Raw genomic sequence first — 42,167 nt, 5'->3', positions numbered from 1 at the left:
AACTTTAGTGGAAGCTGTGGAAAACATTCTCAAATATTTTGGAGAAAAATATACAATTAATTTTACATAGCTACTTACGCAGGATTTCTGCGAAATCACGACCAATCAGGGGGCTGATGTTGCTGAAGAATGCCCGCGAACCATTGTTAATCGTCCTTAGACGGAAATCTGAGTCAATAAAATAAACGCCGAATGGAGCGTGTTCGACGAGCGTGGAAAACATTTCTTCGCTGCGGCGGAGCAATTCTTCGGACTGCTTACGATCGCTAACGTCCCGTTGGTTTCCCCAAGCTCGAATCAGATAGTGATCTTGGATAATGCCAACTAAATTGTTAGCGAAGTATTTTGGGTTGCCATTGCGATCAAGTTCGTAAGATTCGGCATCGCTAAGGCGGTAGCCAGAACGAATAAAGGCTCGTAAATAGTCCAGATTGCGAGGATCGGATGGAGGTAGCAAATCGCCCAACCGTACCCCAATAATTTCATCAATCTCCGAAAAGCCATACATCTGGGCCATCACCAGGTTACATTCAGCCAGATAACCATATTGATATATATGTTCAATTTGGGAATGTTCATCAATTGTCATTGAGAGCGGTTTTTCTAGCTCAAATCGCCAAATTCCCTCATTACTTTGAGCTACAAAAGCTCGATAGCGTTCTTCACTCTCGCGCAGTTCATTTTCTACCTGTTGTCGCTCTAACTCAGTGGCAACCCGACCAGCAAAAAATAGAACCGAACTCCTGGTTCACTTTGCACAAAGGGATTGCAGGCAAAGCGATCGTCGAGCCGAGTATCGGGGATAATCAGTGGCTTATCGGTTAACACGGCAAAGCTGCAAAGTGTGGCATCACGTGGCACTTCACGAGCATCAAAGCCAATGCAGGACTTGAACCAAGCTCTTGATTCATCGACTAGGGAAATGAGGGCGATCGGCATTTTAAACAGCCGTGCTACTAGGTTGGTAATGCGATCAAATGCCGCTTCAGGAGGTGTGTCAAGAATCTTGTAGCGATGAAGTGCCGATAACCGCTCAGTCTCGTTTACTGGAATCGGTGGGGTCAAAAATTTTTTTTTAGACTGCATGAAGAAAGCACTTTATAGCGTACACCATGATTAATTATTTATCATAGACTAGAAACGTTGATCTACCAAAGATAAGAATTTTTACATTGCCCAAATGAGCGATCTTGTCTCCAAGAGGAAAGCCCTTATTATCTCTTAATTTTATAACTTTGGTGTAGTGGGCGATCGCTTGATTATATTCTAATTTTTCTAAACTATCAAGATAGAATTCTTTCAACTATTTGGCTATTTAGGTTTCAGCGATTAGACGGTCTCAAAGTTACAGAAGAGGAATAGTAAAGATTAAAGCTATTTTGCGAGTTATGGCCTTAAGATAACACACAAAGTTTTGTAAAGTTTTGTAAAGTTCGGACGGAAATCTATTTAGATAGTTTGTGGTTTAGAACAGCGAGTAATGAAACCACTAGCAAGTCATGGATATTCAAATCTTAAAACTAGACGAACTGTACATTCTTAATCAATGTACTAAGTTTTTAGCTAGAACGAATACCGATAATCGCCATAACTTCGGTCAATTCAATGATGATAGTATACGCGCTCAAATTGCTGAATCTTGGCGTTTTCCGCTTCTAGATACTTATAGCGATGGTAATGATCCTGTCAAATCCTATAATCAAAATCGAGTAACCTTTGTTTATCGACACTTAGGAGAAAAACAACCTCAAAGCGTTTCTGTAGTTGGCTCTTTTGCTAATCTTTATGAAGCAATACCCTTACAACCCGTCACTTTTTTAAATGAACCGACTGCTTACTATGCTTTAACAATATTAGTTCCTAAAGGTGAAGTTCATACCTATAAATATATCGTTGATGGTCAAGGGATTCTTGATCCGATTAACCCACAACAAGTTACTTTAGATAACGGGCAAATTTGGTCACGTTTTTTTACGGCTTTTTGTACACAACCGCTTTGTTTTGATGATTGGGAATACGTGATATTAAAGCGTTTAGTGAATCGTCTTCTACCTTTTCGCACAAAAGAAGGACAAAACTTTATTGATCGATACTACAACTTTTTAGATCGTCAAAGTAAAGATAATCTTTATCCCTATGCCTATCGTTTAGATGAATCAGTGGGTGCGGCTAACTTTATCGATAATATCTTAGCCAGGGAAGAAAATCATCATCTAATGGATTACAAAATATGTTTAGCACAAATCGATCGCATTTTACGTCAGCGTAATCCTTTTATTGAACCCGCGATCATGCCTCGTGAATTGTACATGGATTTGTACAACGAAATGACCACTAATATAGTAAACGGTTGGGATTATAACCAATATAATAGCCCGCTTTACTTCCTACAATTATTACGTCGTCATACTTTCACTGGTGCATTTACTCATCCAAAATACGGCGGAAATATTGGGGCTGCAGGTTGGGCATATCTATCAGAACGATACTCAGATGCAGGAAAAACGTTATTTGATTGGCGACAAACGATAGAAAAACCTCTGGGTATTAATAGCGATTATCACGGATAGTGCATCACTAAAATATCAATTCATTCAAAAGAAAAACATATGGAAACACAATTTGATGTTGTGATCATTGGGAGTGGCGCTGGAGGCTCACCGATCGCCCATACCCTAGTCCAAGCTGGTAAATCTGTACTGATTCTAGAAAAGGGACCTTTACTCAAACCACAGTATCAAAATGCGGATGGTTTAAGTGATTTCAAACGCGATGAACTTTTTTCCGATGGGCCTGCCAAACGCATTACTCATAATGTAGCCAATAAAGGCGAGGCTTTTTATTCGAGTCATATTGAACCCGATATCAATGACGAACCCCATATCTATGAAGAAGCTGACGGACGCGAATTAGCTACTATTGAGGGTTATACAGCGCAAGTCGTCGGGGGGGGAACTCAACTTTATGGGGCGGTTTCTTTAAGATTTTCTCCTCTCGATTTTCGTCTACAAAGTTTTAATGCAGGTCGTGGCGATTTAGTCAATGACCCTAATGGAGATGTTCAAACCGAAGCGCGAGACTGGCCAATCAGCTACGATGAATTAGAACCTTATTACGTCAAAGCTGAACAACTCGTTGGGATTAATGGAACAGCCCCCAATCAGCTAAAACCTTTTAGTAAAGATAATTATCAGCCACCGCTAGAACCAAATCCCATCAGTCGTTATGCTAAAACGGGGATGGAATGGTTAGGGAAAAATACGAGCAATCGTGAATCGGTTTTACCCTATCGTACTCCCTTAGCCGTGATTACCCGCGATCATGCACCGAGTGGGCGTAAAGTTCCCAGTGATCCAGAAACGATCAAAACCAGCTATGTTAACCGATATGGCTGTCCTTTGGGTCTAAAATCTAATACTTGGGTTTCGCTACTAAGTCCGATCGCAAATTCTTCTAATTTCGAGATTCGTCCCAATTGCTGTGTCACTCGTCTAGAATGTCAAGGCGATAAAGTCAGTCGAGTCGTTTATCTTGATCCATCAGGAAAAGAGCGAGTTGTTGAAGGCAAGATCGTAATAGTAGCGTGTTCTGCGATCGAATCAATTCGTCTACTAAAAATATCAGCCCTGAGTGATTCAGAATTTGATCGTCGCATCAATCAAAACGACTTACTCGGTAAATATTTCTTAACACATTGCTTTGGTGGGGCTAGTGCGATTATGCCTGATCGCAGTGATAAATCGAAAGCTCTTGACGCAGATTGGGCGATCGACTGTTGTGCGACCGAAGAATTTCTTAAAAGTAAAGGAATTTGGGCGGGTGGTGCAATTTATAACAATACATCCGATCGGGCTTTACCGATTTCTCTGGGTCGTACCCACCGCAGTACCGATCTAGATACGCTCTGGAAAGGGTTTATTGAGGATACAAGCCTTGTTGGAGACAATTTAGCGCAATTTTTAGATAATACAATTGGTCGCGGTCTATCTGTCAGTTTTATGGCGAATCAATTGCCTTTAAAAACAAATCGAATTGAATTGCATCCGACTGTTAAAGATAAATGGGGTCGCCCTGTTGCTTATATCCGTAAAATTTGGCATCCTCACGATCAATATTTAATGAGTACCTTGGCTCAATGTTGTGGTGATGTTTTACGGTTTGGAGTTGATCCAGCCGGCGGAGGCTTCCAAATTGAAGGACAAGGGGGTGTATATCAGGCTCCGAATGGACTTGCTCGTATCGCAAATCATATTCTAGGTGGGGCGCGTTTTGGGAGCGATCGCAATGACTCCGTACTCGATCCTTTTTGTCGGGCGTGGGATTTTGACAATTTGTATGTTACAGATGGCTCATTTATGCCGACTTCTGGGGGGGCTAATCCTACTTTAACCATTCAAGCAAATTCTTTTCGCATCGCTGACGAACTACTCAAGAGGCTGTAATATGGACCCTAAATTAAATGAGATAGAAACAAGTCCTTGGAATGAGATATTTAAGGTTGTCTTTTTTCCCGATCGCATTTACCATGCACAATATCTAAATGCGACTCGTAGTAGCCGTTATCGTTATAACGTGCAAGAGGTTCGCTCTTATATCGATATTATTGTCATCAAAGGTGAAGTCTATCTAGATGGTCAATTTTTGTCTAACTTTCTGCGACTGGAGTATAAAAGTAGTCGTTTAGTTGAACAAGCGCGGGAAAAACTACGATTTGTCAAAAAACAATTGATTGCGTGGGTCAAAGTATTACCCGAAAATGAGGCTAATACTGCCGAAGGACGAGTAAAACTCTATTATTGCCCTTGGACAGACGCATTTCAAGTCGAAATCTGGGAAACACTCGAACCACCAGAGAATAGTTACCATGATTTCCAAATTTTGGATCAGATGGGATACAATCGACCGATTACTTGTCTTCGTGAGTTGAAACCTGCGCTACGGGATATTAAAGGCCTAAAACGAGTCGAATTAGCTTTTCGGGAAAACGATCGCAATATTCCCGCAGGATATCAGATCACTGATACTGATGCAGCTTGGGATAATGCTTATTTGCGTTCCCACCAAGAACCCAGAACCCAAGATCCCAGTTCACCACAAAACACCATCGATGATCAAAACTATTTGATCGACTTCCAACGAGGATGGTTTTTACAAACGCCAGATATTCTACCTGTACGCTATCGTAACGCCATGATGGATGATAGTAACCCCGATCGCAACCCCGATAATATTATCGAAATGCGTTGGATCGTACAGCGAGAGTTAGGCGGTTCGATGGTCTTTTTCCATGAAGTTACTATCCCACCTGGTACAGTAGAAGGCACCCATCAACACATTGGTACAGAAGAACTATACTACATTACCCAAGGTGAAGGTATTGCTTATATGCGAGTGGGTGATGATCCTGCTACTGATTCATTTCCCACCGTCACACGGGATGTCATGGGTTTAGGTGAATATGAATTTAAAGAATTACCCGTAAAACCTGGGAGTGTCATTTTTACTAAAAGTGGTGGGATGCACGGTATTCGTAATCCTGGAACTGAACCGCTTAAATTCGTTGCCTTTTTATATCACACTACCTAAAGCTATGTTTATCGTACATTCTGATACAGTCGTCAAAGTTGAGCCGAATACTTCCCCTAGCTATAACCAAGGGAACCCACTGTCTAAGCTTTTAAACTTAATGGAACGATCGCAACTTGCAGCAGAACGGCAATATTATATCATGGGTCAAGCTCAATATTTATTTCCGTTTGAATGGCTGAGTTTATATGGTCCTGCGGGAAATGATGCGGATATTCTTGATCCTGAAGTACAAGATAATAAGAACGATTTCCAAAAACAGAACATCAAAGACTTTCGCACTACGGATACATTTTTAATTCGTGGTTTGATAAAAATCGGTGAATGGATCGGCCCCTTTTTACGATTATCCTATCGCGGTGGGCCCGATTCTAAACTATCTGTAGCGGCCAATCATCAACTCGGCGAAAAAATTAAACTTTGGTTAAAAGTAGGTAATGCTGCACCATCGATGATTACTGTTCCCTATAATCCACTAAGCGATCGCTATGAAGTCGAATTAGTTGGTTATGCGGGTGGAGATTTGCGAGATCAACTCGATATTAAAGGAGTACAAGCATTTGATCGTCTTGAATTACAAGCGCGTCCCGATCTCATTACAGGAAATATGGACGCTTTTAACCGAGAAGGAATAAACGGTGTGCATCTTCAAGACATCGATCCGACAAACGTCATGCACCCTGTATTACCCCTTCATCTGGAGGTTGCTTGGACTAATTTTGAGGAAAAAATCTGGGATGCACAAAATGGCGCAAATTACCACTACGAATTTAATATGATTCTGCGTGGCTGGAATAACTACCTAGAGACAGGAATTAGCGCTAATCCTCACGGTGGAATCGGTTTTCTTGAATATCGGAACTTAATGTCAAATTATGGCGGAAAATCGAAGCAAAATGAACTCGGACGTAGTTTGAATTCTTGGAATTTTAACGCTTTTGGGAATAAAAATCATCTGAGTAACTTTGAACCTTTTTTCTCGGTTGATTACATGGACTTACATCTATTAAAAGCAAATTGCGGTATTGGTATCCACCGTCACCGCGATAACCAAGAAATGTTTCTCATGATGGAAGGACAAGGGTTTATGGTGATTGGAGATTGGTACAAAATGGATCAACGAGAACGTTGTTTCGAGATCCGTACTCTTCATTCTGGAGATTTTGCCATGCTGAAAGGGGGTAATCTTCACGCTTTGATGAATGCAACCGATGAAGATATTTCCCTGTTTATGTGTGGTGGTTACGACTAGAGTAAGTCAGGGATTAATGAAAAATTAAATAATTATTTGGTAATTGGAATGAATATCAAAGACCACCAGAGAATAAATTCTCTGTCTCATAGCTTAAGTCGGTTTAAACCGACTCACCGTAAAAGTTTTAATCCGTTTTAACGGATTTATGCTTTGAGCCGTGAAATTCATTTCACGGTGGTTTGTGAGACTCACATGATAACCCAAATAATTATTCAACTTCCATCATTTGACGGTGGTCTAGCTTCTTACAATCATATTTCACGGGAGTTAATTCTATGGTTTCTCAACGGCAAGGAATGGGCGCAATTCCTTATGATGGTGGTGTAGCTTTTCGAGTTTGGGCCCCTTTTGCTTCAAGCGTTTGTGTAGGTGGTACTTTTAATAGTTGGTCAACAACCGCTAATGCTTTAGAATCGGAAAATAACGGCTATTGGTCTGGTGATATTCCTGAAGCTAAACTAGACGATCGCTATCGTTATGTAATCTCTGGCTCTTTTATTTCTGGTGTACAATGGCGAACTGATCCTTATAGTAAGCACGTGGAAGATAATAACGAAGGGAATGGGGTTATTGTTGCCGATAATTTTGCTTGGAATTCTAACATTTTTAATATGCCAACTTGGAATGAGTTGGTTATTTATGAATTACACGTTGCTTCATTTAATCGAAGTTCTCAAACACCGGGTGATTTTAGTAGTATTATCAGCAAACTGAATGATCTCAAAAATTTAGGAGTTAATGCGATCCAACTGATGCCGATTTTTGGCTTTCCTGGTGACTTCTCATTAGGTTATAATCCTGCTTTACCCTTTGATATTGAAAGTAATTACGGTACACCTAAAAGCTTTAAAGAATTTATCCAAACGGCACATGATCAAGGATTTGCCATTATTTTAGATGTAGTTTATAACCATTTTGGGCCAGATGATCTCGATACTTCATTATGGCGTTTTGATGGATGGAATGAAAACGGACGAGGTGGAATCTATTTCTATAATGATAATCGACGTGCTTTTACACCGTTTGGCGATCGTCCTGATTTTGGTCGCGGTGAAGTCCGTCAGTATATTCGAGATAATGTTTTAATGTGGCTAGAAGAATATCGAATTGATGGTTTCCGATTTGATTCTACAGTCAATATTCGCAATATTTTCGGCAATAATAACGATCCGAGTAATGATATTCCCGAAGGTTGGAGTTTAATGCAATGGATCAATAACGAGATTAATGGTCGAATGCCTTGGAAAATTACGATCGCAGAAGATTTACAGAACAACGATTATATCACACGTTCAACAGGTGCGGGCGGTGCAGGTTTTGATTCTCAGTGGGGTAGCTTGTTCTATTCTGCTCTATTCGATGCGGTTGTTCCACCAAATGATAGTTCTCGCAATATGGATCGCTTACGAGATGCCATTCTACAGCGTTTTGAGACGGATGGGCTTAAAAGGGTCATTTACAGTGAAAATCATGACGAAGTAGCTGAAATAAACCGAAAAGTACGCCTTCCTGATGCGATTTGGCGGGGGAATGCAGATAGCTGGTTTGCTCGAAAACGATCTACTCTTGCTGCTGCTTTAGTATTTACTTCTCCCGGTATTCCGATGATTTTTATGGGACAAGAGTTTCTGGAGTGGGGAAGTTGGAGCGATCGCGGTTCGTTAGACTGGAATAAAAAAGATCGATTTAGTGGAATTTGGGATTTATATCAAGCGTTGATCCGTCTACGTCGTAACTGGTTTAATAATACACGTGGACTACGGGGACAAAACGTTAATGTCCATCATGTCAATAATTCCGATAAAATGCTCGCGTTTCATCGTTGGGAAAATGGCGGACCGGGTGATGATGTCATTGTAGTCGCTAATTTTGCCGATCGCAATTATGACAGTTATACGATCGGTTTTCCAAAAGGTGGTACTTGGTTTGTCCGTTTTAATAGTGACTGGAATGGTTTTAGTCCTGATTTTGGCAACAAAGCGGGTTATGATACGACAGCAGGACAGCCGGGAACTCACGGGATGCCTTTTAGTGGCAATATTGGTATTGGACCTTATAGTGTTTTAATCCTATCGCAGTAAGTAGCCATGCCAAGCGCGAATAAAGAAGTATATCGACAAAATCAATAAAAGAGAATAAAAACAAATCTTAACGACTTGATCGGGTAACTTTGGTAAAAAACGGGTGCTAATTTGCGCCCCAATTAATCCACCAATTCCTAAAATAATTCCTTCTGAAAATAAAACATTACCCGCTTTAGCATGACCTAAACAAGATGAAATAGAGGTAATCATAATAACACCTAAGCTGGTTTGAATGGCTAACTTAATTTTTTCTCCTAAAAACATCATCTGTAGAGGAACCATAATTACACCACCACCGACACCAAATAATCCAGATAATAACCCTGCTGCACCACCCGTAAAAAGTCGTGATAGAATAGGATTCGCCGTTTTACGGGTTGTTTCTTCCCCTTGTTTTTCTAACTTTTGACGAAGATTCGATAAATAAATGGTGATGAGTAATAAACACGCCATCGCTGCTTCTAAAATGTATTTAGGGATTTGTCCGACTAAATATGCTCCTAAAAACGCCGTCAAGATCCCTGGGAGTCCTAATAAGATGACCTTATTCCATTTGAGATAGCCCATACGCCAATTTTGGAAACTACCCGAAAGAGAAGTCATGACGATCGCTAAACTACTGGTTGCAACGGACTGAGCATAACTATAGCCCATTGTGATTAAAATAGGAACTAGGACGGTTCCGCCACCAATTCCCAGTAAACCTGCTAGTAATCCCGAAAAAAGTCCACTTACTACTAAAAGCCAAAAATGATTGTTCATATTGCTGATGCTGTCGTTGTTGATCTGTCTTTTGTACAATAGAAAAGAAATATCGATAAAAAACACATTGTACTTGGGTTGAGAGATGAAAGAGTTTTTGGAAAATCTATCGCGTTATCCGCGTTTTTTGATTACTGTAAGTTTAGGCATATTTTTCGTATTTTTTGACTGGATTAAGCCTTTATTTAAAAATCCTGTAACGGGTGTGGCGGTTGTTGGTATGCTGGTAGGGGGGTTTGCTTTTCTCTATTTCACCCTAGAAGCGATGCTCGGAATCAGTTCTCTGTAAATAAATTGTTTGAAAAAAATTAGGAGGCGCATATTATGGCTGATCGTCGTCGGGTTTCTCGCATTGCCTCCATGATTAAACGCGAAGTTAGTCAATTATTAATGAATGAAATTAAAGACGATCGCGTTGGTGCTGGAATGGTGAGTGTTACTGATGTGGATGTTTCAGGTGATTTACAACACGCCAAAATTTTCGTCAGTATCTATGGTACACCAGAAGCAAAAGCCGAAACTATGCAAGGGTTAAAAGCGTCTACAGGTTTTGTTCGTCGTGAACTCAGTCAACGAATTCGTTTAAGACGCTCACCTGAAATTCTGTTTTTAGAAGATACGTCGATCGAAAGAGGCGATCGGATGTTAAATTTACTAAGAAATATCGAAATTAAGCCCCTAGAAGACGATAATGAGCAATTTGACGAACTAGAAGACGAGGATGAGGAGCGATAAAGTCTGTGTTGAATTGGTCTCAGTGGTCTTTAAAAGAACAAATTGGACAAATGATCGTCGTTCGGACTTGCGGTTTTTTGTTCGATCATCAAATTCGTTACCCCGCTTGGGAAGCTTCTAACGCTCAATTACAGCAATGGTTAGAATCTTTAAATCTAGGTGGGGTAATTTTATTAGGGGGAAGTGCAGTCGAATTAAAAGAGCGATCGCATACAATACAATCATGGTCACAGACACCCCTATTGATCGCCGCAGATATCGAGGAAGGTGTAGGGCAACGTTTTACGGGGGCGACTTGGTTTCCTCCACCAATGGCTTTAGGAGAAATCGCTAAAACTAATCCCACTGAAGCGATTCAATATGCCAAACAATTCGGCGCAATTACCGCACAAGAAGCTTTAGCGATCGGTATTAACTGGATTTTAGCTCCTGTTGTTGATGTCAATAATAATCCTGATAATCCAGTAATTAATATTCGCGCTTTTGGTGATACACCTGAACTGGTAAGTCAATTAATTACAAGCTTTATTCATGGGGCTGCACCCTATCCTATTTTAACCACAGCAAAGCATTTCCCTGGGCATGGAGATACTTCAACTGATTCTCACCTCAATTTACCCGTTTTGGAACATTCACCCGCCCGTCTTGCCGAAATTGAGTTACCCCCGTTTCAGGCTGCAATATCCGCAGGGGTCGATAGTGTGATGACGGCACATTTATTAATACCTGCTTGGGATAGTATACGCCCTGCCACCCTCTCACCAGAAATTTTAACTGGACAACTTCGGAAAAAATTAGGTTTTGATGGGTTAATCGTTACAGATGCTTTGATTATGGGTGGTGTAACAAATCAGTATACACCCGAAGAGATTGCAGTGATGGCAGTCGAAGCAGGTGCAGATATACTATTAATGCCATCTGATCCCATTATTGCAATAGAAGCAGTTTATCAAGCAGTACAAACAGGAAGAATCAGCCAAGAAAGAATTATTGAGTCGGTTTCTCGTATTTGTCAGCTTAAAGATAAATTAAAACCCTCTCATCATTCAGTATCTAATTTCTTTTCTGATTTATCTAGTCCGATTGCTCATGATACAGTTGTGTCAATCTTAACTCGATCAATGAAAATCGGTGGAAAGTTACCGATTATTCTAGATGAAGCCAAAAAACGTAATTTAATTGTGGTTGATGATGTCTTAAACTGTGACTTTTTGGATCGTCATACTCCTGCTGTTACGATTCCAAAGCAGTTAGGATATGAGATACAGATTGTGGATCAAAATACACTAGGCTGTATTGTTGAAGATTCTCGTCAGACGTTATTACAAGTTTTTATTAGAGGTAACCCGTTTAGAGGTACAGCAGGTTTAACGGAAACTGCACAACAGGTTTATCAGAATTTGCTCAAATCTCGCTCATTGCAAGGGGTTATTATTTATGGTAGTCCATATGTTTTAGAGTGGTTTGAGTCTCAAATGACGAATGATTTGCCTTGGATTTTTTCTTATGGACAAATTCCACTGGCACAAAAATTAGCGTGTGATAGGATGTTTAACTTAAATATTGAGCAAGATAAGAAAGATAAGACGTTTACCAATTAAAGCCAGCCAGTGAATAAATTCACTTATAGCAGAAGCCAACTGTAAAGACGTGTCATGGCGCGTCTCTACGAGACAGGGATTTCAATCTCTGGCGTACTGATTTTCCTAAATAAGCTTCTAAAACTTACTCTCCTAAATAAGCTTCTAAAACGGCTGAGTTTTTCTGAATTTCTGCGGGTGTGCCATCTGCTAAATTAGTTCCTTCGGCTAAAACCCATACATGATCACACAAAGACATGACCAGATCCATATTGTGTTCGATAATTAAAAAAGTAATGCCTTGCTTATTCCAATTAATAATATGTTCGCAAATTTGACCGATTAATGTCGGATTAACGCCCGCCGCAGGTTCATCGAGTAAGATTAATTTAGGACGTGTCATTAATGCTCTTGCTATTTCGAGTAGTTTTCTCTGTCCCCCCGATAACGCTCCTGCATAATCATACGCTTTAGCCGATAATCCTACTGATTCTAGGATATCCATTGCTCTTTCTTTATTTTCTTTCTCTTGCTGTCTAATTTTGCCCTGTTGAAACCAAAGTTGGATCAGGTTTTCTCCCGTTTGATGGGGTGTCGCAAGTAACATATTTTCGAGTACAGAAAGACGTGATAAAACTCTTGCTACTTGGAAGGTACGAACACATCCTTTAAGGGCTATTTCATTTGTGGGTAAATCATGTATCGGTTGCCCATTAAAAATGACCTTACCATCATCAGGACGAATAAAATTAGAGAGTAGATTAAATAAGGTGGTTTTTCCTGCACCATTTGGCCCGATTAAGCCTGTAATTGTGCCAGAATGAACTTTAATCTCGGCATTATTAACCGCACGAATACCGCCAAAATGTTTAGATAATCCTTCGGCAATTAGTAAGGGTTGAGATAGGCTAGGATTGTTCATATTTTTTATCGACCTAATGTTAATTCTTCTTTTTTTCCTAAGATACCTTGGGGACGCGATCGCATTAAGATCATGAGAATTAATCCAATAACCATAATCCGAAATGAGCCTAATTGACTATCACTTTTAAAGAATGGTAACAAAGGTAAAGCAAAACGTGTCAAGCTATCGTATGTCCAATAAATGATTGCACCTAACAAGGTTCCTGCATTGCTCCCCGAACCACCTAAAATAACAATAATCCACGCGGTAAAAGTTAAAATTGGTTCAAAGTTCGTCGGATAAATTGTGGTTAACTGCCATGCAAAAAAGGAACCCGCTAAACCTGCGATCGCACCTCCTAACATAAAAGCTTGTAACTTATACCAAAATACATTTTTACCTAATGCTAAGGGAACTGTATCATCTTCTCGAATCGCTTTTAATATACGTCCCCAAGGTGAATGACTTAAAAATTCTAATGCCCCATATACGAGTGCTAGAATCACTAAAATAAAGACCATTAAACCATCTTTGTAGCCATAATTCGCCAGAGAAATAATTCCATTTAAATAGAGAACGATAATTACAAGAGCCGCTATTATTCCCCAAATTAATATACTTTTTTGACTGCGAGGTTTATAGCTTTTGCCCTTAATTTCTTGACTAGACAACCATTCTTTTTTAAGACTTTTCCAGAGTTGCCACAAAGCATAAATAGCGACAATTGTAAAGACGATAATAAAAGTTATTTTACTAATAGGATTGGGATTAATATTAAAAGGTAATGGATAACGCTGTACACCAAAAGCGCCTTTAGTTATTTCTTCTTCATTGAGAACAAATAAGCGAATTAATTCAGACATTCCAATTGTTACGATCGCTAAATAATCTTCGCGTAGTCTCAGGGTAGACATTCCGATCAGTAAACCCAAGCAAGCGGCAATAATCATGCCACAAAAAACCGCTAGAATAATAGGAACGCCCTGTAATGTTAATAAAGCAGTCGTATAAGCTCCCAGAGTCATAAAAGCGACATGACCAAAATTAATCAGCCCTGCAAAACCCCATTGTAAATTTAAACCCAGTGCAAATAAACTATACAATGCAGCCCAGATTGTTAGAGAAACAAGATAATCAGCCATTGAATGAATCGAACAAGAACAGAAATAATATTTATTTTACCTTTTAGGATACACTCTCCTTTGAGTATTTAGTTACAGATGACTCATTCATATTTCTTGAGCTTGACGATAGATTTTTTCTGCTTCTTCTATTTCACCAATTGATGATAACAAATTTCCTAATTGTTCATAGGCTACAAGCAATGAGGGATCTAGTTCTACTGCTTTGTAATAAGCTTGAATTGATTGGGGAATTTTTTTGAGTTTTTCTAAAATTAATCCTACGTTATAGTGATATTTTCCTGTATTTGGATTTATAGTAATCGAATTCATCACACAATCTAAGGCTTTACCATATTCAAAAATATGTAAATATAGTAACCCTAAATGATGCCAAACCTCAGCATTTTGATGATTCCAAAATAATATTTTTTGATAGTTGTTCTCGGCTTCTTGAAAATTTCCTTTTTTTTTAAGTTGATTAGCTTCTTTAAATAGTTTATCAATTGTAGCTTGAGCCGCCTGCTCTATATTTATGATCAAATATTGTTCGTCCAGTTCTTTAATTTGAATTGACAAACGTTTAGCTAATTCAAGATTACTGAGTTTAATCTGTCTCATCAACTCTTTTTCTATAATCTGAATCAAATCTTTCGTTTTAGATTTTCTTCGTTCGGAAATTTCTTGTAATAAAATCGACATCCAAATAGCTTGTGCTTCTAATTCATTTCCTTGAGAAAAATAAATTAATCCTAAGTACCAAAAATTTGTTACATCATCGGGCTGTAAATTAATACAAATTTCATAATTTCTTATAGATTGCTCATACTGACCCAAGAGAATCTGTTTATAGGCTTGAGTCTGTAGTTTTAGATAGTTCATTCATGATCCCAGATAGCTACAACAAAGCCACTCGACTTCTATCGTAGCTTAGAGAATTACTACAATCCCAAAACTTCCGTTTAATTTAATGAATCAAATTGATAATAGTAAATCCAATGTTGATTGGGCTGATCAAGTCGGGCATAAACTAACTTTGTTTCAACTAAATATTTTAGACAAGAATTCACCATAGAAACGGGTCTATTGAGCCGATTACTAAGTTCCTTTGTTGTAATTCCTTGGGGATATAGACTAATGACATCTAAGATTTTTTCGGTGGTACTTAGTCCTGGAGTTGCGCTAATAATTTTAATAGTCAAGGCTAGATTAAAATAATTATGAACAACCTCAATGACTTTCTTCCTGTCTTAGTTTGTTCCCAAATTTTTACCTATTTAAAAACTATTTTTTCAATATAATGTATGAGTTTTGTCCCCCAAACCAATCAACTGCTCTCCGTCCAGAAAGAGAAAAGCTATAATATTGATCAAGATTAATAGAAAAGGATAAAAAACGATGCAACTAATTAATTCAATATTAGGTCGTCATCCTGAACAGATTAAAGCTAATGTCGAAATCTATACATGGGCGACTTGTCCTTTCTGTATACGAGCTAAGTTACTGTTATGGCGCAAAGGAGTCAACTATACAGAGTATAAGATTGATGGAGATGAAACAGCAAGAAACGCAATGGCACAAAGGGCTAATGGTAGACGTAGTGTACCCCAAGTTTTTATCAATAATCAACATATTGGCGGATGCGATGACTTACATCAACTTAATAGGAAAAATCAATTGGATACTCTTTTAGCTCAAAGTGCAATTGTTTAACTGTGCTGGTTTGTGAAATCATTATATCGAACTCATCAACACTGGATGAAACTCGCTTTAGAGTTAGCGCAAGAAGCGGGAGAATCTGGCGATGTTCCTGTAGGTGCCGTTATAATTGATCACAATGGAAGTTTGATCGCTCAAGCATCTAATCGTAAGGAAAGAGATCAAGATCCAACGGCTCATGCAGAAATTTTAGCAATTAGAAAAGCTTGTCAGGTTTTACAAAATTGGCATCTTAATGATTGTACGCTTTATGTAACTCTTGAACCTTGTTCTATGTGTGCTGGAGCAATTATTCATTCTCGTTTAGGTTTATTAGTATATGGTGTAGATGATCCTAAAACGGGAGTGATTAGAACGGTTTATAATTTTCCCGATAGTGAGTTTTCTAATCATCGTTTACCCGTTATTGCTGGAGTAATGGAGTCTGCTTGTCGAAGTCAGTTACAAGAATGGTTTACTAAAAAACGACATAAATAAGTAAAATCTATATTTTAACTCTAGAAAGCCATTTCTTAATTTTACTTCATACACTTTTTTGAGACTATAGTATAATTTGTGCAAAAAGTTTTGTTGATTGATAAGTATAAATCGAAGTTGAGCAAAGCAATTATGCAACAATATTTAAAATCTGTTCCGTCGGAAATTTTTAAAACTATCAAAAACCCCTCACGCTTGGGCAAAGTTTTTAATAAAAGTGAGTTTCACGCTTGGCGACGCTCATTTTTGCCAGAAAATCAAAAAGAGTGGAAAGATTCATCTTGGACACAATGGGAAGAGGAAGAAAATAGCTTTAAGATTAGACAATATGAAAATTATGAGCATTATGTACGTCATCAAAAATCCAAACTAGAGCGTTTTATGGTGACTAATAACGCTTGGATTAAAAATTATGATAAAGTTTATTATGAAGTTCTTAAAGAACGTTTGAAACCTCATATTCAAAAAAGAATGAGTGTTCTGTGTCTGGCAGCTAGACTGGGAACTGAAGTAAGATCATTTATTGATTTAGGATGTTTTGCTGTAGGAATAGATTTAAATCCAGGACAAGAGAATAAATATGTTGTTGTTGGGGATTTTCATCATCTTCAATATGCTGATGAATCAATTGATCTTGTCTTTACCAATTCTTTCGATCATGCTCTCATGCCTAATAAAATTATCAGTGAAGTGAAACGAGTGCTTCAGCCTAATGGTCGATTTATTATAGAAATTGCTTTGGGTTTACAACAAGGGACTGATCCTGGCGATTATGAATCATTTTTTTGGAATCAAATTGAAGATATAGTTGAGCTTGTTGAACAACACGATTTTAAAGTAGCTTATACGGAAACCATTAAAAAACCCTTTAATGGTGGAAAATTTATGATTTTTCAGAAAGTTAGTGAGTAGAGTATATCATAAATTATACAATTGACAGAAGTGGGTTTAGCGATAGTGGGTAAACCCTATTTTTTTTCAAGGATTACTAAAATCAGCAAGTCGTATTGAAAATGGCGATTGTTTATTTAATTCTGATGTGTTTTCCCGTATCAGGTTTATTAAATGTTATTAGATTTAAAAGTTTTATGCTCAAGCTCAACACCCTTTCGATTTCGTTACAGTAAATTTGAATGAAAAAATCACATTAATTGAGCAACCAATTAGACAATTACAACTACTTAAGCTAGAACTCAAAAAATTACTTTCATTACAGAAATCTAATTCAATCTCTTCTGTGGTTAAAATTTGTCCTATTAATGAACAATACCTTTAATTAGTGAGATGAGTTATGAATACTAAATTGGTTGACTCTTTGGTACAAATTATCGAATCTTTAACCCCAGAAGAACAAACCATTTTAGAGGAGAAACTTCAAGCAAAAAAAATAAACAGAATTGGCAAGAAAATTAGCAAAAATTGATTGAATTACAAAAAAAGGTTTTTGAACGTCGAGGCGGTGAATCTTTTGATCCACCATTAGACTATTATATTTCAGAGGCACGAGATGAACGAAATCAACAAATAGACGCAGTGATGAGAATTTGTTTTCATAAGGAGCAACAATAGTGACTGAAAAAAAACTTTGTGTTGATGCTAATTTTATTGTGCGCTATTTAGGTAGTGATGATCCTGCGTCAATTTATAGACAGAATTGGACAAGTGACCAACGATTATTTAATGCTGTTAGTCCATATCTAACGTGGATAAATTTCCTATCATAAAATGCTGTTTTTGTCAAGGCAATTCGACAGAAGTCGGTTTAGCGATATGTGGCAAACCCCAACCTAATTTTTCTCGCAAGACTCGAAAAAACTCTGTAGACTGAAGACGAATAAAATGGGCGGAATAGGGCGATCGCTTGACATGAATTCGATCCTCTGGCAAAACGTAACAACCCCCATTACCATCAACCACCATAATCATACGATTTGGGGTAGCAGGATAAATATTAACAGGTTCCGTATCAGAAAATACCAAAGCTCTAGAAGCGAGGGAATGTGGACAAATAGGAGCCAATTGTAAAACAGGAACATCGGGCGTAACAACTGGGCCACCCGAACTGAGAGAATAAGCTGTAGATCCCGTTGGAGTCGAGACAATTACCCCATCGGCGGCGATATCAACCGAAGCATGATGACCAATTTTAATTTCAAAATGACACATACTGGTTAATGGTTCACGATGAATCACCATTTCATTTAAAGAAAGAGCTTCCCAAAGTAAGGTTTTATCTCGGTACAATTGTACGGTTAACATAGAACGTTTTTCGATCGTATAGTCTCCTTTCATCACTTGTTCGAGTGCCGGAGACAATTGATTCAAATAAAGTTCAGTCAAAAAGCCCATATGTCCCGTATTAACGGCTAAAAGCGGAATGCCACAGGGAGCTAATTGACGGGCAGCCGAAAGAACCGTACCATCACCCCCTAAAACGATCGCAAACGTTAAATCTGCGTCAAATTCAGGCGGTATTAATTGTTCAATGGGAGTATAGCAGACGGGGTGTGAAGGTTGAGAGTAACCGAGTAACCCGCCGCATCCTGTTGTTGTCACCACATCCCAGCCACAAGCGTTTAATTTTTCTTGTAACTCTAGGGCGACTTTACAAGCGATCGGTTTGAGATCATTATAAACAATGCCTACTTTTGGCACAATTGATTATCCTACGTTTTTAGATTTAAAAGGAGAGCGTTTCTTTTTCTTAGCTTCTTTCTGTTTTTTCTCGTAATCTAGCTCTTTAAGCTTTTTCATGATCCGAGTATAGTAATCCTGTAGATAGGATTCTAAAGTAGTTGTCTGCTTCGGATCAAGGCCTAATAGTTGATAAACTTCCTCCATTGGTGCATCTAAAGGCTGTCCAGTGGCGAGAACTTCAGCAAAAGCAAGACGATCAGAAATATTATACGTCCATTGGAAAAGGCGAGTAATTTGACGCATAAAACGCAATAAACCTAAAGGCACACGAGAGATTTTAGCTTCTCGTTCTGATAATTTTTCACATAATGCGATAATTTCTTCTGGTTTCCAAGCTTTTGTCCCAACGACGGGTAAAGTCCGTTTTTCAGTTTCAGGAACTTCTAAAACTCGAAGCGTCAGTTTAGCGATATCCTGAGTATCCATATAAGCAATGGGTGTACTTTCACCAGAGATCCAAACCGACTGATTATCTAAAACAGGGACAGCATATTGATTAATTAAACCTTGCATGAAGCCACAAGGACGCAAAATAGTATAATTTAATCCTGATTCGGCTAGATATTGCTCTGTACAACGTTTAATTTCCATTAATGGAACATTTGGGTATTTTTCCGCATTTAAGAGCGAAAAGAAAATATAACGATTAATTCCCGCTTCTTTAACTGCTTTAATTAAATTTACTTTACCTTCCCAGTCTACTTGTTTAATACTAAGGGAATCTGTCGCTCTAGCGGTGGCAGCATCGATAACAACTTCTATATTTTCTAAAGCAGGGGGAATCGTTTCGGGTTTACAGATATCTCCTCCGACTAATTCTGCTCCCCATTCCTTCAAAAAAGAGGCTTTGCGTTGACTTCTGACGAGACAGCGTACCTGATGTCCTTGATCAAGTGCAAAACGGGCGATTTGCCGTCCTAGGGTGCCTGTCGCACCAACGATTAATAACTTCATTTATAGTAAGGTTTTTGTAACATTTTTTTACGTTTCTCTAAGATACTATCAGAAAGTGAGCTTTACTGTTCACCCTAAGTCAGAATTTTTAGAGTTCCTCGATCGCTGTCTAACTCTACTGTTACGCCAATTGGTAAAGCTGCATTGACCCCATCGTGACCAAAAGGTAAATCTGAGACAATCGGAATGTTTAAGTTTTGTAGGCGATCGCTTAACACTTCTTCAACTGTCCAGCTTTCACTCTCAACCGGCGCTTCACAACGGCTAAAACGTCCTAAAGCAATGCCTTTGATCTTGTCAAATATTCCCATCAATCGCCACTGAGTCAACATCCGATCAATTCGATAAGGGGCTTCTGTTACGTCTTCTAAGGCTAAAATAGCACCTTCTAAATTAGGATGAAGGAGGGTATTTAAGATATGAGTTGCAACCGTTAAATTGGCGGGTAATAGCCACCCCAATGCTTTTCCGCCACCCCATCCAGTGCCTTGTATTGATTCGACTTCATGACCTTCTAGATAATTAAAAAGTCGTTTCATTGACCAAGAGGGTTCATTAGCTAGAGTAGTTAATACTGGACCATGCAGACTACTAATATTTTCAGTTGCTAGACTCCAAAGAATCCCAGTTACATCGGAAAAGCCTATAATCCATTTCGGGGACTGTTTCGACCAAGACCAGTTTTCTAATAATCTAGCACTACCATAACCGCCTCTAGCACACAAGATCGCTTTACAGTTTGGATCTTCCCACGCTTCTAATAATGCTTGACGACGTTGAGTATCGGTTCCCGCGAGATAACCATAACGAGTATTCCAGTTACTCCCTAGTTTAATCTGATAACCATGCGATCGCCATACTTCTAAACCTTTTTCAAATGCGTCTAATTCTTTTAATGCACCACTTGTAGCAATAACAGTAACTAAATCTCCAAACTTTAGGAAAGGAGGAAAAATAAATTTATTCATCTGTTTAAAAATTCTTGAGGCGTTAAAATTATAATGCCTCGAAAAGGATTAAGGACTAATAAATCTTCATCTCCAGTAATAATCGCTTCAGCTTTACCACTTACCGCGAGTTCTAAATATTTGTTATCTTTGGGATCTCGACAAATTTCGATGGTATGTGTTGGCTCAATAATTTGCGTCGCTTCTATAAAGTTATTTTCTAACTCTAACCGTCTTTCTAAAGACAGATATCGTGCAAACTTTGGACGTAACAAAACTTCTCTTAGTTCCATAGCAATAGAATTTGAAACTAATACAAAACCCATATTTTGAGCTTTGCCTAATGCCTGATCAGGTTTACTTTTTTCAAATAAAAAAGCACTTACTATCACATTAACATCAAAAACAAACCTTCTTTCAAGCTTCATCATTTAAAATCGATTCTAGAATTTCGGGGGTTAATCCTCTGGCTTTTGCTTCCTGACTTGCTTTTTTCATGGTATTCCGAAGTTTTTCTATTGCAGCTTTTCGACGATTTTCTAACTGTAATTCTAATAAATCTGTAATTTTTGCTTCGATTTGCTCCCGTTCTACTTCTGTAAAATTGCGGTAAGCTTGGGCTATATTTGAAGGAACTTGAATAATAATTTCTTCTTTGCTCATGGCGTTGATAACCTCGCTATTACTCAATATGACTCTAAATCTATTATATCGCTAAGAATTTCCACAAGTATTTTTTAATTCTTCTAAATTCCAAAAAGCTCCCCCTAAAGCGGAAAATTGTATCTCTTCAAAACAATTACGCACAGCCGATAAAGCTAAAGGATTCACTAAATAAATAAACGGTAAATATTCACTCATTAATTGTTGAGCTTCATTATAAATAACTTTACGCTTTTCGATATTTAATTCTTTAGCACCTTCAATATATAAATTCTCTATTTCTTTTTCCCAATCATAAAGAATTCTGCCATCTACGGGAGGAATTCCAGGCTGTGGTTTTTGATTAAAAGCGTGTAAATTACCATCTGTATACCAGATATTCGGTGCATGAGGTTCATTATCTCCCGTAAACCCAAGTATATAAGATTCCCAATCTAAACTATTACTTAGTTTATCAACTAATACACTAAAAGCTATTGGGGCAAAATCTACTATTATTCCAATTTTACTTAAATCTTCTTTAATTTGTGCGCCTATTGCTTCTCTAATTGGATTGCCTGCATTTGTCAGTAAATTAAAACGTACAATGTGATTATCTGAGTCTACTAATTGATTATCTGAATTATACTTAAATCCTGCTTCTTGTAATAAGGCTTTTGCTTGTTCGGGATTATAATCATAGCCAGCTAAACTTTGATTATAAAAAGGAGATTGAATCGACATAAACGAGTTTTGTTTTTCTCCAAGTCCTCGATATATATTATTAATCATTCTGGTGCGATCGATTCCATAGGCTACCGCTTGTCTAAATTTAACATTATTAAACCATTTGGCTTTAATCGGATCAATTAATGGTTTTCCATTGCGGCTACCTTGATTAAGATTAAAAGATAAGAAATTTGTTCCGTAAGCAGGTCCCCCATTAAAAATCGTGAAGTTTCCTCTTTCATCTTCTTTTTTCAGTAATGAAAAATATTCGGGCGTAACTCCAATATAATCTAAACTTTTAGAGCGAAATTGTAGTAAAGCGGTGTCTTGTGATTCAACAATTGCCCAAATAACTTGAGCAATATGTGGTAGTTGGTTTCCTTGTGTATCTTTTTTCCAATAATAAGGATTTTTATCAAATATAATTCGTTGACCTGTCGTATAATTTTTTAATTTATAAGCACCATTAACGATAATTTTTTCAGGTGGGGTATCCACTCCCCAAGTTGACAAAAATTGTAGCTTTCCATCAGAGCTTTTTTTTTCAATGGTTGGTTTTAAAATATGTTTGGGTAAAATGGGAACACTAAGAGTATCTAAAAATGGTGCAAAAGGTTCGGTTATTCTAAATTCTATACTGCGATCTTCAAGTTTTTTAATAGTGGGAAAGCTTTGACTTCTACCGATCCTAAAACTATCTCTATAGTTATTGGGTATTTTGGGATTTAAGTAAAGTTCATTGTAACTAAATAATACATCGTCAATGGTTAAAGGTTGACCATCAGACCATTTAAGATCTTTTTTTAAGGTAACAATAATACTGAGTTTATCCTCAGAAACTTCCCATTTCTCAGCTAAAACGGGTTCTTTTTGTCCAGTAATCGGATTTTCGGTAATTAATCCTTCATACACTAAACCAAAAATATTCGGTGACTCTTGAGATAATACTGCATTAAAAGTTTTTGGGTCGCCTACAATAGAAGTTACTAGCTGATTAGGAGTAGAAGTGGGCGCACAAGCCGTTAAAGGAATAAGAAAAAAAAAGATTATAAGAAAACTTAAACAAAAAGAAATCGTTTTTTTAGTTAATTTATTGATCATTTTTAATTACTTATTCTGTCCGTCTAATCTACCTAATTCATAAACACCACACGCCACACAAGCAAAAAGTCCGATACTCACTGACCAACTGCTCCCTAATCCTAATTCTACTCCCCAATTGCATAAACTACCGATCGCCAAAAAGGGTATAATACTACAGACCGAAGCATAGAAAGCATTTTGTGATTCTCTGACTTTGCGACTTTTCTCGAATTCTGCTTGAGAGATATACAGGGTTTGATCGGCAAAATTTAGCCATTGCTCTAGTTTTTCAATGATCCATTCTCTAAGGGTATAAAAACCTAAATATAAAGCAAGGGACCAAAGACAGCTACCTGCAATCATTGTTGTATCGAGAGTAATGCCAAAAGGTAGAAGGTCATTTAACATTGTTAATTGGCGATGAAGATAAATTTAAGTTAATCATAACTTAACAAAGTTTAACAAAGTTAGGAAGCTTAATCTTTACTTTTTTCGGTCTTTTAATGGGAAAGCTATTAATAGTTTTATAGAATCGCTCGGTGTAAGGTTTGACAAACCTTTGTACAAAAACTACTGTCATAGCTTATGCTTATTGACAATAGCACTAGCTTTTCTTGAGTATGGATGTAAATTGATTGACTATGCTGTATCCGAATTTTATTAGACGAAAATTGAATCTTTTTCGTTCCCGCGTCCCTCGTGCGTTAATGCTGACTTTAATTATTTCCTGTTTAGGTGGTTTGAGTGCAGAGATCCATCAAAAACCTTTACTCGCTAAAAACCAAAGTGCTAAAAATGCTTGGGTATATGCTGCTTTTCCTGTAGAATCTTTTCAAGCCTATACATCTGGTTTTGGCTATCGTAATTCTCCAGTAGACGGTAGTTGGAGTTTCCACGCTGGAATAGATATCGCTGCGCCCTTGGGTAGCTATGTCCGTAATTGGTGGAGTGGACGTGTTGTAGAATTATCTGATCATACTGCTTGTGGGACAATGATTAAAATTCAATCTGAGCAGTGGACTCATGTTTATTGTCATTTAATGGGAACCGTTGGAACAAGTCCCCAAGGACGTTATTTAATTGATCGTGAAGGTGGAATTATTCTCTGGCAAGGTCAAGAAATTGTTGCTAATACCAGAATAGCTCGTGTGGGAATGACGGGGCGCACAACAGGGCCACATTTACACTGGGGCTTAAAATATGGCGGTCAATATATTGATCCTGCTCCTGTTCTTACGGAAATGATTAGACAACAACAGGCATATTATAATAAATGAACCTATCATGCGGATGGGGAGACTCGAACTCCCACATCAGAGATACTAGAACCTAAATCTAGCGCGTCTACCAATTCCGCCACATCCGCAATTATTGACACATCTTCCATCATAACATATCAATCGGGAATATTGCAAGAAGTTTTAATCTGACCTAGACAAGATAGGATGATATTGAAGCTGACTCACGCAAGAATCCTAGGTTAAGTCTCAATGTTATTCGCTTATTTTTTCCAGTCTCCAGGCCCGATTATTTTTGAGATTGGGCCGTTTGCTCTTCGGTGGTATGGGTTATTAATAGCCACTGCTGTTTTACTTGGGGCAACATTATCACAATATTTAGCCAAACGCAGAAAGATTAACCCTGATTTATTAGCTGATTTAACAATTTGGTTAGTTATTGGCGCGATTCCTTTTGCTAGGCTCTATTATGTTCTATTTGAATGGCAAGAATACGCCCAAAGACCTGGGGATATTATCGCAATATGGAAAGGTGGGATCGCCATTCATGGGGCTATTATCGGCGGAACGATCGCTACTTTAATTTTCGCTCGAATTAAAAAAATTTCGGTATGGCAATTATTAGATCTTGTAGTACCATCTTTAGCATTAGGACAAGCGATCGGACGATGGGGCAATTTCTTTAACTCAGAAGCATTCGGCAAACCTACTAATCTACCTTGGAAACTTTTTATACCACCCAGTAACCGCCCTCCCCAATATTTAGATCAAGAATTTTTTCATCCGACCTTTTTATATGAATCCCTTTGGAATCTTAGCGTTTTAATAATACTTTTGTATTTATTTTTTTGGGGTTTAAAACATAGCGATCGTCTAAAAGTAGGCACATTAACACTTGTTTATGCGATCGCCTACAGTATAGGTCGATTTTGGATCGAAGGGTTACGCACAGATAGTTTAATGCTTGGTCCCTTAAAAATCGCTCAAATAGTAAGTTTAATCGCCATTTCTTTAAGTATATTCGGTTTAGTATGGCTCTATCGTTTCAAGAGACCTTTACCCGATGTTGTTTCTCCACCACCCGTATTAGAACGATAAAAAAAAGGGTTTGGCAACCAAACCCCGATTAATTTTGACTATTTATTGATTATTTAGCCATTTCTTCTTGCAGTTTTTGTTTAGCTGCTTTGAACTCAGTTGCTAATTGTTTTTGTTGATCATCGCTACAGTTGTTACGAATAGCACCAAACATTGTGCTTTCTTCTTGACGAACGTGATCCATAATAGCCGCTTGTAACTTCTTGATTTCGTCTTTAAATTCAGCAGAACCAGGGTTCATCGATTTGATCTTATCTAATAACTGTCTAGCTTCGGCTTGTTCGTCATAGAGTTCTTGGGTGTCATCACCATAGAAAGGACGGACAGTAGGATAAACCGTTTCTTCTTCTGCTTTAGAATGGACAAACAAATCTTTGTAAAGCTGTCCGAAATATTCTTGAATTTTCTGGGAATCGTCTGATTGTAGGATTTCCATGAAGAGGACATTAACTTTTTGGTGATCCATACGGAGTACATTTTGGATCGTCATTTCGTCTTCATTCATCCCAGTCATACTACCGACAGCACCAGTAGCAGCCATCATCGCGTCTTGAACACGCGCCCAGAGACCTTGTTTAGCTTCTTTGCCAGTAAGTTGACTAACACCAACAAGTTCGATAACCCCTTTAAGTTGTTCTTGATGTGCGCGGTTTTCAAAGTTGACGGTGTTTAAAGGAAGAATTGCTGCTTCAATATCAGCCCCAACCACTTGAGCAGCTTTGTGGATTAAAATACCACTCATGGTTTGTTTATGCTTAAGTAACTCATGCTGTGATACTTTATCAAGCAAAGTTAATTCTTGACCGTCCATCAGTTTTTCAACTTCATCAAGCATTTTTTGAACGGTTTCGGATACTTGTGATTGAACCCCGTAGTTAACGGTTACATCATTAAGAACTTTCAAATTATTCTGATCGTCTCTAAGCATATCTTGAAAACGCTCACGTATTTCTGGATCGTCTATAGCCGATAGCAATTTTTCATCATTTTTGATTAAAAGCTCCTGAAGTGCCTTCATATCAGCTAATTTAGAAGCAATCGCCATACGTTTAGTGTCATCTAATGTTGAAACCATAATAGTTGGTTCTCCTCTATGCAAGAAGCAATTTAATAAATTCATCATTTATTAATCTGACAAATCTTTTTGTCTTTCACCATCTGACTAAGGTTTGATCTGATGCGCTCAATATTATCTTTGTTGTCTAACTAAGGAGTGAGAGGAAATTTATTCTATTTTATTTTTCTTGATTTAATAATAGTCCTAATCCTGCGCCGAGCAATTCTGCTAAGATACTAATCACTCGAAATAATGCGACAGTTGTTAATAAAATACCTGCGGGGAAATGCTGATGATTTAAAAGGGCGATCGCTGTTGCTTCAAAGATACCCATTCCTCCAGGCGCACCGGGTACTACTAACCCCATTAACCAAGCGAAACTAAAACTACTCAATAAGGGTAAAATTTGTTCTGTATTGATTTTCATCAATGCTAACCAAGTTAATAAAAACCCACAACCCCGTAATAAAACAAATATTATTTCTCCTAATAAAGGCAACCACAAATATTGTTTTAATTGAATCGCTGGTAAATTAAGTTGTTTTCCTTTCGACTTGCTGAGTTTTTGTAAAGCTATATTTAAGACACGAGGATGAATTAAACATAAAATAGCAATAAGAATCAATAACTGTAGTCCTAAATTATTAATTTCAATCAATCCAAAACTACTACTCACAATTGCGATAAACAAGGCTGCTGTTGCCATGAGTAAAGGTTCTAGTAAAACACTTATACTTGCTGATTCGATTGTGCTACCTGCTTGGTGAACTGCGGCAATTCTTCCATAAAAATGACCAATATTACCTGGAAAATACTTAGCTAAATTTGTAATTAAATAAATTTTTAAAGCCCATTTTATATAAACATTTTGTTTAAATTCTTTAAGAATCCAAGTCCAAACCCAACCCGACCAAAGATGAGCAAATAAAGTAACGATAAGAGCTATAATAAGAATGAAAAAACTTTTTGATGTCAATCTAACCGTTGCGATCGCTTGCCAATTTTTTTTAAAGGCATAAGCCACAAAAAATAAGGTTACTCCTAAGATCAACCAACGTAAATAAGGTTTGATTTTCGATAACATTTTTCTAATCTAAATTTTTTTAATAGCTTGATTAAATATTTTCATCGCTTCAAGCTTAGAGGGCATCAAAACACAACGGATAAATAAATCTAAATTAAGCTCAGTAAATAACTCGCTTTGCTCCACTTTTTCATACTCTTGATAATTTTCCCTTTCTCGAAAACAATAAATCAAAATCTGATTATTTTCCCAAAGCCAAACTTCAGCAATCTTAAATCGTTTATATTTTTCTAATTTTTTAATACTGCCACTTGTCAAATTAACTTCAATAGCAAAGTCAGGATTTTCTTTTTTTTCTCCAATATAATAAGATTCGTCTGGTTCAAAAGACACGCCTTTTTCTTGGGCTTCACGAGTTGAACTACCAACTGGTATAAATTCTATCTCTTTTTCTAAAAAATAAAGTCCCAAAAGCAAAGCAATAATACTTTTAATTGTCTCATGTTCTTCACCGAGCGTCATTAACTCAATCCATCCATCTAAAAAAGTAATTTTTATTTGAGAATTTTTTTGTAATGTTGTCTGAATCGCTTTAAATTCTTGCCAATTGTAACGCCTAGGTAATAAAAATCTTTGCTCATAAATAGATGGTTTTTCATTAACAATTTGATTAATCATAAGAATAATCTCCTATTTTTAATGTAGAGGGAGGAAAGCCAAACTCTTGTATGTGTTTGCTCAACAAACCTAAAGAATAGACTTATTTTATCATTTTACAAAACTAATCAGTAACTATCACAGAGAAAAAGCAAAAGTGTATCTAGTCTATTTTTAATGAAAAATGATATCATAGTTAATAAACTATTTTGTCTTTTAGCTTCGTGTCATATTGTTATTGCTCTCAACGAAACTTGAAAAATTCGTCTTCTCAAGAACATAGCTTATGAAATGGCTCGCTTTTTTACTGATTATTCCTTTGCTCTATCTAGTGACTCAATACTGGACAATTGTTTTAGCAACATTAATTACGTCTTTAGCTATTTTATTACTCAGTAAGGCGGTTTATCGCTTTGGTTTTATTGGGCGAAAGCTAAAAGCGATTAGACAAGGAAAAGTGTTACAAATAAGATCGCAAAATCAATATAGTATTCCTCTTGAAGTTATTCCCCAACAGCAAGAAGTGAAGAAAACCTTATACAAAATACCGATTAACTATAAAAAATCGAGTTGGTTGATTAAATCAGTTACACCACAACTCACCAAAGAAGGAATTAGTTTTAAAGTTTTTGCTCACGAGTTAAATCAAGTTAAAATTGTGCAAAAACGTTCTAAGGATTCAACATTCGACTTAATGCAAAAAATTTCAATACCAATCCAAGAAGTAATTAGTAAAATTGAACCACAAATCACAGAATTTAATGAACAAATCGATAAATTAGAAGAACTTAGAAGCTTGGCGGCATCTTCAGAAGTTTATCATCAGCAAGCCGAAGTTTATGCAAGAGCAATAGCACAAATTACCGATCTTGTCAAGAATGCCGAAGAACTAAAAAGAGAATGTCTTAAATTTGTTCGAGAAAATTTAATTGGCGCAGAATTAGCTAAATACAATCCAGAACAATTACCAGAAGTAACGCAAAAAATCGAATTTGAAGCCAAATATAAAGCCATTAATCAAAAATATGAATTGCTTCGAGAAGAAGTTAAAGCTTATTTTGAACTCAGAAAAGCAAGTCAAATCTAGACATTCTTCAAAGAATCACAAATCCAACTAACTGCATCTGCTAAATCAGCCGCAATATAATCAGGGCGTGTTCGATGTTGATAGTCGCCTTTAAGAACTTTTTTTCCATAACCCGTTTTTACGAGAATTCCTTTTAATCCCGCATTGTGGGCTAAATCAACATCTGTAGCTTTATCTCCCACCATAAAGCTTTGTTTGAGATCAAGATCATATTCCCAAGCAGCCGCGACTAACATACCTGTATTGGGTTTGCGCCACGTACTCCAACGGGTAAAATCTGCACTGACTCCCCCGGCGGAGGGACTCAAATAGGGACAATAATAAACAGCATCTAATTTCGCGCCCGCCTCTCGCATAAGAAGTTGTGAAAGACGCTTATGTAAAGCTTCGACATGGGAGACGGGATAATAGTTTCTGGCTGGCCCCGATTGATTGGACACCAAACAACAAAAAATCCCTAGGTCATTGAGTTTACGGACTGCTTGGGCAACACCAGGAATGAGGTTTAAATCATCGACACGGCGGATATAACCCGCTTCGACATTAAGAACCCCATCCCGATCTAAAAAAACTGCTGATTTAGCCACGCCAAATACGTTCAAGAACGGTTTCAGGTTTGATATCGGCAATTTTACCAGTAGGTGATTGTATTCCGATATAGCGATCTTGAGATGGTGGTAAAAGTTTTGCTACTTCAGTGGGGCCAAAAAGTGCGATCGTATATGTGCCAACCGCTACAGATAAGTGCATCGGCGCACTATCTGTACACAACATTAAATTAGCCCCGGCAATCATCGCCGCCAGTTTTCCAATATCTGGGGGTTGAATGACTTTAAGATTAGGGCGATCGTTTTTCATTTGTGCCACCCATTCGCCATCATCGGGACCTTTGAGTAACACAATGGGAATATTGGGCTGTTTTTGCAACAAATCATCGATAATTTCTCGCCACTGTGACACGGGATAAATTTTATCGATTCCTTTGATTAAAGCTAATTTACTTGATCCACCATGAATGAGAATGTAACCACTCTCTTTAATTTCTAGGCGTTTTTGTTCAGCTAATGCCCATTGAATATCTTCATTGAGAAGGGTTATTTTAGGCAGAGGGGAGGTGTTATTAATGCCGATACCTTGTAACAAGTCATGATACATATCGGCGGCGTACTGTTCTGTTTTTAGGGGAACAGGGTTTGAGATAAACCAAGAATTTTTAGTTTTGTAACCGACTCTCGTTGGGATACCATTGAGCCAGAGGAGTAATCCAACTGTCCAACGTTGCCCCAAAGTCAAGGCTATTTCGTATTCACGATCGCGGATAATTCCCAATAGGTTTAGATAATCCGCTAAACCGTTACGGTCTTTGTAGTCAAAAAGTAGTATTTCATTAACATGAGGACAAACCCGATAAGCAGACTTAGCGCGGGGTTCTACAAGTACATCAATTGTTGCATTCTTGTAGTTCTGCTTAAGGTCTTCAAGGGTGGGGAAAAATAGGATCTGATCGCCTATTCCTCCAGGTACAAGGGCTAGTATTCTCATCTTATCTGGGTAGACCTGAATAGATCAGCTTAATTTTAGCAGTCTCGGTTAAAAGAGATGTAATACTTTTATGATTTCTTGGCGAGTCGGTACAAATTTCCTGGCGCGTAAATATTTTCTAACCGATAATTTAAGTTTTCTAAACTTGATTTAAGTTTTTGGGAGGGTTGAAATACAAGAATAGGCGATGAATTTGCTTTTAATCCATTTTCTAATTTTTCTAGATTAGGTGGATCACTGGTTAAGAAAAATTGGGTGTCTTTGTTGACGAGATAACTTAAAGAAATTATTTCACCTAAATTTGTCCAAGTCTCACCTTGATCGCTAATAACTAGAGGTGATGAAACTGCATTAATTTTTTTAGCTGTTTCGGCGTTATAATAACTGGGAACTTTTGCCCAAGATGTTTCAGCAAAGGTGATTAATGTACCAAATACAATACCATTGGTTAAGAAAAAGATTAAAATTAGTTTTCCGATTTTAGAAGGATTGAGGATTTTTGAAAGATAATAAGCTACTGCTATTTGTATTCCAGGGTAACAAGGAATTAGATATCGGGTGACGACAGTACGAAAACTCCCCGAATATAAGTCAGGGATTAGTAAGATTAAAAATGGAGCAAAACTGAGGGTTAATAAGAAAATAAATATTTTTCGATTTACTTGACGATAAAGAGTATAAAAAGCAAGAAATATTATCGCCATAAAAAATAAGCGATAAAGATAAGTTATTGGATTATTTATACCAACAAAAAAATCTGTAAATAAACAAGTAAAATTTAATAACCATAATTGAACAAAAAAAAGAAAACCTTGTTTAAAATAAACCCAATTAGTTAACATCAATACTTTTTGAAATCTTGTGATTAATACATAAATCCAAGGACTATATAAAATCATTGTGACAAAAATCGATAGACCAAATTGAATTAAATAAGATTTATTTTTTGATAAAATCAACGAATCAATTAAAATAAAACAGAAATGACTAAAAATAGTTAAGCAAAAAAAGGGTTGTGTGTAAAGACCTAAAGTACAAGCTACAGTATAAAAAATCCAGTTTAATAAAGTTGGTTTATTTAGAGTGCGCCATAACATCCAACTACTGAGAATCGTTAATAAAGTTAATAAACTATATTGTCGATTAATCTGAGCAAAAATTATATCAAAAGGAGATAAACTTAAAATAATTGCCGACAAACTAGCAATTAATTTAGATTGAAATAAATTGAATGAAAATAAATAAATTAAGGGAATTGAGAGAAGACTAAAAAAAATGGCTAAAATTCGATTATAAGTTAATGAATTACCGAACAGATATAAAGTATAACGACTTAGGATAAAATAAAAAGGAGGATGTTGAGGATCTTCTTGAATTAAAGATTTTATTGTGTCTAATATTGTACTTTCTGGTTTAAAATCTTGAAACTTTTGTAATTCCTTGATTGAAACAAAGCGATTATTAAAAGCATTTTTATAAATTGCTTCGGCTAAATGTCCACCGGCTCTAATTGATGTATAAACTTCATCATGCCAATAAACTTTATTTTCGATATTTATTATACGAAAAAATATACCAAAAATGATTAATATAATCAATAAAAAATTAAACCAATATAATTGTCTTTGTGTAAAGATTTGATGCTGTTTTCGCCGATCTAAACTATTTTGTGGTATTGCCATTGAAAATAAATTATTTTTTAAATCAAGCATAAGCTTAAACTAATTTAATAATTAGAGCGATTCTGTAAATTATAAAACTTAGTTAATTCTGGCTTAAATAATAATTTCAAAGTTCCGATCGGTCCATTTCTATGTTTTGTAATAATCACTTCGGCAACTCCTCGATCTGCTGTATCTTGATTATAATATTCATCACGATACAACATAATTACTAAATCCGCATCCTGTTCAATGGAATTATGAACGATAATATCATTAGCCAGAAAATTATGTAATTTATCAATAGTCAAATCATAAACTTCTGTTTCACCTTGATAAGTTATTGAAGATATTTTATCCCAATAAATATCACTATGAGCTAGTATTTCTATTTCTGGAGATTGAACAATATTAGCTAATTTTGCAGAACGTTGACGACTTAAATTAGACTTATAAAGTGTTGTACCACAATAAGAATTACCTAATTGTGCTTGCATTTGTCGAGTCGTTAAACCTATTTCTTTCATTGCTGGTACAGCATATTGTCGCCAAATATCTTTATTAGGATTATGATCATGATTTTGCAAAAAATCTTGTATTTCTTTTAAAGATTTATTTTTATAATCACCAACAGTTCCAATTAAATTAGTAAATTTTTCAATATCAGGTTTACCAGTAATAGTTATATGATATTGATCTCGACCTTTTCCGATTTGTGGATGTACCGATAAAACTGCATTAATTTCAAATCGAAGAAGTAATGATTGAATCTGTTGTGCTAACTGATAGCTGCTAGTTGAATAATAAATAATTGGTCTGATAGATTTACCTTTAACAAGAGTAATAGAACCGTCTGTACACCAAAGATGCCGCAGAAAAGTTGTTATTCCTGCTAAAGACTGTTCAAAAATTTGATGAGGCACAAATTTTTCATAAGATCTTAAGCCAAAAATACCTAAATAATTTAACCATTCAGTAATTGGATTTCTCAAATTATGAGTTAAATAATAATTAGCAGGTAAATAAACTTGATACCATTGATGTTCCTGAGAAATTCGAGGTGTAATCAAATTTCCAAAAACATCTTTAGCTAGAGAGGAAACTAAATTAGCTAAATCTAATTCTCTAGTTGTGTATTGAATAGAATGTCTAGGTAAAGTACAACCATCTCCAATTAAATGACCCAAAAGAGCTAATTCTGAATGACTAACTGTTGAAGATGTAGAACTAGGAATGTATCGAGGTAAAGCAATGTAATCATCTTTTTGTAATTCATCTAATCTTTTCCATCCATTAATAGTTAAAAATTTATGATTAGCTGTTGCTTTAATCGAACGTCCAAGACTTGTTTTTAAACAAAAAACAGATTTAATACCTGTTGAAAAAGCATTTGTTACTACACCTTTTTCTAATTTTTTAGTTGTTTCGTTTAATGACCAAACGGCAAAACCTGATTTACCTACTAATTTACGGATGGGTACTTGCTCGTTAGTATCAGCTAAAGTAATAAGAGTGTCACCTGCTAAACATCCTGATTCTCTTAAATCTGACATCATTGGACGCTTATTATTACGAGATTCAACAGCACGACTTAACTGCGATAAGGCAATTACTGGGACATTCATTTCTCTAGCTAAACCTTTAAGACTTCGAGTAATTTTAGAAAGTTCTTGAACTCGGTTATCGCTATTTCCTTCCATTAATTGTAAATAATCAATTAATACTAATCCTAATTGTTCTTTATGTTCTGATTGTAAACGACGGACTTGCGATCGCATTTGCGTCATTGTTATATTAGACGTATCATCAATATAAATCGGTAACTCAGTTAAAGAGCCCATTGCTCTGACTAAAGGATCAAATTCATTTTGTGTCAAACGTCCTGAACGTAAACGGTTACTGTCGATTTCTGCTTCACTTGCTAACAATCTTTGTGCTAATTGTTCTTTGGACATTTCTAGGCTAAAAATCGCTACAGGAAGTTGATCACGAGCGATATTATGAGCTACATTTAGAGCAAAACTGGTCTTACCCATCGAAGGTCTTCCAGCAATAATAATTAGATCCGATCGCTGAAAACCACTGGTAAGAGCATCTAAATCATAAAAATCTGTTTTGATTCCAGGTAATACCGATTCTTCCTGTAATTTTTCGATATCATTAAAGGTTTGAATGAGTGTATCACCAATGGGGATTAATCCTTCTTGGGGACGTTCTTGATTTAAACGAAAAACTTTTTTCTCTGACTCATCAAGAACATTTTCTAACTCTAACGTTGTATCATACCCTAAATCTACTATTTCATTTCCCGCAGTAATTAATTGACGACGGATATATTTATCCATCACCAAAGCTGCATAACGATCAATATTTACCGCAGAAACCGTTCGATCTACCAGTTGCACGATGCGACCAATTCCCCCAATATCTTCTAGGATATGATGATCTTGTAACCATGCTGTCACCGTCATCAAATCAGTGGGGTTTCCTTTGGCATAAAGTGCGATCGCAGCTAAATAAATTTCTTTATGTGCCTTAACATAAAAAGCATCGGGAACAATTAAATCGACGATACGCCCGATCGCTTGAGGATCTAATAGAATACCACCTAAAATCGATTCTTCTGCTTCGATATTTTGCGGGGGTAAATTTTTTTCACTAATCATCAAAATAAAACTCGACTTGTCTATTACCTTCGATCACTTCACCAATAACATAAGCTTCAATAGACTGAGACGTAAACCAATTTAACGCTGTTTTAACAGTATCAGGAGAAACAATCACGACAAAACCGATCCCCATATTAAATGTGTCATACATCACCTCTTGGGTTACTTCTCCTTCTTTGGCTAACCATTGGAAAATCGGTAGTACAGACCAACTATTATAGCGAACTCGGATCGATTGATTAGAGTTTAAACAACGCGGTAGGTTTTCTGGTATTCCACCCCCTGTAATATGCGCCATTCCATGAATATCTAAACCCGACTGCATTGCTTCTAAAATCGGTTTAACATAAATGCGTGTTGGTGTTAACAAAACTTCACCTAAGCTTTTTCCCTCTAATTCATCGGGGCAAAAATCCCAAGAATAGCCTTTTGTTTCAATAATCTTGCGTACGAGACTATATCCGTTACTGTGTACTCCTTTACTTGCTAAACCAATAGCCACATCACCTAACTGTACTTTTGTACCATCCAAAAGCTGACTTTTTTCGGCAATTCCCACACAAAAACCCGCTAAATCATATTCACCCGAACCATAAAAACCAGGCATTTCCGCCGTTTCGCCACCTAATAACGCACAACCACTTAAGCGACAACCTTCTGCAATACCCGCGACGACTTGGGCGAGTTGTTGGGGATATAGTTTACCTGTAGCGAGATAATCTAAAAAGAATAGCGGTTCTGCGCCCGATGTGAGAACATCATTAACACACATGGCGACTAAATCGATCCCAACTGTATCATGTCGATCGAGAGTATGAGCAATTTTTAGTTTAGTTCCGACACCATCAGTTCCCGAAACCAAAACAGGTTGTTTGTATCCAGATGGTATCTCAAAATAGCCACCAAATCCCCCTAAACCGCCTATTACCTCCTTTCTGAAGGTACTTTCGACATTTTTGCGGATTTGCTCAACAAAAGCGCGTCCTGCTTCAATATTCACACCCGCTTCTCGATAATCCATCCTACACCTATTTAACTCTTACTCCATCCTATCTGATTGTTGGGTTTTGGTTTCTAAACCCTTTTTCGCATTTCCTGTATTGACCAGTAATCTGACATTGCAGTACAACGGATAAATAGAGATCATTTAATTACACTAAACTATAGATAATTGCTTTTTGTAAAAATCATGAAATACCAAGACATCATAACCATAGAAGCTGGTAAACGAAGTGGAAAACCTTGTATTAGAGGAATGAGAATTACCGTTTATGATGTTCTCTCCTATTTAGCTTCTGGAATGACGTATGAGGAAATCCTAGAAGACTTTCCCTATTTAACTCAAGAAGACATTCTAGCTTGTCTAGGCTATGCCGCCGATCGTGAACGTCAAACGTTAATCATTCACTAATGAAGTTACTTTTCGATCATAATTTATCACCTCGTTTGGTTGAGCGTTTAGTTGATTTATATCCTAATTCTAATCATCTGTATTTAATGGGGTTAGATCAAGCATCAGATCAGGTCATTTGGGAAACAGCTAAACTACAAGATTACTTGATTGTTACTAAAGATTCTGATTTTAATGAATTACTAATCCTTAAAGGGTTTCCCCCGAAAATTATTTGGATTCGCCTTGGGAATTGCACGACAAAAGCTATAGAATCTTTATTGCGAGATAATTATGAAATAATTTTGACTTTTTTGCAAAATAATGTTATGAGAATAATTGCTTTATCATAATGAGTAAAGATACTTGTCAAAATTAATAAGATATGTTAAGTTAGATAATCAATAGAGTAAGAAAGCTTAATCTCTCTACATCAGGGAGAGCGGGGGAACCAAATCTAGGGGCTTATTTTTACGGCAACAAGTAAGAAAGGACATCTCTCAGTCCTAGCCCGGCAGCTAACCTCGTCAGCATTGAGAGAAGATTGAAGAGGCAATTTTATTAAAAGTTATTCCTCATTCAGTTTTCTTGAGCAACACTGCTCTAAAACTATATTATTTATATTTGCGATCGAGTGAGCGCAAAAAAAATGGACGTTGATAGTATTGACCCCAGTTATCTAAATCATATTTATATCAGTTCAGAGTAGGGATTTCCATAAGAGTTACATCTCCTTGAGATATTCTTGCTCTTTATTTTTTTGACGAATATTCAGTTAATGCAATTGTTCATAGTTGCATTAGCACAGTTTATATATAGCCAGAGAATAAATTCTCTGTCTCAAAGCTTAAGTCGGTTAAAACCGACTTTATGTAAGATTTATAGTCCATTTTAATGGACTTTGGCTATAAGACAGTGAATTTATTTACTGGTGTATATTACTTTGGCTATAAGACAGTGAATTTATTCACTGGTGTATTTTCCATAAACTTTTTTTTTACAAACCACCGAAAATGTTATCAGGAATCTTACAAATTGCACTCACACTACTAATTATTGTAGTAATTGTCCCGTTTTTAGGGCAGTATATGGCTCAAGTATTTCTTCAGAAAAAAACTTTTCTTGATCCGATTTTTCGACCAATAGAATCACTAATTTATCGAGGAATGGGGATTCGGCCAGACCGAAATATGACAGGATGGCAATATGCAAGAAGTGTTTTGTTAAGTAATCTTGCAATGTCAGTCTTGGTTTTTGCTATTATCATGTTTCAGGGAATTTTACCATTAAATCCCACCGAAATGACTGCGCCAAGATGGGATCTAGCATTACATACAACGATTTCATTTATCACGAATACGAACCAACAGCATTACTCTGGTGAAACGACTTTTTCTTACGCAACACAGGTTTTAGCTTTGGGATATCTAATGTTTACTTCAGCAGCTACAGGGTTAGCAGTTGGAATAGCATTTATTCGAGGTATTACTGGAAAACCCATCGGTAACTTTTATGTTGATCTCACTTTATCCATTACTCGAATATTATTACCCATTTCCCTAGTTGGTGGAATATTACTACTGATTCTAGGTATTCCAGAGACATTGGGCGGTGTAGTAAATCTTACCACCTTAGAAGGAACAACCCAAACTATTGCAAGAGGACCGGTCGCACATTTTGAGATCATTAAACAATTAGGAGAAAATGGGGGCGGTTTCTTTGGGATTAACTCAGCCCATCCTTATGAAAATCCCAATGCTTTTACCAATCTACTTGAAACCGTAGCAATGGTTACAATTCCCACATCGTTGATTTATACCTATGGTGTGATTGCAGGAAATAAAAAGCAAGGATGGTTACTATTTTGGATGGTATTCATTATCTTTGCCGCGTTGATTTTAATTACAGCAGTGGGGGAATATAACGGAAATCCGCAAGTTAATCAGATTATTAGCGCAAATCAACCCAATCTAGAAGGAAAAGAAATACGCTTTGGTTGGGCGCAGACAGCACTCTGGGCAGTTACAACGACAGCGACGATGTGCGGTGCAGTAAACGGGATGCACGACTCTCTAATGCCTGCTGGTGGCTTTGCAACCCTGTTTAATATGTTTCTTCAAGTTATTTGGGGTGGGCAAGGAACAGGTACAGCTTATCTATTCGTATACCTAATTTTATCGATCTTTGCTACAGGGTTAATGGTGGGCAGAACTCCCGAAATCTTTGGACGCAAAATCGAGAAACGAGAGATTATCTTTGCTAGTGTGGTTTTATTAACTCATCCGATCGCTATTTTAATACCCAGTGCGATTACTTTAGCATTTCCCGAAACACTCTCAGGTATTAGTAACCCTGGTTTTCATGGACTTTCACAGGTGGTATACGAATATACCTCAGCCGCAGCAAATAACGGTTCTGGGTTTGAAGGTTTGGGGGATAATACTTGGTGGTGGAACTTGAGTACGATTTTTAGTTTACTTATCGGGCGATTTATTCCCATCATTGCTTTATTATTACTCGCCGACGGTATGGCACAAAAACCCCTTGTACCCGAAACATCTGGAACACTTCGCACCGATACCGTTTTATTTACCGCAGTCACCGCAGGAGTTTTATTAGTTCTAGGGGCGTTAACCTTTTTCCCTGTTCTTGCGTTGGGGCCTATTGCAGAAGGATTTCAAATTTACGGAGGAAGTTAACCCATGAAGATTCGTTTATTTCGTCCCCAAGATGCGGCTAAAATCGCCCAGTTATTCCATGATACGGTACACGAAATTAATATCCGTGATTATTCCCTGAGTCAGGTTCAAGCATGGGCCCCCAATAACTTTGATTTCAGAAATTGGGTAGAAGTCTGTTTAAGCAGATATGTCTATGTCGCTGACTATGATGGAATGATTATCGGTTTTGGTGAATTAGAACTAAACGGACATATTGATTGTTTCTACTGCCATAAAAATTATCAGCGTTGTGGAGTCGGGCGCAAGATTTATCAAGCTATTGAGAAAAAAGCCTTAGAACTGGGTTTAAAGAGTTTGTTCACTGAAGCGAGTATTACCGCTAAACCCTTTTTTCAAAGTATGGGTTTTAGTGTACTCGAAGAACAACAAGTCAGTCGTCGCGGTGAAACGTTTATTAACTACCGCATGGAAAAAAAATTACATCAGATAACACCAGTAGAGACGAGCTATAGCGCGTCTGGTCATCCTAATATTAACCAAGAAGATTAACAATGAGTAACAGACTAGCCAAACGGCAACAAAAAAAACGAGCCAGTCAAAACCAACTTTATCAGAATGCACTAAAGCAAGCATTTGTCAAGCTAAATCCTAAAATCATGATTAAAAATCCTGTCATGTTTTTAGTTTGGGTTGGTACGATTATTACAGCACTCTTAACCTTAGATCCCGCTTTATTTGGGACGGTATCTGGGGGAAACCAACGCTTTTTTAACGGTTTAGTTACACTAATTTTATTTTTAACCGTTTTATTTGCTAACTTTGCCGAAGCAGTAGCAGAAGGAAGAGGAAAAGCACAAGCAGACTCATTGAGGGCGACAAAATCAGATACGATCGCAAAACGGGTATTAGATAACGGTACGATTGAAAACATTAATTCTACACAACTCCACAAAGGAGATAAAGTCAAAGTCGTTGCAGGTGAATTAATTCCGGCTGATGGTGAAGTTATATCTGGAGTAGCATCAGTAGATGAGTCTGCTATTACGGGAGAGTCTGCACCTGTACTCAAAGAACCAGGTTCAGATATGGCAAGTTCCGTCACAGGAGGAACTAAAATTATCTCTGATGAATTAATTATCCGAGTTACATCAGATCCGGGGAAAGGATTTATTGATCGCATGATTGCCCTTGTAGAAGGTGCATCACGAAGTAAAACCCCAAACGAGATAGCTTTAACAGTATTACTCGCGGTTTTAACCCAAGTTTTCTTAATTGTTGTTGCTACACTGCCCTTTTATGCGAATTTTATTAAAAGTCCAGTCGGTGTCGTTACTCTAATTTCTCTCTTGGTGGCACTTATCCCGACAACTATCGGCGGTTTATTGAGTGCGATCGGTATTGCAGGTATGGATCGTGTGGCACAATTTAATGTAGTGGCTACATCAGGTCGTGCCGTCGAAGCGTGTGGCGATATCAATACACTTGTATTAGATAAAACAGGAACCATTACCCTCGGAAACCGTCTTGCAGAAGAATTTCTCCCCGTTAATGGACATTCTACCCAAGACGTAGCCAAAGCAGCCTTAGCAGCAAGCGTCTTTGATACCACACCCGAAGGAAAATCTATTGTTAAACTTGCGTCTACTTTGGGTGCAAATATTGACTTTGATCAAACTCAAGCGGAAGGGATCGATTTTTCAGCAAGAACTCGGATGAGTGGAACCGATTTACCCAATGGCGTAGAATACCGTAAAGGTGCAGTCGAAGCAATTAAAGGATTTGTTCGTTCTCGTGGTGGACAAGTTCCCGTAGACTTAGACGAAGCATATGGAAAAGTATCCCGTTTGGGTGGCACACCTTTAGCAGTTGCTTTAAATAACGATATCTACGGTGTCATTTATCTAAAAGATATTATTAAACCAGGTATTCGAGAACGCTTTGAGCAGCTACGGCGTATGGGAGTTAAAAGCGTCATGCTAACGGGAGATAACCGTATTACAGCCTCAGTTATTGCCCAAGAAGCAGGTGTCGATGATTTTATTGCCGAAGCTACGCCCGAAGACAAAATCGCAGTCATCCAACAAGAACAACAACAGGGTAAGCTAGTCGCTATGACTGGAGATGGTACCAATGATGCACCCGCACTCGCACAAGCTAACGTTGGTGTAGCGATGAACTCTGGAACACAAGCGGCCAAAGAAGCGGCAAATATGGTCGATTTGGATTCAGATCCGACGAAATTAATCGATTTAGTCACAATTGGAAAACAATTATTGATTACTCGCGGTGCTTTAACCACTTTCTCTCTAGCGAATGATATTGCGAAATATTTTGCGATTATTCCCGCCATGTTTGCTAGTGTCGGAATTGGAAAACTCAATATTATGGCGTTAACCAGTTCTCAGTCGGCTATTCTATCCGCTTTAATATATAACGCGCTGATTATTCCTGCTTTAATTCCACTTGCTCTTAAAGGGGTTGAATTTCGTCCTTTATCAGCTAATCAATTATTAGTCCGAAATATCTTGCTCTACGGTTTGGGTGGAATTATTGCACCGTTTATCGGCATCAAAATCATTGATTTCATTATTACTGGTATTGGTTGGGCGTAGTTACAGTTAACAGTCATCAGTAAACAGTCATCAGTCATCAGTCATCAGTTAGTTAAGGAAAAATATGAAACAATCTTCGCCAAATTCGGAAAAACTAGAACTGTTGTTAGATCTGCTTCATCATCTTAAAACCCGACATCCTTTATCTTTATTACTCTTTTTTGGTTTAGTTTCTA

The 42,167-nt window shown here is 37.2% G+C and carries 45 protein-coding genes, 1 tRNA gene and 1 riboswitch (1 of these 47 cut by a window edge); of the genes, 23 read left to right on the top strand and 23 right to left on the bottom strand.

All coding sequences use genetic code 11. The annotated features are described in order from the left end of the window. Positions 1-70 precede the first annotated feature (70 nt). Both C7H19_RS07295 and C7H19_RS07290 read right to left on the bottom strand, forming a co-directional pair. Complete coding sequence (locus C7H19_RS07295; RefSeq protein WP_342752268.1) at positions 71-589, bottom strand: PAS domain-containing protein; 519 nt, start codon at positions 587-589, stop codon at positions 71-73. Positions 590-699: 110 nt separating this feature from the next. Beyond that, positions 700-1,086 carry a GAF domain-containing protein gene (locus tag C7H19_RS07290; protein WP_219907606.1) on the bottom strand — a complete coding sequence of 129 codons (387 nt, stop codon included), beginning with the start codon at positions 1,084-1,086 and terminating at the stop codon, positions 700-702. A 413-nt stretch (positions 1,087-1,499) separates the two neighbouring features. On the opposite strand from C7H19_RS07290, the gene C7H19_RS07280 reads away from it, so the two are divergent. From C7H19_RS07280 to C7H19_RS07260, 5 genes are all read left to right on the top strand, one after another. Beyond that, entirely contained in the window at positions 1,500-2,570 is a 1,071-nt protein-coding gene (locus tag C7H19_RS07280) for a gluconate 2-dehydrogenase subunit 3 family protein (RefSeq protein ID WP_106456226.1), read from the top strand. Positions 2,571-2,609: 39 nt separating this feature from the next. Beyond that, positions 2,610-4,442 (top strand): GMC family oxidoreductase, encoded by a 1,833-nt coding sequence (locus tag C7H19_RS07275; RefSeq protein WP_106456225.1) that lies wholly within the window; start codon positions 2,610-2,612, stop codon positions 4,440-4,442. A gap of 1 nt (position 4,443) precedes the next feature. Then, on the top strand, positions 4,444-5,586 hold the full coding sequence (locus C7H19_RS07270) for a cupin domain-containing protein (protein WP_106456224.1): 1,143 nt from the start codon (positions 4,444-4,446) through the stop codon (positions 5,584-5,586). Between the two features lie 4 nt (positions 5,587-5,590). After that, positions 5,591-6,838, top strand: a complete 1,248-nt coding sequence (locus C7H19_RS07265) for a cupin domain-containing protein (RefSeq protein ID WP_106456239.1) — start codon at positions 5,591-5,593, stop codon at positions 6,836-6,838. 278 nt (positions 6,839-7,116) lie between these two features. Continuing rightward, positions 7,117-8,922 (top strand): alpha-amylase family glycosyl hydrolase, encoded by a 1,806-nt coding sequence (locus C7H19_RS07260; protein WP_219907605.1) that lies wholly within the window; start codon positions 7,117-7,119, stop codon positions 8,920-8,922. On the opposite strand, the gene C7H19_RS07255 is transcribed toward C7H19_RS07260, so the two are convergent. Then, on the bottom strand, positions 8,911-9,687 hold the full coding sequence (locus C7H19_RS07255) for a sulfite exporter TauE/SafE family protein (protein WP_106456223.1): 777 nt from the start codon (positions 9,685-9,687) through the stop codon (positions 8,911-8,913). The genes C7H19_RS07260 and C7H19_RS07255 overlap by 12 nt on opposite strands. An 85-nt stretch (positions 9,688-9,772) precedes the next feature. Here C7H19_RS07255 and C7H19_RS07250 point away from each other — a divergent pair, with 85 nt between their 5' ends. From C7H19_RS07250 to C7H19_RS07240, 3 genes are read left to right on the top strand one after another with little or no spacing between them, the layout of a single operon-like run. Beyond that, positions 9,773-9,976: a DUF751 family protein gene (locus C7H19_RS07250; protein ID WP_106456222.1), complete on the top strand. Its 204-nt coding sequence runs from the start codon at positions 9,773-9,775 to the stop codon at positions 9,974-9,976. Between the two features lie 35 nt (positions 9,977-10,011). Beyond that, positions 10,012-10,422, top strand: coding sequence for a 30S ribosome-binding factor RbfA (gene rbfA, locus C7H19_RS07245; RefSeq protein ID WP_106456221.1), 411 nt, complete (start codon positions 10,012-10,014; stop codon positions 10,420-10,422). 5 nt (positions 10,423-10,427) lie between these two features. Beyond that, entirely contained in the window at positions 10,428-12,023 is a 1,596-nt protein-coding gene (locus tag C7H19_RS07240; RefSeq protein WP_425428871.1) for a glycoside hydrolase family 3 protein, read from the top strand. 124 nt (positions 12,024-12,147) lie between these two features. Here the strand turns inward: C7H19_RS07240 and C7H19_RS07235 are convergent, their stop codons facing one another. The 4 genes from C7H19_RS07235 to C7H19_RS07220 form a co-directional block, all read right to left on the bottom strand. Further along, the gene (locus C7H19_RS07235; protein ID WP_106456219.1) at positions 12,148-12,924 is read right to left on the bottom strand and encodes an ABC transporter ATP-binding protein; all 777 of its coding nucleotides are present in this window, start codon (positions 12,922-12,924) and stop codon (positions 12,148-12,150) included. Between the two features lie 5 nt (positions 12,925-12,929). After that, on the bottom strand, positions 12,930-14,048 hold the full coding sequence (locus C7H19_RS07230) for a branched-chain amino acid ABC transporter permease (RefSeq protein WP_106456218.1): 1,119 nt from the start codon (positions 14,046-14,048) through the stop codon (positions 12,930-12,932). A gap of 87 nt (positions 14,049-14,135) precedes the next feature. Continuing rightward, positions 14,136-14,909, bottom strand: a complete 774-nt coding sequence (locus C7H19_RS07225) for a tetratricopeptide repeat protein (RefSeq protein ID WP_106456217.1) — start codon at positions 14,907-14,909, stop codon at positions 14,136-14,138. A gap of 80 nt (positions 14,910-14,989) precedes the next feature. Continuing rightward, positions 14,990-15,229 (bottom strand): MarR family transcriptional regulator, encoded by a 240-nt coding sequence (locus C7H19_RS07220; protein WP_106456216.1) that lies wholly within the window; start codon positions 15,227-15,229, stop codon positions 14,990-14,992. Positions 15,230-15,425: 196 nt separating this feature from the next. Here C7H19_RS07220 and grxC point away from each other — a divergent pair, with 196 nt between their 5' ends. The 6 genes from grxC (at position 15,426) to C7H19_RS25535 (ending at position 17,947) form a co-directional block, all read left to right on the top strand. After that, positions 15,426-15,740, top strand: a complete 315-nt coding sequence (gene grxC / locus C7H19_RS07215) for a glutaredoxin 3 (protein WP_106456215.1) — start codon at positions 15,426-15,428, stop codon at positions 15,738-15,740. Between the two features lie 12 nt (positions 15,741-15,752). Next, positions 15,753-16,223 (top strand): tRNA adenosine(34) deaminase TadA, encoded by a 471-nt coding sequence (gene tadA, locus C7H19_RS07210; protein ID WP_281261720.1) that lies wholly within the window; start codon positions 15,753-15,755, stop codon positions 16,221-16,223. A 132-nt stretch (positions 16,224-16,355) separates the two neighbouring features. Further along, positions 16,356-17,135: a class I SAM-dependent methyltransferase gene (locus tag C7H19_RS07205; protein ID WP_106456213.1), complete on the top strand. Its 780-nt coding sequence runs from the start codon at positions 16,356-16,358 to the stop codon at positions 17,133-17,135. 379 nt (positions 17,136-17,514) lie between these two features. Further along, the gene (locus C7H19_RS27010; protein WP_281261719.1) at positions 17,515-17,646 is read left to right on the top strand and encodes a hypothetical protein; all 132 of its coding nucleotides are present in this window, start codon (positions 17,515-17,517) and stop codon (positions 17,644-17,646) included. Then, positions 17,643-17,792 carry a hypothetical protein gene (locus C7H19_RS26200; protein WP_219907604.1) on the top strand — a complete coding sequence of 50 codons (150 nt, stop codon included), beginning with the start codon at positions 17,643-17,645 and terminating at the stop codon, positions 17,790-17,792. Before C7H19_RS27010 ends, C7H19_RS26200 begins: the two co-directional genes overlap by 4 nt. Next, positions 17,792-17,947 carry a hypothetical protein gene (locus C7H19_RS25535; protein ID WP_181280544.1) on the top strand — a complete coding sequence of 52 codons (156 nt, stop codon included), beginning with the start codon at positions 17,792-17,794 and terminating at the stop codon, positions 17,945-17,947. The genes C7H19_RS26200 and C7H19_RS25535 overlap by 1 nt, the downstream gene beginning before the upstream one ends. Positions 17,948-17,960: 13 nt before the next feature. Here C7H19_RS25535 and C7H19_RS07195 read toward each other — a convergent pair whose 3' ends face one another. The 7 genes from C7H19_RS07195 to C7H19_RS07165 form a co-directional block, all read right to left on the bottom strand. Then, on the bottom strand, positions 17,961-18,878 hold the full coding sequence (locus C7H19_RS07195) for an NAD(+) kinase (protein WP_106456212.1): 918 nt from the start codon (positions 18,876-18,878) through the stop codon (positions 17,961-17,963). A 6-nt stretch (positions 18,879-18,884) separates the two neighbouring features. Further along, a complete protein-coding gene (locus tag C7H19_RS07190; protein WP_106456211.1) occupies positions 18,885-19,874 on the bottom strand; it encodes an SDR family oxidoreductase in 990 nt (329 codons plus the stop codon). A gap of 74 nt (positions 19,875-19,948) precedes the next feature. Beyond that, entirely contained in the window at positions 19,949-20,842 is an 894-nt protein-coding gene (locus C7H19_RS07185) for a S66 peptidase family protein (protein WP_106456210.1), read from the bottom strand. After that, complete coding sequence (locus C7H19_RS07180) at positions 20,839-21,252, bottom strand: putative toxin-antitoxin system toxin component, PIN family (RefSeq protein WP_106456209.1); 414 nt, start codon at positions 21,250-21,252, stop codon at positions 20,839-20,841. Before C7H19_RS07180 ends, C7H19_RS07185 begins: the two co-directional genes overlap by 4 nt. After that, positions 21,239-21,484, bottom strand: a complete 246-nt coding sequence (locus C7H19_RS07175) for a hypothetical protein (RefSeq protein ID WP_106456208.1) — start codon at positions 21,482-21,484, stop codon at positions 21,239-21,241. Before C7H19_RS07175 ends, C7H19_RS07180 begins: the two co-directional genes overlap by 14 nt. Before the next feature lie 51 nt (positions 21,485-21,535). Beyond that, the gene (locus tag C7H19_RS07170) at positions 21,536-23,293 is read right to left on the bottom strand and encodes an ABC transporter substrate-binding protein (protein WP_106456207.1); all 1,758 of its coding nucleotides are present in this window, start codon (positions 23,291-23,293) and stop codon (positions 21,536-21,538) included. Positions 23,294-23,299: 6 nt separating this feature from the next. Next, positions 23,300-23,683 carry a hypothetical protein gene (locus C7H19_RS07165; RefSeq protein ID WP_106456206.1) on the bottom strand — a complete coding sequence of 128 codons (384 nt, stop codon included), beginning with the start codon at positions 23,681-23,683 and terminating at the stop codon, positions 23,300-23,302. 233 nt (positions 23,684-23,916) lie between these two features. Between C7H19_RS07165 and C7H19_RS07160 the strand changes: the two genes are divergently transcribed. Continuing rightward, positions 23,917-24,552 carry a M23 family metallopeptidase gene (locus tag C7H19_RS07160; RefSeq protein ID WP_106456205.1) on the top strand — a complete coding sequence of 212 codons (636 nt, stop codon included), beginning with the start codon at positions 23,917-23,919 and terminating at the stop codon, positions 24,550-24,552. A gap of 8 nt (positions 24,553-24,560) precedes the next feature. Here the strand turns inward: C7H19_RS07160 and C7H19_RS07155 are convergent. Then, positions 24,561-24,641 (bottom strand) — tRNA-Leu (locus C7H19_RS07155). Between the two features lie 124 nt (positions 24,642-24,765). Between C7H19_RS07155 and lgt the strand changes: the two genes are divergently transcribed. Then, positions 24,766-25,611: a prolipoprotein diacylglyceryl transferase gene (gene lgt, locus C7H19_RS07150; RefSeq protein WP_106456204.1), complete on the top strand. Its 846-nt coding sequence runs from the start codon at positions 24,766-24,768 to the stop codon at positions 25,609-25,611. Between the two features lie 49 nt (positions 25,612-25,660). On the opposite strand, the gene C7H19_RS07145 is transcribed toward lgt, so the two are convergent. The 3 genes from C7H19_RS07145 to C7H19_RS07135 form a co-directional block, all read right to left on the bottom strand. Then, positions 25,661-26,686: a hemerythrin domain-containing protein gene (locus C7H19_RS07145; protein WP_106456203.1), complete on the bottom strand. Its 1,026-nt coding sequence runs from the start codon at positions 26,684-26,686 to the stop codon at positions 25,661-25,663. A 160-nt stretch (positions 26,687-26,846) separates the two neighbouring features. Then, a complete protein-coding gene (locus tag C7H19_RS07140; protein ID WP_219907603.1) occupies positions 26,847-27,752 on the bottom strand; it encodes a lysylphosphatidylglycerol synthase domain-containing protein in 906 nt (301 codons plus the stop codon). A 9-nt stretch (positions 27,753-27,761) separates the two neighbouring features. Beyond that, positions 27,762-28,370, bottom strand: coding sequence for a Uma2 family endonuclease (locus C7H19_RS07135; protein ID WP_106456201.1), 609 nt, complete (start codon positions 28,368-28,370; stop codon positions 27,762-27,764). A gap of 265 nt (positions 28,371-28,635) precedes the next feature. On the opposite strand from C7H19_RS07135, the gene C7H19_RS07130 reads away from it, so the two are divergent. Then, on the top strand, positions 28,636-29,436 hold the full coding sequence (locus tag C7H19_RS07130; protein ID WP_106456200.1) for a hypothetical protein: 801 nt from the start codon (positions 28,636-28,638) through the stop codon (positions 29,434-29,436). Here C7H19_RS07130 and C7H19_RS07125 read toward each other — a convergent pair. The 5 genes from C7H19_RS07125 to purM form a co-directional block, all read right to left on the bottom strand. Beyond that, complete coding sequence (locus C7H19_RS07125; RefSeq protein WP_106456199.1) at positions 29,433-30,023, bottom strand: D-glycero-alpha-D-manno-heptose-1,7-bisphosphate 7-phosphatase; 591 nt, start codon at positions 30,021-30,023, stop codon at positions 29,433-29,435. The genes C7H19_RS07130 and C7H19_RS07125 overlap by 4 nt on opposite strands. Beyond that, positions 30,016-30,978 carry a glycosyltransferase family 9 protein gene (locus tag C7H19_RS07120; RefSeq protein ID WP_106456198.1) on the bottom strand — a complete coding sequence of 321 codons (963 nt, stop codon included), beginning with the start codon at positions 30,976-30,978 and terminating at the stop codon, positions 30,016-30,018. Before C7H19_RS07120 ends, C7H19_RS07125 begins: the two co-directional genes overlap by 8 nt. A gap of 68 nt (positions 30,979-31,046) precedes the next feature. Then, on the bottom strand, positions 31,047-32,690 hold the full coding sequence (locus tag C7H19_RS07115; RefSeq protein ID WP_106456197.1) for a glycosyltransferase family 39 protein: 1,644 nt from the start codon (positions 32,688-32,690) through the stop codon (positions 31,047-31,049). A 14-nt stretch (positions 32,691-32,704) separates the two neighbouring features. After that, positions 32,705-35,305, bottom strand: a complete 2,601-nt coding sequence (locus C7H19_RS07110; protein ID WP_106456196.1) for a replicative DNA helicase — start codon at positions 35,303-35,305, stop codon at positions 32,705-32,707. After that, the gene (purM, locus tag C7H19_RS07105) at positions 35,298-36,329 is read right to left on the bottom strand and encodes a phosphoribosylformylglycinamidine cyclo-ligase (protein WP_106456195.1); all 1,032 of its coding nucleotides are present in this window, start codon (positions 36,327-36,329) and stop codon (positions 35,298-35,300) included. The genes C7H19_RS07110 and purM overlap by 8 nt, the downstream gene beginning before the upstream one ends. Before the next feature lie 168 nt (positions 36,330-36,497). Between purM and C7H19_RS07100 the strand changes: the two genes are divergently transcribed. The 6 genes from C7H19_RS07100 to kdpF form a co-directional block, all read left to right on the top strand. Next, entirely contained in the window at positions 36,498-36,719 is a 222-nt protein-coding gene (locus C7H19_RS07100) for a DUF433 domain-containing protein (RefSeq protein WP_106456194.1), read from the top strand. After that, positions 36,719-37,051 carry a DUF5615 family PIN-like protein gene (locus C7H19_RS07095; protein WP_106456193.1) on the top strand — a complete coding sequence of 111 codons (333 nt, stop codon included), beginning with the start codon at positions 36,719-36,721 and terminating at the stop codon, positions 37,049-37,051. Before C7H19_RS07100 ends, C7H19_RS07095 begins: the two co-directional genes overlap by 1 nt. Positions 37,052-37,104: 53 nt before the next feature. Beyond that, a riboswitch (cyclic di-AMP (ydaO/yuaA leader) is annotated at positions 37,105-37,245 on the top strand. A 466-nt stretch (positions 37,246-37,711) separates the two neighbouring features. Beyond that, positions 37,712-39,397, top strand: a complete 1,686-nt coding sequence (gene kdpA, locus C7H19_RS07090) for a potassium-transporting ATPase subunit KdpA (protein ID WP_106456192.1) — start codon at positions 37,712-37,714, stop codon at positions 39,395-39,397. 3 nt (positions 39,398-39,400) lie between these two features. Further along, complete coding sequence (locus C7H19_RS07085; protein ID WP_106456191.1) at positions 39,401-39,928, top strand: GNAT family N-acetyltransferase; 528 nt, start codon at positions 39,401-39,403, stop codon at positions 39,926-39,928. Between the two features lie 2 nt (positions 39,929-39,930). Next, positions 39,931-41,991 carry a potassium-transporting ATPase subunit KdpB gene (gene kdpB / locus C7H19_RS07080; protein ID WP_106456190.1) on the top strand — a complete coding sequence of 687 codons (2,061 nt, stop codon included), beginning with the start codon at positions 39,931-39,933 and terminating at the stop codon, positions 41,989-41,991. A 64-nt stretch (positions 41,992-42,055) separates the two neighbouring features. Next, positions 42,056-42,167, top strand: the 5' portion of a protein-coding gene (gene kdpF / locus C7H19_RS07075) for a K(+)-transporting ATPase subunit F (RefSeq protein WP_106456189.1). 146 nt of this gene lie beyond the right edge of the window; 112 of the gene's 258 nt are visible here — the first part of the coding sequence; it begins with the start codon at positions 42,056-42,058; the stop codon falls past the right edge of the window.

The organism is Aphanothece hegewaldii CCALA 016 (assembly GCF_003007785.1).
GTDB classification, from domain to species: Bacteria; Cyanobacteriota; Cyanobacteriia; order Cyanobacteriales; family Microcystaceae; genus Chroococcus; species Chroococcus hegewaldii.
Note: the sequence above shows the minus strand (reverse complement) of the source record. Positions and strands in the feature narration are given on the sequence as shown.

Excerpts from the sequence above, each read along its gene's own strand:
- C7H19_RS07295 (WP_342752268.1), bottom strand. The coding sequence starts at position 589 with ATGACAATTGATGAACATTCCCAAATTGAACATATATATCAATATGGT.
- C7H19_RS07290 (WP_219907606.1), bottom strand. The coding sequence starts at position 1,086 with ATGCAGTCTAAAAAAAAATTTTTGACCCCACCGATTCCAGTAAACGAG.
- C7H19_RS07280 (WP_106456226.1), top strand. The coding sequence starts at position 1,500 with ATGGATATTCAAATCTTAAAACTAGACGAACTGTACATTCTTAATCAA.
- C7H19_RS07275 (WP_106456225.1), top strand. The coding sequence starts at position 2,610 with ATGGAAACACAATTTGATGTTGTGATCATTGGGAGTGGCGCTGGAGGC.
- C7H19_RS07270 (WP_106456224.1), top strand. The coding sequence starts at position 4,444 with ATGGACCCTAAATTAAATGAGATAGAAACAAGTCCTTGGAATGAGATA.
- C7H19_RS07265 (WP_106456239.1), top strand. The coding sequence starts at position 5,591 with ATGTTTATCGTACATTCTGATACAGTCGTCAAAGTTGAGCCGAATACT.
- C7H19_RS07260 (WP_219907605.1), top strand. The coding sequence starts at position 7,117 with ATGGTTTCTCAACGGCAAGGAATGGGCGCAATTCCTTATGATGGTGGT.
- C7H19_RS07255 (WP_106456223.1), bottom strand. The coding sequence starts at position 9,687 with ATGAACAATCATTTTTGGCTTTTAGTAGTAAGTGGACTTTTTTCGGGA.
- C7H19_RS07250 (WP_106456222.1), top strand. The coding sequence starts at position 9,773 with ATGAAAGAGTTTTTGGAAAATCTATCGCGTTATCCGCGTTTTTTGATT.
- rbfA (WP_106456221.1), top strand. The coding sequence starts at position 10,012 with ATGGCTGATCGTCGTCGGGTTTCTCGCATTGCCTCCATGATTAAACGC.
- C7H19_RS07235 (WP_106456219.1), bottom strand. The coding sequence starts at position 12,924 with ATGAACAATCCTAGCCTATCTCAACCCTTACTAATTGCCGAAGGATTA.
- C7H19_RS07230 (WP_106456218.1), bottom strand. The coding sequence starts at position 14,048 with ATGGCTGATTATCTTGTTTCTCTAACAATCTGGGCTGCATTGTATAGT.
- C7H19_RS07225 (WP_106456217.1), bottom strand. The coding sequence starts at position 14,909 with ATGAACTATCTAAAACTACAGACTCAAGCCTATAAACAGATTCTCTTG.
- grxC (WP_106456215.1), top strand. The coding sequence starts at position 15,426 with ATGCAACTAATTAATTCAATATTAGGTCGTCATCCTGAACAGATTAAA.
- C7H19_RS07205 (WP_106456213.1), top strand. The coding sequence starts at position 16,356 with ATGCAACAATATTTAAAATCTGTTCCGTCGGAAATTTTTAAAACTATC.
- C7H19_RS27010 (WP_281261719.1), top strand. The coding sequence starts at position 17,515 with ATGAATACTAAATTGGTTGACTCTTTGGTACAAATTATCGAATCTTTA.
- C7H19_RS07190 (WP_106456211.1), bottom strand. The coding sequence starts at position 19,874 with ATGAAGTTATTAATCGTTGGTGCGACAGGCACCCTAGGACGGCAAATC.
- C7H19_RS07185 (WP_106456210.1), bottom strand. The coding sequence starts at position 20,842 with ATGAATAAATTTATTTTTCCTCCTTTCCTAAAGTTTGGAGATTTAGTT.
- C7H19_RS07180 (WP_106456209.1), bottom strand. The coding sequence starts at position 21,252 with ATGATGAAGCTTGAAAGAAGGTTTGTTTTTGATGTTAATGTGATAGTA.
- C7H19_RS07175 (WP_106456208.1), bottom strand. The coding sequence starts at position 21,484 with ATGAGCAAAGAAGAAATTATTATTCAAGTTCCTTCAAATATAGCCCAA.
- C7H19_RS07170 (WP_106456207.1), bottom strand. The coding sequence starts at position 23,293 with ATGATCAATAAATTAACTAAAAAAACGATTTCTTTTTGTTTAAGTTTT.
- C7H19_RS07165 (WP_106456206.1), bottom strand. The coding sequence starts at position 23,683 with ATGTTAAATGACCTTCTACCTTTTGGCATTACTCTCGATACAACAATG.
- C7H19_RS07160 (WP_106456205.1), top strand. The coding sequence starts at position 23,917 with ATGCTGTATCCGAATTTTATTAGACGAAAATTGAATCTTTTTCGTTCC.
- lgt (WP_106456204.1), top strand. The coding sequence starts at position 24,766 with ATGTTATTCGCTTATTTTTTCCAGTCTCCAGGCCCGATTATTTTTGAG.
- C7H19_RS07145 (WP_106456203.1), bottom strand. The coding sequence starts at position 26,686 with ATGGTTTCAACATTAGATGACACTAAACGTATGGCGATTGCTTCTAAA.
- C7H19_RS07140 (WP_219907603.1), bottom strand. The coding sequence starts at position 27,752 with ATGTTATCGAAAATCAAACCTTATTTACGTTGGTTGATCTTAGGAGTA.
- C7H19_RS07135 (WP_106456201.1), bottom strand. The coding sequence starts at position 28,370 with ATGATTAATCAAATTGTTAATGAAAAACCATCTATTTATGAGCAAAGA.
- C7H19_RS07130 (WP_106456200.1), top strand. The coding sequence starts at position 28,636 with ATGAAATGGCTCGCTTTTTTACTGATTATTCCTTTGCTCTATCTAGTG.
- C7H19_RS07120 (WP_106456198.1), bottom strand. The coding sequence starts at position 30,978 with ATGAGAATACTAGCCCTTGTACCTGGAGGAATAGGCGATCAGATCCTA.
- C7H19_RS07115 (WP_106456197.1), bottom strand. The coding sequence starts at position 32,690 with ATGCTTGATTTAAAAAATAATTTATTTTCAATGGCAATACCACAAAAT.
- C7H19_RS07110 (WP_106456196.1), bottom strand. The coding sequence starts at position 35,305 with ATGATTAGTGAAAAAAATTTACCCCCGCAAAATATCGAAGCAGAAGAA.
- purM (WP_106456195.1), bottom strand. The coding sequence starts at position 36,329 with ATGGATTATCGAGAAGCGGGTGTGAATATTGAAGCAGGACGCGCTTTT.
- C7H19_RS07100 (WP_106456194.1), top strand. The coding sequence starts at position 36,498 with ATGAAATACCAAGACATCATAACCATAGAAGCTGGTAAACGAAGTGGA.
- C7H19_RS07095 (WP_106456193.1), top strand. The coding sequence starts at position 36,719 with ATGAAGTTACTTTTCGATCATAATTTATCACCTCGTTTGGTTGAGCGT.
- kdpA (WP_106456192.1), top strand. The coding sequence starts at position 37,712 with ATGTTATCAGGAATCTTACAAATTGCACTCACACTACTAATTATTGTA.
- C7H19_RS07085 (WP_106456191.1), top strand. The coding sequence starts at position 39,401 with ATGAAGATTCGTTTATTTCGTCCCCAAGATGCGGCTAAAATCGCCCAG.
- kdpB (WP_106456190.1), top strand. The coding sequence starts at position 39,931 with ATGAGTAACAGACTAGCCAAACGGCAACAAAAAAAACGAGCCAGTCAA.